We start from the raw sequence: 55,865 nt of genomic DNA, 5'->3' as shown, positions 1-55,865 counted from the left end.
CGCAACGAGATCCTGCAGCTCGAACTGCTGAAGCCGAAGTTCGCCGTTCTCGACGAGACCGACTCCGGCCTCGACGTCGATGCGCTGAAGATCGTGTCCGAGGGCGTGAACCGTGCGAAGGAGAACACCGACCTCGGTGTGCTGCTGATCACGCACTACAACCGCATCCTCCGCTACATCACGCCCGACTTCGTGCACGTGTTCGTGGCCGGCCAGGTCGTCGAATCCGGCGGACCCGAGCTCGCCGTGCAGCTCGAGAACGAGGGTTACGACACCTATGTCGCCGCCAGCGCTGCTGCTGCCGAAGCCATTGCCTCGGCCGAAGCTGCGCATGCTGCCGCCGGCGTTGTGGACGCACCGGCCGTGAACGCCTAGAGCATCGTAGGATTGACACATGGTCACCACTCTTGAACCCGCTAAGTTCGACCAGGTCGAAGAGGCGCTCAAAGACGTCATGGACCCGGAGCTCGGCATCAACGTCGTCGACCTCGGGCTCATCTACGACCTCGGCTGGGACACCGACAACGATGCTCTCATCATCTCGATGACCCTGACGAGCGCCGGCTGCCCGCTGACCGACGTTCTCGAAGAGCAGACCGCAGAGGCTCTGGATGGCGTGGTCGACGCGTTCCGCATCAACTGGGTGTGGATGCCGCCGTGGGGCCCCGACAAGATCACCGATGACGGCCGTGACATGATGCGCGCGCTCGGCTTCAGCATCTGACCTTCTCGGCCTCGGCGGCGGCAACATCCCGACCACCGTCATCCGGTAATGCAGCCCCGACCTGAACCACCACGGTCGGGGCTTTTTCCGTTCACGATTTATACTTGACTTTCATCCCCCCACCTCTGCCCTTCGGCGAGACATCAGAATTGGACTTCCCCCGTGCTCAGTGTGCATGACCTTGAGCTGCGCGTCGGCGCCCGCGTTCTGATGTCGGATGTGAACTTCCGTGTCTCGGCAGGGGACAAAGTCGGCCTGGTCGGCCGGAACGGTGCCGGCAAGACGACCCTTACCAAGACCCTGGCCGGCGAGCTGAAGCCTGACGGTGGCCGCATCGACTTCTCGGGCCAGATCGGCTACCTGCCGCAGGATCCCCGCTCGGGAAACCCGGAAGACCTGGCGCGCACCCGCATCCTCGACGCCCGCGACCTCGGCCAGATCGTGCTGCAGATGCAGCAGGCACAGCTCGACATGTCCTCGAGCGACCCCAAGGTCGTCGACAAGGCGATGAAGAAGTACGGCAATCTGGATGACCGCTTCAATGCCCTTGGAGGCTATTCGGCCGAGGCTGAGGCAGCATCGATCGCCTCGAACCTGAGCCTGCCCGACCACATCCTCGACCAGCCGCTCTCGACGCTCTCGGGGGGCCAGCGGCGCCGCATCGAGCTGGCGCGCATCCTGTTCTCGGGCGCAGACACGATGCTGCTCGACGAGCCCACGAACCACCTCGACGCCGATTCCGTCGTCTGGCTCCGGGAGTTCCTGAAGAACTTCCAGGGCGGCCTGATCGTGATCAGCCACGATGTGGCCCTCGTCGAGGAGACTGTGAACCGTGTCTTCTACCTCGACGGCAACCGCCAGGTCATCGACACGTACAACATGAACTGGAAGAACTACCTGCGCCAGCGCGCATCCGATGAGGAGCGCCGCAAGAAGGAGCGCGTCAACGTCGAGAAGAAGGCCGGTGTGCTGCAGATGCAGGCCGCCCGCTTCGGCGCCAAGGCCTCGAAGGCTGCCGCCGCCCACCAGATGGTGCGCCGTGCCGAGAAGATGCTGTCTGGCCTCGACGAGGTGCGCGAGGTGGAGCGCGTGGCGAAGCTGCGGTTCCCGGATCCCGTCGCGTGCGGCCGCACTCCGCTCATGGCGAGCGACCTGTCGAAGAGCTACGGTTCGCTCGAGATCTTCACCGCCGTCGACCTCGCGATCGACCGCGGCTCGAAGGTGGTCATCCTGGGCTTCAACGGTGCCGGCAAGACGACGCTGCTGCGTATCCTGGCTGGCGTCGACAAGCCCGACACCGGCCAGATCGAGCCCGGCCACGGCCTCCGGATCGGGTACTACGCCCAGGAGCACGAGACCATCGATGTGAAGCGTTCGGTGCTCTCGAACATGGTGTCGTCGTCGCCGAACCTGACCGAGATGGAGGCCAGGCGGGTGCTCGGCTCCTTCCTGTTCACGGGCGACGACGGTCACAAGCTGGCCGGCGTGCTCTCCGGTGGTGAGAAGACGCGTCTTGCCCTCGCGATGATCGTCGTCTCGGGCGCGAACGTGCTGCTGCTCGACGAGCCCACGAACAACCTCGACCCGGCCTCCCGCGAGGAGATCCTGGATGCCCTGGCCAACTACGCCGGCGCCGTGGTGCTGGTCTCCCACGACGAGGGCGCGGTCATGGCCCTCAACCCTGAGCGGGTGCTGATCCTCCCCGACGGCGTCGAGGACCACTGGAACAAGGACTACCAGGACCTCATCGAGCTCGCCTAGCCCGCCTTGTGCGAGACGCCGTCCCTTGTCGTGTACGAGATGGTGGGCATCCCTGCCGGCGCCGGCGCCTGGGCTGATGGCGTCGCCGTCGAGCCTCCGTCGTCGCTGAGTGCCGCGGGCTCATTCTCGGGCCACCAGGCCTGCCAGACTCCGTTCTCGACCGTGGCGCTCACGTCCTTACCCTCAGCCAGGTGGACGACGACCGCCACGACGTCGCTGCCCGCCACGCCTCGAAGGGCTGAGATGCGCGTACCGGCCACCTTCCCATCGACGCCGTTCCCATCGGTGACGAAAGCCTCCCCGGCGGCGGGCGGGTCGACTGTCATGGCCCCGAGGTCGGCAGACCACTGAACCCTGCCGTCCTTGAGCGTGCAGTATGCCCTGGAACCCTCGTGCGCGAGCATGAGTGTGACGAAGTCGCCTCGCGTCTCGGCGAGCACCGGACTGACCGGCGAGGTGACTCCCGCCAGGTCCTTCGAGTTGAGACAGGCCTCGACGTCGGCTGCGGATGCTGAATACGTGCCGGGCAGCGCAGACCAGCCGGCCAGGGACCCGAGAGTGGGCGGAACGGTCTCACCGACTTCCGACGGCTCCCCGGAGTCCGAGTAACCGCTGGAGGTGTGGGAGGCCCCGTCTGCCGTTCTGTACGTGATCGTGATCTCATCGCCGTAGTCGCCGAAGAGCCCACTGTGCGCCCGTGAGTCCGCGGTGATGGGCCACCACGCAGACCAGACCCCACCGGCGACAGTGGCTGTCACGTCTTTACCGGTATCAGGGTTCTGCACGTTCACTCCGGTCACGTCGGCACCGGCGCGGCCGGAGACCGTGATCATCCAATCGGCTCCCTGCATGACGCTCAGGCTGGCGTCGTCCGGGTCGGTCAGTGGATGCGCGCGGAGCCCGGCGAAGTTCGTCCAGTTCACCACCTCCCCCCCCGGCCAGCACGCAGAACGCATCCGTGGTGCCGGCATGCAGGATCAGTGAGGTGAAGTCACCGCGCCGTTCACTCGTGAGAACTGACGCCGGGTCACCGGACGTGATTCCGATTGCCGCTTCACAGGCGTCGAGGTCGGCGGCCGACACCAGCTGGGTCACCGGGCTGGCGGTCCAGCTCGACAGGGATCCGTGCGCGGGGAGAGCGTATGAAGTGAGGGGCGCCGACGCTGCCCCGGGAAGGGCGGAGATCACGATTCCGACGGTGAGCGCGCACGCCGCGGCGGCCGGCAGGCCGATGAGCCACGGGCGAGAGCTGCGGCGAGCACGGGACGGCTCCCGGGCCATCGGCTCGCTGAGTATGGACGCGAGGGTGCGCTCCCGCACAGCGGAGTCCGCCGACGAGAGGTCTGCGCGCGGCGCTGGGTCGAGGCCGCGAAGTGCTGGGGTTGACGAGTGGACCATGATGGTTCCTAACGTGCTGGTCGAGCGTGAATGAGGGGTGCGCCCGGTTCGGGCGGCAGTGTGTGGGGCGTCGATACAGAAGGCGGCTCGGGGAGATGCGGCTCGGTGGGGAGTGGCTCGGTGGGGAGTGGCTCGGTGCGGGGCGCCTCGGTGAGGAGTGCCGCCAGCCGGCGGCGGGCGCGGGTGAGACGCATCGAGTAGGTGGCGCGCGAGCATCCGAGAGCCGTCGAGGCCGCCTTCGCATCGAGGTCCTCCCAGGCGTCGAGTGCGAGCACCTCCTGGTCTGCGACGCTCAGGGCACTGAACGCCGCGGCAAGGTCGATACGACGTTCGAGATTGTCGAAACCGTCGGGATCGTGACCGACGAGCGTGTCGGCGAGGCCCGAGAGTCGAACGGCGACGGCACGCTGGCGTGCACCCGAGCGTGACGCGTTGAGCATCACATTGCGTGCCGTGTTGTAGAGCCAGGGGAGCGGCTCCCGCGGCACCGCGTGCCACTTCGACCAGGCGATGGTGAACGTCTCGCTGACGACGTCGTCGACGGTGAGCGGATGCGCCCGGCGCCGCACGAACCGAAGCACCTCGGCGTAGCTCTCCCGATACGTGGCAGTGAACGACGCCACACGCGGCTGGGTTGTCATGGGATCTCGATTCGTCGGCTCCGGATGAGCCTCAGACAGTTACTGTCCGGCGAATCTCATTCTGCAACACAGAGTCGAGAATTTGTCGTAAAACTTCTCCAGCAGGAGGTGGGGGGCTGGCTACGCTCCGGCGACGGTCAGCGACGTGGCATCCGGGACCGTGCCGAAGGGGGCCACCGCGAGCGGGAAGTCTCGTGCGGCGAGGAATTCACGGAGGAAAACCACGTGTTCGTCGCAGGCCACCCAGACCTTCACCCGGTCTTCCGTGTGGATCTTCGGGTTGCGCCAGCCGATCGACCAGGCTGCGGCAGCGCGACAGCCCGCACGAGAGCACTCCTGGGTACCGGGGTTGGCTCCCAAGGAGACGCCGCCCAGCGCGTCGAGCAGACTCACTCCGGACGGCCGCCGGTCTCCCGCCCGCCCGTGTAGAGCGGCACCTGGCCGAGCGGCACCATCTGGCCGCCCGGGGCCTGCATGGTACCGGGGGTGTTCCGGCCCGTGTTGGCGATCACCACGGCGAACCACGGCAGCACCACAGCGGCAACACCGAGCACGAGCAGCCACCAGCCCTGCACGAAGAGCAGACCGGCGAGGCAGAGCAGGCGGATGCCCATGGCCAGCGAATAGCGAATCATGCGCGCATGGCGCTCGTCCGCCGGGTTCTGGGGAAGACTCGTGACGGAGAACTGCTGCGAGTCATGCTTCATTGTGCGCCGCCTGTCGGGAAAGAGTCCACTCACTCTACGCTTCGTAGAGGCCTCTATGCTGGTACGCGGCTTTAGTTTCGATTGGCTTGACAAACACACGAAGGACACGCGATGACGACACCCAGAACCGTACTGATCACCGGCGGGAACCGGGGAATCGGGTATTCGCTCGCCGAGGAGTTCGTGGCTCAGGGACACCGCGTCGCTGTGACCGCGCGATCGGGTGAGGGCCCGGCCGGTTCGCTCACCGTTCGGGCCGACGTGACGGATGCTGCGACCATCGACGCCGCATTCACGGAGGTCGAGGCGGCACTCGGCCCCGTCGAAGTCATCGTCGCGAACGCGGGCATGACGCGCGACACGCTCCTGCTGCGGATGAGCGAGGAGGACTTCACCGACGTGATCGACACGAACCTCACGGGGGCGTTCCGAGTGGTGAAGAGGGCGTCGAAGGGGATGCTCAAGGCGAAGTTCGGGCGCATCATCCTGATCTCGAGCGTGGTGGGCCTCTACGGATCGGCCGGCCAGGTGAACTATTCCGCCTCGAAGGCGGGCCTCGTCGGGCTCGCGCGATCGGTGACGCGGGAGCTCGGTTCACGGGGCATCACGGCGAATGTCGTCGCCCCGGGGTTCATCGAGACCGAGATGACGGCCGAGCTGCCGGATGCGCTGCAGGCCGAGTACAGGAAGTCGATCCCGGCGGGCCGCTTCGCGACAGCCACGGAGGTCGCGCGCGTGGTGGCCTGGCTCGCCTCCGACGACGCCGCCTACATCTCGGGGGCGGTCATCCCCGTCGACGGCGGCCTCGGCATGGGGCACTAGCCCCACCCTGCACCCCTCCCCACTCCCACCCCCACCCATCCGAATACGGTGAGTGCGGCCGGAGGCGCTGAGTGCGGCTGCCGAGGCGGCCGCACTCAGCCGCGCGGAGCGCACTCACCGGGCGGGTTGCGGCGACGCGCGCCCCGGGCGCGGCGGCACGCCGAGGCGCGCCGCGCTAGCCGCGGAGGCCGAGCAGGGGGAGGAGCTGGGAGAGGTCGCGGGTGTCGATCGCGAGGTGCGCGGCGTCGCGCACGACCTGGCGCGCGTTGAACGCGACTGAGAGACCTGCCGAGCGCATCATGTCGAGGTCGTTGGCCCCGTCGCCCACTGCGACGGTCCGGGTGAGCGGGATGCCCGAGGCCGTCGCCCACTCGACGAGCGCCTGCGCCTTCGCCTCGGCATCGACGACCGGCCCGACCACGTTGCCCGTGAGCAGCCCGTCGACGACCTCGAGCCGGTTGGCGCGCCAGTGGTCGAGGCCGAGTGAGACGGCGACATCGTCGACGAGTTCGTGGAAGCCGCCGGACACCACCCCCACGAAGCCGCCCGCTCTGTGCAGGCCGGCGACCAGCTCGGGCACACCCTGGGTCACGCGGATGTCGGCTGCGACATCCGTGAAACACGTCACCGACAGGCCCGCGAGGGTGGAGACACGGGACCTGAGGCTCTGCTGGAAGTCGAGCTCACCGGACATCGCCCGCTCGGTGATGTGCGCGACCTCGGTGAGACTGCCGGCGCACTCCGCCAGCATCTCGATGACCTCGTTCTCGATGAGCGTCGAATCGACGTCGAGCACCACGAGGAACGAAGGGGGAGAGGGCACAGGCGAACCTGCTGCCACGTCTGACGTGACCAGCTGCTGACGGTGGGTGCGGGCATCCGGAGTCAGCAACTGGTTCGTCATGGCTCTACGCGCACTCCCTTACCGACCACGGTGATGCCCGTGTCGGTCACCGTGAAGCCACGTTCGCGGTCGCGAGCGTGGTCGATTCCGATCATGGCCCCTGCAGCGACAACCACGTTCTTGTCCAGAATAGCGCGACGGATCACGGCGTCGGGTTCGATGTGTACACGGTCGAACAACACGCTGTCCTGAACGAGGGCGCTCGATCCGATGGTCACCCAGGGCCCGAGCACGCTTCGCTCGATGCGGGCGCCCGAGATCAGGCAGCCGAGGGAGACGATCGATTCGACCGTCGTTCCGCTGTTGCCCTTGGCGTCCCGCACGAACTTCGCCGGCGGCGAATTGAGCTGCTGCGTGTAGATCGGCCACTCGCTGTTGTAGAGGTTGAAGATCGGCAGGGCCGAGATGAGGTCCTGGTGGGCGTCGTAGAACGACTCGATCGTTCCCACGTCACGCCAGTAGTACCGGTCGCGGTCGGTCGCTCCGGGAACCTCGTTGTGCGAGAGATCGTACACGCCGGCCTGGCCGCGCGACACGAAGTCGGGGATGATGTCCCCGCCCATGTCGTGGTTCGAGTCGGGCTTCTCCCCGTCGCGGATGACCGCGTCGATGAGCGCATCGGTGTTGAACACGTAGTTGCCCATCGAGGCGAGCACTTCGTGGGGGGAGTCGGCGAGACCCTGGGCCGTCTTGGGCTTCTCCAGGAATTCGCTGATCAGCGCGGGGTTGTCTGCATCCGTCTGGATGATGCCGAACTGGTCGCTCAGCTCCATCGGCTGGCGGATGGCGGCCACCGTCGCGGGCAGGCCCGAGGCGATGTGCGCCTGGATCATCTGCGCGAAGTCCATGCGGTAGACGTGGTCGGCGCCGACGACCACGACGATGTCGGGCATCTCGTCGCGGATGAGGTTGAGGCTCTGCAGGATGGCGTCGGCCGATCCGCTGAACCAGCGCTTGCCGAGTCGCTGCTGCGCGGGCACCGAGGCGACGTACGAGTCGAGCAGACCCGACAGGCGCCAGGTCTGGGACACGTGCCGGTCGAGGCTGTGGGACTTGTACTGCGTGAGCACCACGATCTTCGTGAGGCCCGAATTGATGAGGTTCGAGAGCGCGAAGTCGATGAGGCGGTAGCCCCCACCGAAGGGGACGCCGGGCTTCGCGCGGTCAGCCGTGAGAGGCATGAGTCTCTTGCCTTCGCCACCGGCTAGAACGATGCCGAAGATCTTCTTTGATGCAGCCATAGCTCGACTATAGGGCAGCACACCGACACACCATGGGCCTCGATTCACATCGCGTTATCCAGTAGGTTCTGCTTGTGCGAGTCGACGTGATTTCCCGAGAGTATCCACCCGAGGTCTATGGCGGGGCAGGTGTGCATGTAGCCGAGCTCGTGAAGGCCCTCCGCGAGAACATCGAGGTCGTGGTGAGGGCCTTCGGGCAGCCTCGCAGCGAGCCCGGCGTGTTCTCCTACCTTCCGCCCGCCGAGCTGCTGGGGGCGAACCCCACGCTCACCACGCTGGGCGTCGACCTGCAGATCGCGAATGATGTGGCAGGTGCGGATGTCGTGCACTCGCACACCTGGTATGCGAACGCCGCCGGACAGCTGGCATCCATGCTGCACGGCGTCCCGCATGTCGTCACGGCGCATTCGCTGGAGCCGCTTCGGCCATGGAAGGCCGAGCAGCTGGGAGGCGGCTACCGGCTGTCGAGCTGGATCGAGAAGAACGCGTTCGAGAGCGCGGATTCGGTGATCGCGGTGTCGAACGGCATGCGGAACGACATCCTGCGCTCCTACCCGTCCATCTCGGAAGACCGCGTGAGCGTGGTCTACAACGGCATCGACCTCGAGAAGTGGAAGCCGGTCCAGGATCGGGCGGTGCTGGAGCACTGGGGCATCGACACGTCGAGGCCATCCGTCGTCTTCGTCGGCCGCATCACCCGCCAGAAGGGCCTCCCCTACCTCCTGCGGGCGGCCCGCCAGCTGGCTCCGGATGTCCAGCTCATCCTCTGCGCAGGAGCCCCCGACACGCCCGAGATCATGGCCGAGGTGACATCGCTGGTGCAGACGCTGCAACAGGAACGCACCGGAGTGATCTGGATCCCGGAACTCCTCAGCCAGCACGACCTGTCTGCGGTGCTCTCCAGCGGAACGGTCTTCGTCTGCCCGTCGGTGTACGAGCCGCTCGGCATCGTCAACCTCGAAGCGATGGCGTGCGGACTGCCGGTCGTCGGAACGGCGACCGGCGGCATCCCGGAGGTCGTCGACGACGGGGTGACCGGCCGACTCGTACCCATCGACCAGGTGAGCGACGGAACGGGCACCCCGACCGATCCCGAGCGCTTCGTGCGCGACCTCGCCGGCACGCTCACCGAGGTGCTCGCAGATCCCGACCGGGCCCGCGTCATGGGCGCACATGGCCGGTTGCGGGCCGAGAGTACCTTCAGCTGGAAGCAGATCGCCGAAGACACCGAACGGATCTACCGCAGCCTGATCTAGTCGGCCGGTGGCTTCGGTTTGGCGCTCGGAATTGCCCGATAGAGTTGTGGTCATGCCCACAGTTCTTGACCTCGAAGACGTGTCGGTCGTTCGCAACGGAAACCGCATCCTGAGCGACATCAACTGGAAGGTCGAGGCCGACCAGCGCTGGGTCATCCTGGGTCCGAACGGCGCCGGCAAGACCACTCTGCTAAACCTCGCCTCGGCCATGGTGCACCCGTCGACGGGCACCGTGCAGATCCTCGATTCGCGCATGGGGCGTGTCGACGTGTTCGAGCTCCGGCCCCGCGTGGGCTTCGCCTCCTCGGCGATGGCCAAGCGATTCCCGCAGGACGAGACGGTGCTGAACGTGGTGCTGACGGCTGCGTACTCGGTCACCGGGCGATGGAACGAGCAGTACGACGAGATCGATCTGCGCCGTGCGCAGCGCGTGCTGGCCGAATGGCGGCTCGACCACCTCGAGGACCGGAAGTTCGGCTCGCTGAGCGACGGCGAGCAAAAACGTGTGCAGATTGCGCGCTCGGTGATGACAGACCCAGAACTGCTGCTGCTCGACGAGCCCGCGGCCTCGCTCGATCTCGGAGCCCGGGAGGAACTGCTGCAGTTGCTCGGCGGCTACGCCTCGGCCCCGGCTGCACCCGCGATCGTCATGGTGACCCACCACGTGGAGGAGATTCCGCGCGGTTTCACGCACGCGCTGCTGGTGTCTAAGGCGCAGATCGTGGCGGCGGGGCCACTGTCGGAGGCACTGACCGAGGCCAACCTCGAAGCGACCTTCGGCCTGCCGATCGTGCTGACGGAGACCGACGGACGCTACGCGGCACGCGCGGCGAGCTGATCCGGCTTTTCCGCTGCTCTTCTGGTAGACTCTCTAGCTGGCGTTAGTGCCACAATCTTTCTTCCCACCCCCCTCACGCTGACACAGCACCAAGGAATCCCTCATGAAGACCGAGACCCACCCCGACTACCTGCCTGTCGTGTTCCGCGACCTGGCTTCGGGCGCAACCTTCCTCACGCGTTCGACCGTGTCGAGCCAGAAGACGATCGAGTGGGAAGACGGCAACACGTACCCCGTCATCGACGTCGAGATCTCGAGCGAGTCGCACCCGTTCTACACGGGCAAGCAGCGCATCATGGACTCCGCCGGTCGCGTGGAGAAGTTCAACAGCCGTTACAAGGGTTTCGGCAAGTAACGCTGCACTTCTGAAGATCTGCACTCCTGGAGAGGGGCGGGTGGCCATAGGCCTCCGCCCCTCTTCTGCGTTTCGCGTCCAGGACCCGGGCGGGATCGATCTCCCGAAATCTGTCGCTTTGAGGCACTTTTGGCGAAAGTTTTCGGTGGTTCGATTCGGAGGCGCGCCGTCAGGACGAGGGGGCCGCGGTGGCCTTCGTGGTGGGGGCGGGAGTCGGGGCGCCGGAGGGCAGCGGGCTCGCGGGGACGGTCGCCGGGTAGGTTGTCGGGACACTGGTGGGCACGACCGTGACGCCACCGATCGTCGGTGTGCTGGAGCCGGCTCCCGAACCGCACGCCGCCAGAACAACCAGCAGACAGGCCGCTGAGAGGATGATCGCTGTGCGCTTCATGCGGGCGAGTATACCTCCGCGCCGCTGTCAGGCGGGGCCGCAAGGCCCACAGGCTAGCCCAGGGGCCGCAAGGCCCACAGGCTAACCCAGGGGCCGCAAGGCCCACAGGCTAACCCAGGGGCCGCAAGGCCCACAGGCTAACCCAGGGGCCGCAAGGCCCACAGGCTAGCCCAGGGGCCGCAAGGCCCACAGGCTAACCCAGGGGCCAGGCCGTGCGAGCCGTGAAGTCGGGGTCTTTGGTGCGGCGCATGTAGTCCTGGAAGCTGGTCGCCTGCTCGGCGAACCAACCGGCCTGCGAGTGGTGCAGTTGGTGCTGCGACATCTCGAGTTCGACGGCGTACCGGCTGGCGAGCGACTGCGCGACCCGGCCGGCCGCGATGGCGTCTGCCCCGGCGTCGTGGGCGTCGAGCAGTTCGACCTCGTAGAAGCTCGCAGTGGCCTCGAGCGTGCGCTTGCCCTTGCGGTAGCGGTCGAGCGCCTTGTCGATCACGAGAGGATCCACAACAGGAAGCGGCTCCCGGAGGGGAGTGATGCCGTGGCGTCGGGCCTCGCGGTCGAGGAGGGTCAGGTCGTAGGGCGCGTTGTAGATCACCAGCGAGAGGCCCTGGTCGAGGGCGGCGGTGAGAGCATCCACGATTTCGGCGACCACATCGGCTGCGGGACGCCCCTCCGCCACGGCACGCTCCGTGCTCACCCCGTGGATGGCCGCGGCACCCGCGGGGATAGGCACCCCGGGGTTCGCCATCCAGTCGATGCGCGACTCGACGTTGCCGGTGTGGTCGATGATGCTGACGTTCGCGGTGACGACGCGGCTGGTCTCGACGTCGATGCCGGTGGTCTCGAGGTCGAACACGGCGAGGCGGTGCGCCCAGGCGGGCCAGTCCGGCAGGGGAGGTGCGAGGAGTGCCGTCGCCGAATGCGAGGTGGAGGGCGGGCCGGAGGCGGCGACAGTGCCCCGGGCATCCGGAGCCGAACCCGCGTGCAGCGGAACCGCAGGACGGTCGTTCAGCGCGTGCCTGCCGTGCGGGAGCACCTCGGCCGGTTCGAGATCGAACAGAGCGAGGGGCGCCGACTGCGGAAAAGAGTTCACGATGCGAGCGTAGGGCGAACCGCCGACACTGTGCGGGAAGGGCACCGCGTGCCGCGAGGGAATCAGAACACCTCGACGCCGGCCTGGCCGATCCGCAGCCAGTAGAAGCTCTGCGTGGCCAGCGTCAACGTCACCTTTCCGTCGTCGCCGATCGTCGGGAAGGCCCCTCCGCCGAACAGGTCGTTCAGCCGCCGCCCGGCGAACTCCGGGAGGTCGAGGGTCACCGAGATGGGGTTGTGCGCGAAGCTGAAGACGCAGAGGATGCGCTCCGGCGCGTCGCCCCACTGGGTGTCCGAGCCGGCGTATGAGCGCACGAACGACAGCACCGAATCGTGATCCGCCGGCACGATCTCGAGCGAGCCGAGGCCGAAGGCGGGGTGGGCCTTCCGCACGTGGATGACGTTCCGCACCCAGTGCAGCATCGAGCGCGACTGCGCCAGCTGCGACTCGACGTTCACGAGCGTGTAGTTGTAGACGAGCGACTGCACGACCGGCAGGAACAGCTTGCCGGGGTCGGCGGTCGAGAAGCCGGCGTTCCGGTCGGGAGTCCACTGCATCGGCGTGCGAGACGAGTCGCGGTCGTTCAGCCAGATGTTGTCACCCATGCCGATCTCGTCGCCGTAGTAGAGGAACGGCGAACCCGAGAGCGAGAACAGCAGCGCGTGCGCGAGTTCGAGCTCGGCGCGCGAGTTGTCGAGCAGCGGTGCGAGGCGACGCCGGATGCCGATGTTCGCGCGCATCCGCGGGTCGTAGGCGTACCAGCCGTACATCGCCTGGCGGTACTCCTCGCTGACCATCTCGAGGGTGAGTTCGTCGTGGTTCCGGAGGAACACGCCCCAGCCGGCCCCCTCGGGGATCTCTGTGACCTCGGAGAGCACCCGGATGAGCTCCGTCGCCGTCTGCGAGCGGAGCGAATAGAAGATGCGGGGCATCACCGGGAAGTCGAATGCCATGTGGCACTCGGGATCCTCCTCGGTTCCGAAGAAGGCGGCCACCTCCCGCGGCCACTGGTTGGCCTCGGCGATCATGATGCGCCCGGGGTACTCGCGATCCACCATCTGGCGAAGCTTCGCGACGAACTCGTGCGTCTTCGGCTCGCCTTCGCCGTTGCCCTCCTCGCTCACATAGAGGTAGGGGATGGCGTCGAGCCTGAATCCGTCGACGCCGAGATCGAGCCAGAACCGCACGATCTCGAACATCGCCTCGTGCACGGCCGGGTTCTCGAAGTTGAGATCGGGCTGGTGGGAGAAGAACCGGTGCCAGAAGAACTGCCGGCGCACGGGGTCGAAGCTCCAGTTCGACTCTTCGGTGTCGACGAAGATGATCCGGACGTTCTCGTACTTCGTGTCGGTGTCGCTCCACACATAGAAGTCGCCGTAGGGCCCCTCGGGGTCGCTGCGGGACTGCTGGAACCACTCGTGCTGGTCGGAGGTGTGGTTCAGGGGCAGGTCGATCACGACCCGCATATTGCGCTCGTGCGCCTTCGTCACCAGATCTCTGAACTCGTCGATCGAGCCGAACTCGGGCAGGATCGCCCGGTAGTCGGCGATGTCGTACCCGCCGTCGCGAAGCGGTGAGTCAAAGAACGGTGGCAACCAGAGGCCGTCGATGCCGAGCCACTGCAGGTAGTCGAGCTTCGACACCAGCCCGGCGAGATCGCCCGAACCGTCTCCGTTGCCGTCGACGAACGACCGGATCATCACTTCGTAGAACACACTCCGTCGGTACCACTGCGGATCGAGCGTGAGACCTGGCAGTTGGATCGGCGCGGTGAAGCTCACGGAGAGGCCTTCCTGAAGCGAAACGGAGAGCGGAAGAGGGGCGCCTGCGGCGGGGCAGGTTGAGCCAACGCTAGTGCAGTTCTGCTGGGAGGTCGAAGCAGCGGCCCGTGGATGCTCAGCCTAGGATTGACGAGATGATTCCGCCCTCTCCCTACGCCCGCCAGCTCGACGCGATTCCGGTGACCCGGCAGAGCGTCGACATCCTCGGCGGAACCACCGAGCTCTGGAGCTACGGCCCCTCGGATACCGACGCTGTCGCCGACACCATGATCGTGATGGTGCACGGTTTCCGCGGTGACCACCACGGCCTGGAGCCCCTCGTGGCCCAGTTCCCGGAGTACCGCTCCGTGCTCGCCGACCTGCCCGGGTTCGGCATCTCGACCCCGCTCGACGCGAACGGCGCGCTCGGGGTGCGGCACGACATCCACGGCTACAGCGCGTGGCTCCGCGAGCTGGTGCAGAGGCTCGGGATCGATCGCACGACCACGCGCCTCGTCGTGCTGGGCCACTCCTTCGGCTCGATCATCGTGTCGGCTGCGCTCTCTGAGGGGCTCGAGGCCGACGACGTGGTGCTGGTCAACCCGATCGCGGCACCGGCCCTGAGCGGGCCCCGCGGCATCCTGACCCGCCTCGCGGTGTTCTACTACCGCATGGGCGCGTGGCTGCCCGAGCGGCCCGGTTTCGCGTGGCTCCGCCTTCGACTGGTCACCCGGTTCATCAGCATCACGATGGCGAAGACACGCGATGCAGGTCTCCGGCGCTGGATCCACAACCAGCACGATCAGTTCTTCGGCGCCTTCTCGAACCGCCGCGTGGTGCTCGACGCGTTCGAGGCCTCCGTGAGCAACGACGTCTCCGAGTACGCTTCGCGCATCACCCCGCCGACGCTCCTGGTGGCCTCCGACCGCGACGACATCACGCCCGTCTCGGCGCAGAAGCGGCTGGTCGAAGCGATTCCGGATGCCCGGCTCGTGGTGCTCGAGGGGGTCGGGCATCTCGTGCACTACGAGAAGCCGCGGGAGGCCGCACAGGCGATCGAGGCCTTCCTGGCGGAAGAGCGACCGGCGAAGGAGCGAGCGTGAAGATCGTCTTCGACTGCCGGTACACCCGCGTCGGGCAGCACGACGGCATCAGTCGCTATACAGCGGGGCTCGTCACGGCGTTGGCGGCGAAGCATCCGGTGACCATGCTCATCAGTGACAGACGCCAGCTCGAGCTGCTTCCCGACCTGCCGTTCGCCATGGCGAGCTCGCCGACGAGCCCGCGGGAGCTCTTCGTCGCCCGGCAGGTGAACGCGCTCGAACCCGATGTGGTGTTCACGCCGATGCAGACCATGGGCACGATGGGCCGGAAGTACCCTCTCGCCCTGACCGTGCACGACCTGATCTACTACTCGAACCCGACGCCTCCACGCGAGTTCGCCTGGCCGCTCCGGCTGCTCTGGCGGCTCTATCACACGGCATGGTGGCCGCAGCGGCTGTTGCTGAACCGAGCGGATGCGGTCGTGACGGTCTCGCACACGACCCGGGCGCTGGTCGAGCAGCACCACCTCACGTCGAAGCCGATCGTGGTGGTGAGCAACGCCGCCGACGTACTCACCGCGGACGGCGCGAAAGACGCGGCAGGCGCGGCAGAGGTGCCCGCCGGGACTGGCCCGGTCGCCCGGGCCACAGCCCGCTCGCTCCTCTACATGGGCTCGTTCATGCCCTACAAGAACGTCGAGACCCTGGTTCAGGCGATGCCCTACCTTCCCGGTTACACGCTCCACCTGCTGAGCAAGGTCCGCCCCGCCGATCGCGAGCGGTTGCAGGCGCTGGCTCCGGATGCTCTCCTCGAGTTCCACGACGGCGTCTCCGACACCGAGTACCTCGCCCTGATCGACAGCGCCACCGCGCTCGTCACCGCCTCGCTCGAGGAGGGGTTCGGCATTCCGCTGGTCGAGTCGATGGGCCGGAGCACGCCGGTCGTGGTCAGCGACATCCCGGTGTTCCGAGAGATCGGGGGAGACGCCGCCCTCTACTTCGACTCACGCGACCCGGCCGCGTTCGCTGCCGCCGTCAAGCGGCTCGAAGATCCGAAAGAGTGGTTTCGCCGCTCGTCCGCGTCGAAGGAGCGCTCGGAGACGTTCAGCTGGGAGTCGTCGGCTACGGCACTTCTGGCACTGCTTGAAGAGCTGGCTGGTTCACGGGCTCGCCGTTGAACTCGTCGAGGCGCAACTCGCCGCCCGTGTAGCTGAACGAGTGCACCGAGCCGTTCGCGATCCGTTCGTCGGCGCGAGGGCGACCGCCGCCCGTGGCGTGGCGCACGAGCGACGAGATGACACCTCCGTGGCAGACGACGACGAGCGAGCGGCCGGGATGCTGCCGGGCGATGCCGATCAGCGCGGCATGCACCCGCAGCTGCACCTCGCGGTGCGTCTCCCGCCCGGGCACCACGATGCCGACGGGAAAGCGCTCGTGGAGCTCCTGGTAGTCCATGCCCTCTGCGTCGCCGTAGCGTCGTTCCACGAGGTCGGGCTCTGAGGTCGGTTCGGGCAGCCCGAGCGCCGCCGCGATGATCTGGGCCGTTTCGCGGGCCCGCGATAGCGGGCTGGTCAGCACGGCATCCCAGCTCGTGCCGACGAGCCGGGATGCGGTCTCCACCGCCTGGGCGCGGCCCGTGTCGTTCAGCGGGATGTCCGTGTTGCCCTGGATGCGCCGTGCCAGGTTCCAGTCGGTCTGGCCGTGGCGCACAAGAGCGAGAAACGTCATGCCGTCAGGGTATCAACCGCGAGGCGAGGGCTGTCAGCGTCTCGGAGGTACCGGCATCCACCTTCACCGTCGCCCGACTGTCACCCTTGGTCACACCGCGGTTGATGATCACGATCGGCAGGCGCCGGCGGCGGGCCTGCTCCAGCAACCGGATGCCCGAGTTGACGACCAGCGACGAGCCGGCGATCACCAGGGCGTCGGATGCCCGCAGCAGGTCGCTCGCCTCGGTGAAACGCTCCTTCGGGATGAACTCGCCGAAGAACACGACGTCGGGCTTCAGCACGCCTCCGCAGACGGTGCACACCGGCACCTCGAACTCGGCCCAGTTGGCCACCTCGGCGTCGCCGTCGGGGTTCACCGTCACCGCGTCGGGCTTCGTGATCCACGGGTTCGCGGCGTCGATCGTGTCGGCAATGCTCACCCGGGCGAACATCTGGCCGCAAGTCAGGCAGCGCACCCTGTCCATCGAACCGTGGAGGTCGACGACGCGGTTCGAGCCGGCCCGAACGTGCAGCCCGTCGACGTTCTGCGTGATGATGCCGGAGACGACTCCCGCGCCCTCGAGCGTCGCCAACACCGCGTGACCGATGTTCGGCCGTGCGGCATCGAACAGCTTCCAGCCGAGATGGCTGCCGGCCCAGTACCGCTTCCGGAAGTCGGCGTTGCCGAGGAACTGGTCGAACGTCATCGGGTTGCGTTTCGGCGCGCCCTCGCCGCGGTAGTCGGGGATTCCCGAGTCGGTGCTCACGCCGGCCCCCGTCAGCACGACGAGCCGCTTGCCCGCCAACACGTCGACGACCTCGTCGAGTGCATCCGCTTCACCGGGGATGCCCGCCCGACCCTGCTCGGATTCCCTCAGAGCCATGGCCGCACCTCCTCCGCGCGGGCCACTGGTTCGGACCGCACCCCTTGAGTCTAAGAGTTCTTGTTTTCGTAAATGTTTCCGGCGACTGGCAGAGTGGTGTTCCGTGCCCCTTATTCCGCTCGATGACCTGACCGACCCGGGGCTCGCCGACTACCGCGGCCTCACCGATGTGGCGCTCCGCCGGGTGAGCGAGCCGGCCGGCGGGTTGTACATCGCCGAGTCGGCCAAGGTGATCGAACGCGCTCTTGCCGCCGGGCACGTGCCGCGATCGGTGCTGTGCGAGGAGAAGTGGGCGGCGGGCATCCAGAGCCTGGTCGCACCGGAGGTGCCGATCTATGTGGGCCCGTCGGCGCTGCTCGAGAGCCTGACCGGGTTCAACCTGCACCGGGGCGCGCTGGCGTCGATGCACCGGCCGCCGCTTCCGTCGGTGTCTTCGCTGTTGGAGGATGCCCGGCGGGTCGTCATCCTCGAGGACATCGTCGACCACACCAATGTGGGCGCGATCTTCCGCTCGGTGGCCGGGCTCGGGGCGGATGCCGTGCTCGTCACGCCGCGTTCCGCCGACCCGCTCTACCGGCGGAGCGTGCGGGTGTCGATGGGCACGGTGCTGCAGGTGCCGTGGACAAGGCTGCCGGAGTGGGATGTCGCGGGGCCGATGCTTCGGGCGGCCGGATTCCACGTTGCGGCGCTGGCGCTCAGCGACGACGCGGTGACGCTCGACGAGTTCGCGGTGTCGCCGCCTGAGCGAGTGGCGATCCTTCTGGGCACGGAGGGGGACGGGCTCTCCCACGCGGCCCTCTCCGCGGCCGACACGGTGGTCACGATCCCGATGCTCCACGGCGTGGATTCGCTGAACGTGGCGTCGGCCAGCGCGGTCGCCCTCTGGGCGCTCCGCGTGCCGTCCGCCAGCTGAGCAGGCACCCCTCAACCTTCGCGCCGAACGATAGTCGGCCGCCCGCCTTCGCCCGCAAACGACGCGGTGCGCACTCATACGCAGTGTGCGTTCGGCAGACGAGTGCGCTCAGCAGGTGTGTGCGCTCAAAGAGGACGGGACGCTCGTTGCGTCGCCTGCGAACGCAACGTGTCCCCATTCCTCTTCGACGCCCGTCTCGAGGGCGGTCGGGGCGGGGGCCGGTCAGTCGGCGCGGTGCGTCAGCACGGGGCCGGCGGCGGGCCGCTTCGCGGTGAGGCCGTCGCCCGAGGACTGATGCCGCACGCGGCGGAGCACCCAGGGCACGAAGAACTCCCGCGCCCAGACCAGGTCCTCGGCGCGGGCCTGGCGCCAGCGCCTGCCGGGCAGCGGCTCGGGGGAGTTCGGCCGGAGGTCGTTCGGCACATTGAGTGCCGCGAGCACCGTGCGCGCGATCTCGTGGTGGCCGAAGGCGTTCAGATGCAGGCGGTCAGGCGCCCACATGCCTGAGTTCTGGATCGAGCCGAGCCCCCACTGGTCAACCACGATCAGGTCGTACCTCGAGGCGATCGCGCGGATGTTCTCGTTGTAGATCGCCACCTTGCCGCGGATGCTCCGGAACACCGGAGAGAAGCCGACATCGGTTCCCGTGAAGACCACGATCGTCGCACCGCTTCTGCGGAGGCGAGCGATTCCGGCCTCGAACTGGGCGGCGATGAGATCGGGATCGGTGCCGGGGCGGATGATGTCGTTGCCACCGGCCGAGATCGTGATGAGGTCGGGTTTCAACGCCAGCGCCGGCTCCACCTGTTCGTCGAGGATCTGGCGGATGAGACGCCCCCGGATCGCAAGGTTGGCGTACGAGAACTCCCCGTCGACCTGCGCGCTCAGAACCTCGGCGACCCGGTCGGCCCAGCCCCGGTGGCCGCCCTGGCTGGCAGGCTCGGGGTCGCCGATTCCCTCGGTGAAGGAGTCGCCGAGGGCGACGTAGCGGCGCCAGGGATGCGGTTCGGTCATGGATGGTTCTCCTGTGGCAAGTTCTCCCCGTCAGCCTACGCCCGGCCGCCGGATGCCCGGCAGAGCGTCGTGGCACGGCGGGTGCGGGGGCGGGAGCGGGGCGGGGCAGGGGCGGGGTCAGGCAGCGATCGCCGCCACCGCGTCCCGCCAGAGGTGCATGCCGAAGTAACTCCGCCACGGCGCGACGCGCTCAGCGAACCTCTCGAGCTCCCGGCGCTCCGAGGGCAGGCCGAGGGCGGCAGCGCCGGCGCGCAGGGCGAGGTCGCCGTCGAGCAGGATGTCCGCAGCGCCCAAAACGCGCATCGCGACGTACCCGGCCGTCCACGGCCCGATTCCCGGCATTGCCTCGAGGCCGGCCATCAGCTCCGGCACGCTCGCACGGCGATCGACGACCAGGCTGCCGTCGGCCAGTGCCTCCGCGACGGCCAGGATCGTGCGCACCCGCTGTGCCGGACCGCGCACGACGCCGGTGCCGCCGCCGGCGATCTGGGCGGCGGTCGGGAACAGCCGCCCCACACCACCGGGCGCAACCGCAGCCAGCCCCGTGTCGAGCGGGTCACCGAGGGCCGCGGCAAGATTGCCCTGCACAGTCCGCGCCGCCTTCACCGACACCTGCTGGCAGATCAGCGTGCGGAAGAGGGTCTCGTGCGGGTCGGTCGTGCCGGGCATCCGGATGCCCGGGGCCGCCGCCAGCGACCCTGCCAGCTCGGGCACCCCGCCGAGCACGGAATCGATGGCCGGCGCGTCTGCGTCGAGGTCGTAGAGCCGCCCCACTGCGGCGGCGACCTCCGCCAGCTCCGGGTGGCCGAGCGACCCGGGGCCCGGCACTGCTTCGCCGGCGCGGAACCACACCCGCCCCGTCACCCCCGCCGGAGCGGCCCGCACGGCCACCACCGCCTGCCCGCCCGGGAGCGCCAGTGTGCGCCAGTATTCGCCCCCGACCACCGCCTCGACGCCGACGATGGCATGTGCCACGAGGAACCGGGTGACCCCGGCGTGGTCGAACGGCTGGCGTGCGGGAAGACGGAATTCGACAGGAAGCACGTCTCATTCTCCCGCTCCACGACTCCGCGCGGGCCGGATGGGCGAGCCGCGCTGTGGGAGCGGGTAGTGTGTTGGAAAGTGACTATTTCGCCTGCCCCCGCCGGACGTCCGGTCGGAACCTCCGCGGCCGAGCACCTCTCCCCGAGCTTCCCCGAACGGGCCGCCTGGGGAACTGTCGGCAAACTCCGTGCCTGGCAGTCCGAAGCCCTCACCGCCTACTTCGAGCACGAACCCCGCGACTTCCTCGCCGCCGCAACGCCGGGCGCCGGCAAGACCACGTTCGCGCTCCGGCTCGCCGCCGAACTCCTGGCCCGAAAGACCGTCGACCGCATCACGGTCGTCGCCCCCACCGAGCACCTGAAGAAGCAGTGGGCCGACGCCGCACACCGGGCGGGCATCCGGCTCGACCCCACCTTCAAGAACGCGCACGGGCGCCACGGCGCGCACTACCACGGCGTCGTCGTCACCTACGCGCAGGTCGCGACGCGGGCCGAACTCCACCGCGACCTGACTCTCAGTGGCCGCACGCTCGTGATCCTCGACGAGGTGCACCACGGCGGCGACGCACTGAGCTGGGGCGACGCCATCCGCGAGGCCTTCGAACCCGCGACACGCCGACTGAGTCTCACCGGAACCCCGTTCCGCTCCGACACGGCGCCGATCCCGTTCGTGAGCTACCTGCCCGACGAACACGGCATCCGCACCTCCCTCACCGACTACAACTACGGCTACGGCCGGGCGCTGAAGGACGGGGTCGTGCGTCCGGTGCTCTTCATGGTCTACGCCGGCCACATGCGCTGGCGCGACGGGGTGGGCGAGGAGATGGAGGCCCGCCTCGGCGAGGGCAACACGAAGGACATCACCTCTCAGGCCTGGCGCACGGCGCTCGATCCGAAGGGCGACTGGATCCCGCAGGTCCTGAAGGCCGCAGACCGTCGACTCACCGAGGTCCGGCAGTCGGTTCCGGATGCCGGGGGACTCGTCATCGCGACCGACCACTATGCCGCCCGGGCCTATGCCGACGTTCTCGGGGAGATCACCGGCCAGCCGATCACCATCGTGCTGAGCGACGAGAAGGAGGCCAGCGACCGCATCGAGGAGTTCTCGAACTCGACCCGCCGCTGGATGGTCGCCGTGCGGATGGTGTCGGAGGGTGTCGACATCCCGCGCCTCTCCGTCGGCGTCTACGCCACCAGCGCCGCCACACCGCTCTACTTCGCGCAGGCGATCGGCCGCTTCGTCAGGGCCCGGCGCCGAGGGGAGATCGCCTCCATCTTCCTGCCGAACGTTCCGAGCCTGATGGCCCTCGCCAACACGATGGAACTCGAACGCGACCACGCCCTCGATCGCCGCGAGACCGGCGACCCCGCCATCGACCTCTTCGCACCCGAAGAGGACATGATGGATGCCGCCAACCGGCAGGAGAAGGCCTCCGACGCCCTGCAGCAGGAGTTCAGCTTCGAGCCGCTCTCCTCTCACGCCACCTTCGACATGGTCGTCTACGAGGGCGACGAGTTCGGAGCCGAGGCGATCGGGGGCAGCGACGAGGAGCTCGACTTCATCGGCTTCCCGGGCCTGCTCGAACCCGAACAGGTGCGGGAGCTGCTGCAGCACCGCCAGGCGAAACAGGCCAGGCGGAAGCACGAACCGGGTTATGTCGCTCCGGCGGTCGAGTCTCCGGATGCGGCCCCCGCCGCGCCGCTCTACCGCACACTCAAGGAACAGCGGTCGCTGCTGAACAGCGTCGTCGGCATCTGGGCGAAGACCTCGGGGGAGCCGCACGGGCTGATCCACGCCGAGCTCCGCCGGGTGTGCGGCGGTCCTGCCGTCGCCCAGGCGAGCGTCACGCAGTTGCAGACCCGCATCCAGACCGTTCGCAAATGGATCGGCACACATTGACCATGACCGCACCAGCAGCCATGAATCCACCAGCAGTTGTGAAGGAGAACGCATGGAATACCTGAAACTCGGCCGAAGCGGCCTCGAGGTCTCAGCGATCACGCTCGGCTGTATGAGCTACGGCACGGCAGAGCGCGGCAACCACGACTGGACTCTCGACGAGGAGGCCAGCCGCCCGTTCATCCGGCAGGCCCTCGAAGCCGGGATCACCACGTTCGACACTGCCAACGCCTATTCCGACGGCACGAGTGAGGAGTTCGTCGGCCGCGCCCTGGCCGACTTCGCGAGCCGCGAGGAGATCGTGATCGCCACCAAGGTCTTCATGCCGATGCGCCAAACGCCGAACGGCGGTGGCCTCAGCCGCGCGCACATCATGAACCAGATCGACGCGTCGCTCCGGCGGCTCGGCACCGACTACGTCGACCTCTACCAGATCCACCGGTGGGACGACACGGTGCCCATCGAGGAGACGATGGAGGCGCTGCACGATGTGGTGAAGGCCGGCAAGGCGCGCTACATCGGGGCGTCATCCATGTTCGCGTGGCAGTTCGCGAAGGCCCAGTACACGGCCGACCTCGGCGGCTGGACCCGGTTCGTCTCGATGCAGGACCACTACAACCTCATCCAGCGCGAAGAAGAGCGCGAGATGCACCCGTTCTGCCTCGACCAGGGCGTCGGAGTGCTGCCGTGGAGCCCGTTGGCTCGCGGTCGCCTCACCCGGCCCTGGGGCGAGCAGACGGCCCGCGACGCGAGCGACAACGTGAGCGCGAGGGTCTACGCCGGCACCGAGGACGCCGACAGGCACGTCTCGGATGCCGTGGCCACCGTCGCCACGAACCGCGGGGTCTCCCGGGCGCAGGTCGCCCTCGCCTGGGTGCGGCAGCAGGCCGCCGTGACCTCGCCGATCGTCGGGGCCACCAAGACGCACCACCTCGAGGACGCGGTCGCCTCCGTCGACCTCGACCTCACCCCCGAGGAGCTCGATACCCTCGAAGCTCCCTACCAACCCCACGTACCGACAGGATTCTGAGAATATGAGTACCACCGTCAACGCCATCGCCGCACCGTCGGCCACCGGATCCCTGATCACGACCACGATCGAACGCCGCGACGTCGGCGCGAAGGATGTGCTGATCGAGATCGCCTATTCCGGCATCTGCCACTCCGACATCCACACCGTCCGGGGGGAATGGGGCAACATCCAGTACCCGCAGGTGGTGGGTCACGAGATCGTGGGCGTCGTCACCGAGATCGGTTCGGATGTCACCCTGCACAGCGTCGGCGACCGCGTCGGCGTCGGCTGCATGGTCAATTCGTGCCGCGAGTGCGAGAACTGCCTGGCCGGGGAGAACAACTACTGCCTGAAGGGCAACACGGGCACCTACGCCGCCGTCGACCGGGACGGCAGCATCACGCAGGGCGGATACTCGACCCACATCGTGGTCGTCGAGGACTTCGTGCTCCGCGTTCCCGAAGCGATTCCCTTCGAGAAGGCTGCTCCGCTGCTCTGCGCCGGCATCACGACCTACTCGCCGCTGTCGCACTGGAACGCCGGCCCCGGCAAGAAGGTGGCCGTCATCGGCATGGGCGGGCTCGGCCACATGGCCGTCAAGATCGCGCACGCAATGGGCGCAGAGGTGACCGTGCTCTCGCAGACGCTCAGCAAGAAGGAGGACGGCCTGCGACTCGGCGCCGACCACTACTACGCGACCAGCGACGAGTCGACGCTGAAGGACCTTCAGAACACCTTCGACCTGGTCATCAACACCGTCAGCGCGAAGATCGACCTCAACACCTACCTCAAGGTGCTGCGCCTGAACGGCACCTTCGTCAGCGTCGGCGCCCCGCCCGAGCCCCTGCCCATCCAGGTCTTCACCCTGTTCGGCAACCGCCGTTCGTTCGCAGGCTCGGGCATCGGCAGCATCGCCGAGACGCAGGAGATGCTCGACTTCTGCGCCGAGCACGGCATCGCACCCGAGACCGAGCTCATCGAGGCGACCGCCGACGCCGTGAACGCGGCCTACGAGCGCGTGCTGAGGTCAGACGTGCGCTACCGCTTCGTCATGGACATCAAGACGCTGGCCGACGCCACCGCGTAACCGCCACCCCCGCACGGAGTTCAGGCCGCGGGATCCACGATCACGATCGGGATCTCGCGGTCTGTTTTTGTCTGGTAGTCGGCGTAGTCCGGGTAGAGGGCGACCATCTTCTGCCAGAGCGCCGGCTTCTCCTCGGGCGTGGCCGTTCTGGCGGTGCCGCGGATGATCTCACCCTTGTTCTGCACCACGACCTCGGGATTCGCCTCGAGGTTCAGGTACCAGGCCGGATGCTTCGGGGCTCCGCCGAGCGACGCGACGAGGATCTGGCGGCCGCCGTCTTCGGCGCCGATCAGGCAGGTGCGACGCCACACGCCGCTCTTCCGGCCCTGCGTCGTGAGCAGTACAAGCGGTGCTCCGCCCTTGAAGGTCGGCTTCTCCCCATCCGTAGCAAGGTATTCGGCGATCTGCGCCGCCACCCATTCCGTGTCGTTGTCGATCGGGTTCTCAGGAGATGTTCCCGCTGTGTTGTCCGTAGTCATACCCCGAGCTTAAACAAGAATGCCCCGGCTTTCGCCAGGGCATTCCCACAATATTTATTCGCGATGAGAAGCGCACGCGCTTCTCATGCAATATCTACAGGCTGCGGATGTTCTCAGCCTGCGGGCCCTTCGGGCCCTGGGTCACATCGAACTCGACGCGCTGGTTCTCATCGAGCGACTTGTAGCCGTTCGACGCGATGGCCGAGTAGTGAGCGAAAACGTCGGGGCTGCCATCTTCGGGAGCGATGAATCCGAAGCCTTTTTCAGCGTTAAACCATTTGACGGTACCAATTGCCATGTTAAAACTCCTCCAGGAGCGTTCTCTATGAATCCGACTGCCGGATTCTGATAGCGCGGTGCCTGTCATCCATCTTTCAAGCGCAATGGGCAACGGGGCTTGGCCGCGAGCATTCAGAACTGCGAGGCACAGCAACTTCGGTTAAACACTACCCCAGATGTGAGGAAAAGAAGAACGGGATTGCGACGTGTGTCGCAATCCCGTTCTGAATCGGTGTCCGAAAGGGGACTTGAACCCCTACGCCCATAACAGGCACTAGCACCTCAAGCTAGCGCGTCTACCATTTCCGCCACCCGGACAGGTGATGTTCGTTCTTCCCGGAGGAGAACAACAAGGTAAGACGATAGCACGTCTGGAAGCACCCGAAAACGCACCTCCGCTTCCGGCCGGGCCGGTAGCGTGTTGGCATGACCTCGACGAGCGATCCGACCCTCGACCGCACCGCCCACCTCACCCGGGACCTGATCCGGTTCGACACCAGCAACTACGGCGACGGCAAGTCCAACGGCGAGACAGAGGCCGCCCACTACGTGGAGGCGGAGCTCCAGGCGCTCGGCCTGAAGCCGCAGTTGTTCGATGCCGCGCCCGGCCGAACCAGCGTGGTGGCGCGGGTGGAGGGTGCGAATCCGGATGCTCCCGCCCTCGTCGTGCACGGCCATCTCGACGTGGTTCCGGCCATCGCCGACGACTGGAGCGTCGACCCGTTCGGCGGCGAGATCAGAGACGGCATGATCTGGGGTCGTGGGGCGGTCGACATGAAGAACATGGACGCCATGATCCTGAGTTCACTCGGCGAGATCCTCGGCTCGGGCCGGCAGCCGGCGCGCGACCTCGTCATCGCCTTCTTTGCCGACGAGGAGGCCGGGGGAGTCCTCGGCTCGCACTTCATGGTCGACGAACATCCGGAGGTCTTCGAGGGTGCGACCGAGGCGATCTCCGAGGTCGGCGGCTACTCCATCGATCTCCAGGGCCAGCGCGCCTACCTCGTGCAGACCGGCGAGAAGGCCCTGATCTGGATCAAGCTCATCGCCCGCGGCCGCGCGGGCCACGGCTCTCAGATCAACTCTGAGAACGCCATCACGCGTCTGGCCGGAGCCGTGGCCCGGATCGGCAGCCAGGAGTGGCCGGTGAAACTCACGATGACCACCCGCCAGCTGCTCGACAGGGTGGCGGGCATCCTGGGGCAGGATCCGAAGCAGGTGAGTGCTGAGGAGCTGGCGATCGCCACCGGCACCGCGAGCCGCTTCATCTCGGCCACTCTCCGCGCGACCACCAACCCCACCATGCTCGATGCGGGCTACAAGGTGAACGTCATCCCCGATCTCGCCGAGGCGCGGATGGATGTGCGGGTGCTGCCGGGTGACGAGGTCGAGGTGATGGCGCGCATCCGTGAGCTCGCCGGCCCCGACGTCGAGGTCGTGGTGATGCACCAGGACATCGGCCTCGAGACGCCGTTCGAGGGAGCGCTGGTGGAGCAGATGATCGCGAGCCTCGGCCGTTTCGATCCGGGAGCCGAGGTGCTTCCCTACCTGCTCTCAGCCGGTACCGACAACAAGGCCCTCAGCATGCTCGGCATCAAGGGCTACGGCTTCGCGCCGCTCCAGCTTCCGGCCGATCTCGACTTCCCGGCGCTGTTCCATGGCGTTGACGAGCGGGTGCCGCTTGACGCACTAGTGTTTGGCACAGATGTTCTGACAGACCTGCTTCTCGGCTACTGACCCTCCGTGCGAGGCCGGGCGCCAGGACGCGGCCCTCACTACCGGAAGCGTGTGAATGGAATTCCTCCAAGCGATCATCCTCGGCCTGGTTCAGGGCCTGACGGAGTTCCTGCCGATCTCCTCCAGCGCCCACATCAAGATCGTGGGCGAGCTGATCGGGGCGGGCGGTGACCCCGGGGCGGCGTTCACGGCGATCATCCAACTCGGCACCGAAGCGGCCGTGCTGGTGTTCTTCTGGCGCGATGTCGTGCGGATCGTCACGCGCTGGGTGAAGGCGCTGTTCGGCCGAATTCCCCGGAACGATCCGGATGCCCGGATGGGCTGGCTCATCATCATCGGCAGCCTGCCGATCATCATCCTCGGCCTCATCTTCCAGAAGCAGATCGAGACCTCCCTCCGTTCGCTCTGGCTCGTGGCAGGCACCCTCATCGTCTTCGGCATCCTGCTGGGAATCGCCGATGCCGTCGGAGCCAAGAAGCGTCGCATCAAGGAGATCACCTACCCGCAGGGCGTCGTGTACGGCCTCGCCCAGTCGCTCGCCCTCATCCCGGGGGTCTCCCGCTCGGGCGGCACCATCACTGCAGGACTCCTGATGGGCTTCGAACGGAAGGCGGCCGCCCGCTACTCCTTCCTGCTCGCAATGCCGGCCGTCTTCGGCAGCGGCCTCTTCCAGCTCTACAAGAGCATCAAGGAGCCCTGCGTCGACGCGGCGGCGGGATGCACGCCCGAGATCTTCAACGGTTTCGAGACCGGCGCCGCCACCGTCGTCGCCTTCGTGGTGGGCCTCGTTGTGATCGCCTTCTTCATGAACTACATCTCCCGGCGGAGCTTCCTGCCGTTCGTGATCTACCGCATCGCGCTCGGCATCGTGCTGATCGTTCTGCTGGCCACGAACACCATCGCCGCCTGAGACTGGTCGGCAGCACGAGCACCAGAAGTTAGAGTTCAGTAGTGCACTCCTGGCCTTCTCCCGACGTTCCCGCGCTGCCCTCCCGGGGGCCGGTTCCCCGCCTGTTCAACCAGGCCAGCGGCCAGATCGAGGCGGCACCGGGCACCGACGGCACCGCCGGGCTCTACGTCTGCGGCATCACGCCCTATGACGCCACGCACCTCGGCCACGCCTCCACCTACCTGGCGTTCGACACCCTGAACCGCCTCTGGCGAGCGGCTGGCCTCACGGTGGAATACACCCAGAACGTCACCGACGTCGACGATCCCCTGCTTGAGCGGGCGACGGCCACCGGTGTCGACTGGCGGGAGCTCGCCGCGTCGCAGACCGACCTGTTCCGGGGCGACATGGAGGCGCTCCGCGTCATCCCGCCGGCCGACTACATCGCCGTCACCGAGGTGGTCGACGAGATCGGGCACGCCGTCTCAGAGCTCGTGGAGACCGGATTCGCCTATGGCGTCCCCACTCCCGACGCACTGAACGAGAACGCCCAGGACGTCTACTTCGACTCCGCCCGTGCCGCCGAGGCGACCAGCTGGTTCCTCGGCCTCGAGAGCCGCTACGACACGGCCACCATGCTCGAACTGTTCGCCGAGCGCGGGGGAGACCCCGGGCGGCCCGGCAAGCGCGACCCGCTCGATCCTCTGCTCTGGCGCGTCGCCCGCGCGGGTGAGCCCGAGTGGCCCTCCGCGGTGGGCGCCGGCCGGCCGGGCTGGCACATCGAGTGCGCCGTCATCGCGCTGAAGCACGTGGGTCAGAACTTCGCCGTGCAGGGCGGAGGAAGCGACCTGATCTTCCCGCACCACGAGTTCAGCGCCGCCCACGCGACCGCGCTGACCGGTGAGCCTTTCGCGTCGATCCACGCGCACACCGGCATGGTCGCCTACCAGGGCGAGAAGATGTCGAAATCACTCGGCAACCTGGTGCTGGTGTCGAAGCTCCGGGCTCGAGGTGTGGATGCCCGAACCATCCGGCTCGCCCTGCTGGGTCACCACTACCGGAGCGACTGGGAGTACACCGACGCCGATCTCGAGCGCGCCACGGCGAGGCTCGAGCGCTGGGTGGCTGCAGCCGCGGGTGCGGCGGCGGGTGCGGGTGCGGCGGCGGATGCGGACTCGGCGGCGGATGCGGGCTCGATGGCGGGCGAGCACGCTGCCGCCTCGACACCGGATGCCGCGGCTCTCGTCACGCGCCTGCTCGAGGCCCTCGCCGACGACCTCGACACCCCCCGGGCACTCACTCTGCTCGACGAGTGGTTCGAGACGGCGCGAGTGGTGCCCGCGGTGGTCGTCGACGCGATCGACGCCCTGCTGGGCATCCGCATCGCCGCCTGACCGGTCTCCGTCTGACCGGCCTCTCTGGCCGACGCAGCGTGGCTACGGCCGCCAGGGCTCCGCAGGGCCCGTCGCCGGGCCGTCGCCGCGCTTTCGCAGGTAGCGCTCGAACTCCTGCGCGATCGCTTCACCGCTCGCCTCGGGCGAGTCGACCGTGTCCCTGGCCTGTTCCAGCTGCCGGATGTAGGAGGCCATCTCCTCGTCCTCACCTGCGAGAGCGTTGATGCCCGACTCCCAGGCCGCCGCTTCGTCGACGAGGTCGCCGCGCGGGATGACCACGTCGATCAGTTCCTCGAGTCGGTCGATCAGTGCCAGGGTGGCCTTCGGTGAGGGCGCGTTGTGCACGTAGTGCGGCACGCTCGCCCAGAGGCTGATCGTGGGGATCCCGAGCTGCTCGGCGGCGTCGGAGAGGATCGAGAGGATGCCCACCGGGCCCTCGTAGGCGCTCCGTTCGAGGTCGAGCTCGCTCCGCACGCCGGCATTCTCGCTGGTGGAGTAGATGCTGATCGGGCGGGTGTGGGGCACGTCGGCGAGCATCGCGCCGAGAAAGACGATGCCCGAGACGCCGGAGTCCACCGCGACGTTCAGCACCTCGCTGGTGAACCGTTTCCAGTTGCGCGAGGGCTCCGTGCCGAGCAGCAGGTAGACGTTGGAGGTGTTGTTGCTGCTGACGGCGAGGCCGGCATCGGCTGCGAGCTGCTCCGCCGGTTCTGCCTTTTCGTCTGAATCTCCGGTCGTGGCGGCCGGGCCGTAGATCGTCGCGCTCGGCCAGACCAGGATGCGCTGGCCCTCGTCGTCGAACTCGCTGGTGGGCCGGTTGAACTGGTAGTCGAAGAAGTCCTCGGAGTCGATCTCGACGATCTCCGCCAGGTCGAGTTGCTCCTTCAGGCTCCGCACCGCTGCGGATGCCGCCTCGCCGGCGTCGTTCCAGCCCTCGAAGGCGACGACCATCAGACGCCCGGTCAGGAATTCTTTGCTCTCTGCCACTTAGGGGAAGTCCTCGTGTTCTGTAGATCAGGCGGGCGCACCCGCGCGGAAGCGTTCCTCAAGGATAGGCCGTCGCGCCCCGGCGGGGCTCCGTGCTCACGGTAGGCTTCGATCCCGTGACCGAACAGAATCCTGCCGCCGTTCTCTGGGACATGGACGGCACGCTCGTCGATACCGAGCCCTACTGGATGACCGCCCAGACCTCTCTCATCGAGTCCTACGGCGGCACCTGGACGCACGAGGAGGCCCTCGATCTCGTCGGCTCCGGGCTCTGGCGAACGGCCCGGACGATGCAGGCGAAGGGCGTCGACATGGGGGAGGACGCCATCGTCTCCCTGCTGAGCGAGCGCGTCATGGAGCAGATCTCCGTGGCCGTTCCGTGGCGTCCGGGTGCGAAGGAGCTGCTGTTCGATCTGCGCCGGGCGGGCGTCCCGACGGCACTGGTCACCATGTCGATCCGGCGGATGGCCGAGCACGTTCGGTCGTTCATCCCGTTCGACGCCTTCGATCTCGTGGTCTCGGGCGACGACGTCGCCAACGCGAAACCGCATCCCGAGGCCTATCTCACGGCGGCCGCGCACTTCGGCGCCGCCCCGGCGGACTGCATCGCCATCGAGGACAGCCTCGCCGGCACCGCCTCCGCGGTCGCGGCCGGTGTCGTGACGATCGGCGTCCCCCATTACCTCTCCCTCGAGAACAGTGGCGCGCACGTGCTCTGGCCGACCCTCGACGGGCGCTCGAGCGCCGACCTGGTTCGAGTTCTCACAGATTCAAGGAGTGCAGCGCGATGACCACCTCCACCACCTACAGCGGACCGTTCCGCGCCGGCGACCGGGTGCAGCTCACCGGGCCCAAGGGCCGCATGAACAGCATCAGCCTCGAAGTGGGCGCCACGTTCCACACCCACAAGGGCTGGATCGAGCACGACGATCTGATCGGGCTGCCCGACGGTTCTGTCGTGCAGAACTCGATCGGGATCGACTATCTGGCGCTTCGTCCGCTGCTCACCGACTTCGTCATGGCGATGCCGCGGGGAGCTGCGATCATCTACCCGAAGGACGCGGCGCAGATCCTCGCGCAGGCCGACATCTTCCCGGGTGCGACCGTCGTCGAGGCCGGGGTGGGTTCGGGTGCGCTCTCGCTCTGGCTGCTCCGTGCCCTCGGCCCGACCGGATTCCTCTCCTCGTTCGAACGACGCGACGAGTTCGCGGATGTCGCGCGCGCCAACGTCGCCGCCTTCACCGGAGCAGAGCCCCAGAACTGGACTGTCACCGTCGGCGACCTCACGGATGCCCTCCCGACGGTTCACGGCGACGGAACCGTCGACCGGGTGATCCTCGATATGCTCGCACCCTGGGAGTGCATCGAGGCGGTCGCCGCCGCGCTGAAGCCCGGGGGAGTCGTGCTCTGCTACGTCGCCACCGTCACGCAGCTCTCCCGGGTCACCGAGACGATCCGGAGTTCTGGCCTGTTCACGAACCCCGACCCGAGCGAGACGATGGTTCGCACCTGGCATGTCGAGGGCCTCGCTGTGCGACCGGATCACCGGATGATCGGGCACACCGGGTTCCTCGTCACCGCGCGCCGGCTCGCGCCCGGCTCCGTGCTCCCCGAACTGAAGCGCCGCGCATCCAAATCGGAGTATTCCGACGACGACGTCGAGGCCTGGACCCCCGGGGCGCTCGGCGAACGCGGAATCAGCCCGAAGAGCCTCCGCAAACGCGTGCGCCAGGCCAGCGCCAGTGCCGACGCCGCCCTGGCGCGCGAAGCTGAAAACCAGCCCGAAACCGACCCGTTAGACTGAGGCCGCTCGCGATCGTGAGCTGTTCTGTACCTGAAATGAGGATCCGTGCGTAAGACCGTCGCGCTCATCGTGGCCGCTGGCCTGCTCGTCGTCGTAGCAGGCTGCAGCTCCACGGGTGGCACTTCAGCCTCCGGATGCTCGCCCATGGCCTCCTCGGGAAGCGCCTCCAGCCTCGTCACCGCCACAGGGGACTTCGGCTCCGCGCCGAAGATCTCGTTCGGTACACCGCTCGACGCCGGCAGCACGACCGAGGTCAGCACGCTCATCCAGGGCAGTGGAACGGTCCTGCCCGAGAACGGCATCGTCTCGGGCGACTACACGCTGCTCGACGCGACCACCGGCGCCACGGTCACCGCCACCGCCTACGACGGAAAGACCGCCTCGACCTTCCCCATCTCGAGCGCCGGCATCCCGGGCATCCAGAAGGGCCTCGCCTGCGCCACGGTCGGATCGCGCGTCGCCATCACCATGCCCCCGGCCGACGGTTTCGGCACAGAGGGCAACAGCCAGGCGGGTGTCGGCGCGACCGATTCGCTGGTGATGGTCTTCGACATCACGGACGCGTTCGGCACCCGGGCCGACGGCGCCATCCAGCCCGCCCAGGCCGGTTTCCCCAGTGTCGCGCTCGCCCCCGACGGCCGCCCCGGCATCACGGTTCCCTCGGGCAGTCTGCCGACCGACCTGCGGGTCGCCGACCTGAAGAAGGGCGACGGCCCGGCCATCGCCGACGGCGACAACGTGATCGTGCAGTACACCGCGGTGGTGTGGGCCGACAAGTCGATCGCCGGTTCGACCTGGGCCGATGGCACGCCCAAGCTCGTACAGGCTTCGTCGAGTGCGCCGCTCGCGACGACCATCGTACCGTCGCTGGTCGGCCAGACGGTCGGGTCGCAGTACATCGCCGTCGTGCCGCCGGCCTCGGGCTACGGGGACACCGCGTCGACCGACGGCAAGATCCCTGCGGGTTCGACGCTGATCTACGTCGTCGACGTGCTCGGAATCCTGCCCGCCGCACCTGCCCAGTAAGTGAGTGAGCGCGGCGGCGACCCTGGACGGGCCTCCGCTTTCAGCGCGGCACGCCGCGATCGGGCTGTGGCCGCGTAAAGTTGAGACCTGATGACTGAGACCAGGGGACCCGCGCCCGTACCCGTCGAGGAGCGACTGTTCAGCCTCGTGCTGGCCCTGCTGGCGACCGAGGCGGGGCTCACCAAGAACGAGATCCTCTCCACGGTGCAGGGCTACCGCCAGCGTTACGTCTTCGCCGGCGACAACGCGAGTCTCGAGCGCCAGTTCGAGCGGGACAAAGACGACATCCGTGAACTCGGGGTGCCGCTCGAGACGATCGAGCCGCTCGACGAGTCCGGAAACAACCAGCACCTGCGCTACCTCATCCCGAAGGGCGCCTACGATCTCCCCGCAGACATCTCGTTCTCCCCGGAGGAGATCGCCCTGCTGAACCTGGCCGCGATGGCCTGGCGCGAGGGCTCCCTCTCGCGGGAGTCCCGGCATGCGCTGCTGAAGCTCCGTTCGCTCGGCGTCGAGTCGATCGAACCGGTTCTCGGCTACGCGCCGCGTATCCGCACTCGCGAGGCTGCCTTCGACCCGCTGACCGACGCGCTCGGGCGCAGGGTGCTCGTGCGCTTCGCGTACCTCAAGCCGGGCGATCTCTCCCCTCGTGAACGCACCGTCGCACCGCTTGCCCTCGTGCAGCACGAGGGCCGCTGGCACATCACCGGGATCGACCAGCAGGTCGGCGAGCCCCGCACCTTTTTGCTCTCCCGCATCGTCGGGCCGGTGACCCGCACACGCATCCCCTTCGAGAACGACGCCCGGGGCACGGCCGAGACAGCGCTCCGGCAGCTCGACGAGATCTGGGCCGCCAACACCGCCGTGGTGCGCGCGCGGCCGAACTCCGATGCCCAGACACGGCTCGTGAACCGACGGGGGAGCATCCGCAGGCCGGATGGCGACCTGACACTGCACTACACCGACCTGCACCTCCTGGCCGACGACCTCTCGGGGTTCGGGCCCGAGGTGTTCGTGGTGTCGCCCCCGGAGCTCCGCGCGGCGGTGCGCCGTCGCCTCGAACTCACCGTGGCCACCCACCAGCCGGCGCGCCAGACGGCGGAGGAGGCCGGCCGTGCCGAAACAGCCTGATTCCCCGAAACCGCCCAGGACACCCGGGTTCGTGCACGCCCAGGACAAGCTCGCGTTCCTGCTCTCCCTCGTTCCCTATCTGCTCGACAGAGACCGGGTCTCCGTTGCGGATGCCGCAGCTCACTTCCAGGTGAGCGAGGAGCAGGTGCGGGAGGCCGTCCGGCTGATCGCGGTGTCGGGGGTGCCCGGCGAGACCAGCCAGTACCAGCACGGCGACCTGTTCGACATCGCCTGGGACGACTTCGAGCAGAGCGACGAGATCCAGATCACCCACCGCGTCGCCCTCGACGATTCACCGCGTTTCTCCGCCCGCGAGGCCGCGGCCCTCATCGCCGGGCTCCAGTACCTGCAGGCGGTTCCCGAGACACTCGACAGTTCTGTGCACTCCTCGCTGATGGCGAAGCTGGCCCGCGGGTCGTCCGAGGAGCCGAGCCAGGTGGCCGTCGCGAAGTCCGAGGCGAACGCGGCGCTCGTCACCATCCGCTCGGCTGTGGCTGGAGGACTGCAGATCGAGTTCGACTACGTCGGCTCCCGGGGAGCGCGGGAGCACCGGGTCGTGGATCCCCTGCGGATCGACTCCAACAACGAGAGCTGGTACCTCCGGGGCTGGTGCCACACCCGACAGGGCATCCGTACCTTCCGGCTCGACCGGATGGCCGACCTCACGATCACGTCGAATCCGAACCTCTACCGCCCCGGCGACCTCGCCCTCAGCGAAAATCTGTTCGACGGTTCGGGGGAGACCCTCGGGGTGGTGCTGGAGGTGCATCCTGCGGCGGTCGGCCTGCTGGGGGAGTACCTCGCGGAGGGCACGCCCCAGGTCGAACGCGGCGCAGTCGTGCAGGCGACCGTGCGGGTGGCGCACATCCACGGACTGAAGCGGCTCATCGCGAGCCTCCCGGGAATCGTGCGGGTGATCGACCCCCCCGAGGCGCGGCGTGCGGTGCATGACTGGGCGGCCGAGGCCCTCGCCGCCTACGACGACTCAGGTGCCGACGAAATCAGTAGTGTTGTCCCATGACATGGTGGAGCTGGATCGTGATCTGGGCCGTGCTGGTGCTGGCGATGCTCGGCACATACGCCCTGCTGGGCTGGAGACTGTTCAAGAAGGCCAGCGTCGTGCTCGGTGAACTGAGCCAGCTCGGATCCCAGGTGGGCAGCATCCAGGACAACGTCGAGAAGCTCACTCCGGAGCCGAGCGACAACGCCATCCTGCTGGGCTATGCGGAGATGCACCACCGCCGAGATGCCCACAGGCGACGCCGTGCAGACGAAAAGGAGCTTCGCAGGGAGAAACGGCTGGAACGGGGTAAACTCCTCACAACATCCGATTACACACAAAGGACGTGGCCCCATGCTCGGTAATCTTCAGGGTTGGCATCTGATTGTCATTCTCGCCATCGTGCTGCTCCTTTTCGGTGCTCCGAAGCTCCCGGGCCTCGCTCGCAGTGTCGGCCAGTCGATGCGCATCTTCAAGAGCGAAGTCAAGACGATGAAGTCCGACGACCCGAGCGGCACCGAGGCCAAGCCGGCTTCTGCCGAGACGGCATCGAACATCGCCGAACCCGTCACGTTGAACAAGCCTGCCGACGTCACCGTGGCGAACGTCACTCCGACCGACCTCGGCTCGGACCACAACACCGCCTCCAGGTAAGTGGCCGTTCGCTCCAAGGCGGAACCTCGCCCCAAGAAGAGCGCGAACCGCGACGGGCGGATGTCGCTCGGTGAGCATCTCGTCGAGTTCCGCAAACGCATGTTCCGTGCGCTTCTCGGAGTCGCTATCGGTGCCGTGATCGGTTGGTTGCTCTCCGATCCGATCCTCCTGGCTCTCAGCGCGCCTGTCAGTGCCATCACCAGTTCCCAGGGACGTGCGGCGTCCCTGAACTTCACAGACGTCTCGCAGGCCTTCGACCTCCGCCTGCAGATCGCCATCACGGTCGGCATCGTTCTGGCGTCCCCGGTCTGGCTGTACCAGATGTGGGCGTTCCTCGTCCCCGGCCTGACCCGCCGGGAGAAGCAGTACGCCGTGGGCTTCGTGCTCACCGCCGTGCCGCTCTTCCTCGCCGGCTGCGCGGCCGGCTGGTACGTGCTGCCCCACATGGTCTCGATCCTCACCGGTTTCGCCCCCCAGGACACCACGAACATCATCAGCGCGGGAACCTACTACTCCTTCGTGCTGAAGCTGGTGGTCGCCATCGGCATCGCCTTCGTGCTGCCCGTGCTGCTCGTGCTGCTGAACTTCGCGGGCATCCTGAGCGCGAAGTCCATCCTGAAGTCCTGGCGCATCGCGATCCTCGTGATCGTGCTGTTCTGCGCGATCGCCACGCCGTCCGCCGACGTGTTCTCGATGTTCCTGCTCGCCATCCCGATGGTCGGGCTGTTCTACACAGCGGCTCTGATCGCCACGATCCACGACCGCCGGAAGGCCAGGGCCCAGGAGAAGTTCGACGCCGAACTGGTTGTGCCGTAATGACCCAGGCGCTGACTCCGGCCGAGCGCTATGCCCTCAGCCGGAACAAGGCGACGAATCCCGTGGTCGATGAGTTCCGGCAGGGGCTGAGGTTCGACCTCGACCCCTTCCAGATCGCGGCCTGCCAGCTCCTCGAGGCGGGCAACAGCGTTCTCGTCGCCGCCCCCACGGGTGCCGGCAAGACCATCGTGGCCGAATTCGCCGTCTTCATGGCGATGCAGCAGCGGCGTTCCAAGGTGTTCTACACGGCCCCGATCAAGGCGCTCAGCAACCAGAAGTTCCAGGAGTTCGTCGCCGAATACGGTCCCGACAACGTGGGACTGCTCACCGGCGACACGAACATCAATCCGACAGCTCGGATCGTGGTCATGACCACCGAAGTGCTCCGCAACATGATCTACGCCGGCTCCGACCTGCTCGCCGACCTGGCATTCGTCGTGATGGACGAGGTGCACTACCTCGCCGACAGGTTCCGCGGCGCGGTCTGGGAAGAGGTGATCATCCACCTGCCGACGTCTGTGCGGCTGGTGTCCCTCAGCGCCACCGTCTCGAACGCCGAGGAGTTCGGCGACTGGCTGCAGGCGGTGCGGGGTGACACCGAGGTCATCGTCTCAGAGGAGCGGCCCGTTCCCCTCGACCAGCACATGCTCGTGCGCCAGAAGCTGCTCGACCTGTTCGACGGCACCGGCCAGGCGACGACGAGCCGGGTGAATCCCGAGCTGATGCGCATCGCCCGGTCCACTGGTGCGCCGCAGTCGCGCAGCGGCGGCCGGCCGGGCGCCAGCGACCGCCGGAGCCGCAACTCGTCGAAGTACCGGCCGAATCACACCCAGGCCCCGCGGATGGATCGCGCGGAGTTGGCAGACCTGCTCGACGAACACAACCTGCTGCCTGCCATCTTCTTCATCTTCAGCCGGGTCGGCTGCGACCAGGCTGTCAAACAGGTGCTCCGTGCCGGCGTTCGCCTCACGACGACAGAGGAACGTGACGAGATCCGGCGCATCGTGGATGAGCGCTGCCGTACCCTCCTCGACGAGGATCTCGCGGTACTGGGTTACTGGGAGTGGCTCGAAGGCCTCGAACGGGGTGTTGCTGCCCACCACGCCGGGCTGCTGCCCGCCTTCAAGGAGGTGGTGGAGGAGCTCTTCCAGAAGAAGCTGGTGCGCGTGGTCTTCGCCACCGAGACGCTGGCACTCGGCATCAACATGCCCGCGCGCACCGTGGTGCTGGAGAGCCTCGAGAAGTTCAACGGCGAGGCACGGGTGCCGATCACGCCGGGGGAGTACACCCAGCTCACCGGGCGGGCCGGTCGCCGCGGCATCGACGTGGAGGGCCATTCGGTCATCCAGTGGCGGGACGGCATCGACCCCCAGGCTGTGGCGTCGCTCGCGTCAAGGCGGAGCTATCCCTTGAATTCGAGCTTCCGGCCGACGTACAACATGGCGGTGAACCTGATCGACCAGTTCGGCCGGGCGCGCACCCGCGACTCCCTCGAGCTCTCGTTCGCACAGTTCCAGGCCGACCGCGCCGTCGTGGACCTCGCCCGCAAGGTGCGTTCCCAGGAGGAGACGCTCGAGGGCTACGAGAAGGCGATGACCTGCCATCTCGGCGACTTCCCCGAGTACGCAGCCCTTCGCCGGGAACTGAGCGACGTCGAACGGTCGGGTGCCGGCCGGGCCGACACACAGAGCCGCGCCGAGCGCGACAGCCGCCAGAAGAAGATCACCGAACTGCGCCGGCGGATGAAGGCCCACCCTGTGCACGTCTGCCCCGAGCGGGAGCATCATGCACGCTGGGCCGAGCGCTGGTACCGCCTCAGGCGGGAGACCGACCAGCTCGTGCAGCAGATCAACACCCGAACCGGTGCGATCGCCAAGGTCTTCGACCGCATCACCGAGGTGCTGATGCAACTCGAATACCTGAAGGCCGACACCACCGGAGAGCTGACCCTCACCGACACCGGCAAGACCCTGAAGCGCATCTACGGCGAACGTGACCTGCTGGTGGCGGAGTGCATCCGGCAGGGCGCGTGGGCGAACCTCGACCCGGCGGGGCTCGCCGCCATGGCGTGCTCCCTGATCTACGAGCCGCGTCGCGACGAGAGCGAACTCCCCGAGCGGTTCCTGCCGCGCGGGGCCTTCCGTGGTGCGCTCGAGAAGACGCAGGCGATCTGGGACGATCTGCAGCAGCTCGAGACGAGACACCGTCTGCCGGGATCCGCACCGATCTCCGTCGGGCTCGCGAAGCCGATGAACGAGTGGGCCCGCGGGGCGAGCCTCGACACCGTGCTCTTCGATGCCGACCTCGCCGCCGGAGACTTCGTGCGCTGGACGAAGCAGACGATCGACCTGCTCGACCAGCTGCAGAACCAGTACGACCCCAAGGTGGCGACGACCGCCCGGCTGGCCCTCGACCTGGTGAAGCGCGGGATCGTCGCGTACTCCTCGGTGGCATGATGACCTCTGTTCTCGCCCGCAACCCGACCCCTCGTCCGGGCTCCGCCAGCGACGGATCGGATGCGCCGCACAGCGCGTCGCTGCTCCGGCCCGAGCGACTTCCGTTCGCCGACCGGCTGCGCTCCGGGATCGTGCAACCTGTGCTGCCGCTCTGGCTCGCCTGCCTCGTCGCGCTCGGCGGCGGGCTGAGCCTGATGACCGGCTTCCCCGGTGCGGATGTCTGGCCGATGACCTTCGTCGGTGTCGCCGCGATCCTGGTGAGCCTCATCGGGCAGCGCTGGAACCGCGCCCTACTCGTCGGGCTGGTGGGCGGCGTCACCTTCTGGTGTGCCCACATTTCCTGGCTGACGCTCTACCTCGGGCCGGTGCCGTGGCTCGCCCTGGCCATACTGGAGGCGATCTTCTTCGCCATCGGGGCAGTCGCGATCGCCTTCGTCTACCGTTTCGCCGGTGCGGTCTGGCCGACACGCCTCGGCCGGCTGGGCATCCTGCCCGTCGTCGTCTCCGGACTGTGGACCGCACGGGAGGCGATCACGGCAGTCGCGCCCGAGGGCGGCTTCTCCTGGGGCCGCGTGGCGTTCTCGCAGTCGACCAGCCCGTTCTCGCATCTGGTCGCCTTTGTCGGCGTCTCGGGGCTCAGCTTCCTCCTGGTCTGGCTTGTGGCGTTCGTCATCCAGCTCTGCCGGGAGGTGAGCCTTCGCGTCGTCACACGCTTCGCGCTCGGAATCCTGGCTGTGGGACTGCTGCTCGTGGTTCCGGCCTGGCCGGCGCCGACGTCGGGAACGACACGCATCGCCGCTGTTCAGGGCAACACGAAGTCGGGGCTCCTGGATCGGGTCGAAGCGGGCGACAACCTGAACGCGCACATCACGGAGACGCTGAAGCTCGAAGGCGACGCTGTCGACATGGTGGTCTGGCCCGAGAATGCGTCGGATGTCGACCCCGAGGCATCCAGAGCCGCAGCGGCCGACCTCGACTTCATCAGCGGCATCATGAAGGCGCCTCTCGTGGTCGGCACGATCGCCGAACGTGACGGAAAGTTCTACAACACGTCTCTGCTCTGGGAGAACGGTTCGGTCGCCGACTTCTACGACAAGCGGCACCCGGTTCCGTTTGCAGAGTACATGCCGGCCCGGCCGTTCTTCCGGGCCCTGGTGCCCGATCTCGTCGACCTCGTCACCCGCGACTACCAGGTGGGCACAACCGACACCGTGATGAACGTAAACGGTGTGGTCGCGGGGATCTCGATCTGCTTCGACATCACCGATGACAGCGCCGTGCAGGCGATGGTGGATGACGGGGCCCAGGTCATCCTGGCGCAGACCAACAATGCGGACTTCGGCCAGACCGACGAGAACCTGCAGCAGCTGGCCATCGCACGGCTCCGCGCGATCGAGACCGGGCGGAGCGTCGTCAACATCTCCACCGTCGGCCACAGCGCGATCATCGCCCCCGACGGCTCGACGCTCGACGCGATCGCGCCGTACGCGCCCGGCGCCATGGTCGACGACGTTCCCCTCTCGACCACCACCACCCCGGCCAGCCTCACCGGCCGCGGCCTCGAGTGGCTCGTCTCGGGACTCGGCCTCGCCGGCCTCGCCCTGGCCCTCGTCGCGGCCGCCCGCGCCCGCCGCCGCCCCCCGCTCCCTCGTTAACGATCGAAACCCCGAAAACTGTCGGTAATCGGAACGGATTACGACAGTTTTCGGGGTTTCGATCGAGCTGGTGGTCAGGCGCCGATCTTGTGCTGGCCGCGCCGGGCCCGCAGGTAGTCGAGCCGCTCCTGCAGGAGCTCTTCGAGCTCGGGGCGGGTGCGGCGCTCGAGCAGCATGTCCCAGTGGCTGCGGGGCACCTTGGCCTCGGCCCGGTCGAGCACGACAGGCTCGGAACCGATCATCAGCACCGCCTCGTTGCTGCAGAACTTGCACTCCCAGGTCTCGGGCGCTTCTGCTTCGGCTGAGAAGACCATCTCGGTCTCCTTGCCGCACGTGCTGCACAGGTATGTGTGTGTCATGCGCGGAGAGAAAACGACTCCCTCTTCACTCTGGAGGCTTTGGCCCCCGAGTCTCATTCCGCGCAAGCTGCGATCTGCCATTGTGTGGTCTCCTCCCGCTTCGCTTACCTAGGTATAAACCCGTTGCCGCACTCGAACATTCGTGGCGGTGGCTATTCCCAGAACACTCCCAGATATTTGGATCGAGTGCCTGCCCTTGACTTTGTCTTCGTAGTCAGCGGAGATTCGGCTTGGTCCGAGCCACCACTTCGAGTGCCAGATCGACGCGGTCCGTGACGAGCCCGTCGACTCCGACGGCCAGCAGCTCGACCATCCTCCGGGGATCGTTGATGGTCCAGACGTGCATCTCCACACCAGCGGAATGGATGAGCGAGAGCATCCGCCGCGTCGGCACACGGAGTCCCAGGGCGGTCTCCGGCACCTGCACGGCGTCGACGTTCCGCAGCAGCCAGCGCACGACGGGCGCCAGCCCCAGCGTTCCAGCCACGAGCACCAGCAGGAAGGTCCGGGCCGATGCCGACGTGGCGACTGCGGCCCCCGACGTTCCGGCCGCAGCACGGATGGCGGCTCTCCGCCGGGCGTCCGAGAACGACGTGAGCAGCACCCGGTCCTCGGCCCCGGCCGCGGCGATCGCGACACCGGCGGGCCGTGCGGCCGCGTCGGACTTCACGTCGATGTTGAATCGGGTTGCCGGGAGGGCGAGGAGGGCATCCTGCAGCGTGCAGAAGCCGACGCCGTCGCCGAGATCGAGCGCGGCGAGCTCCCCTGCCGTCAGGCTCCCGATGGACGACGAGATGCCGAGCAGCCGACTCAGATCGGGGTCGTGCGCCACAATGGCGACGCCGTCGAGAGACGCATGTACGTCGCATTCCACGTAGAGCGCACCCTGCTGCGCCGCCGCCCGGAAGGCGGGAAGCGTGTTCTCGACCGCCGACGTCGCGAGCCCCCGGTGCGCGAGCAGCCGGGGGAGCGACGGAGCGAAGTACCCGGTGGCGGCTCTAGGCACCCGGCGTGGTCTCGGCGGGCGACGATGCCGGTGCAGCAGACCCCACCGGGCCAGCGGGCGCAGCAGAGGCAACCGGCGCAGCAGAGGCAGCGGGCGCAGCAGAGGCAGCGGGGGCAGCAGAGGCAGCGGGCGCAGCAGGCACTCCGGCCGACGCAGCCGCCGCCATCGCAGCACCGCGGTCGCCGAACGCCTGCCCGATGCCCTTCAGCGCCTCGGTGAGCTCGCTCGGGATGACCCAGAGCTTGTTCGCACTGCCCTCGGCGAGCTTCGGGAGGGTCTGCAGGTACTGGTAGGCGAGCAGCATCTGGTCGGGCTTGCCGCGGTGGATGGCATCGAACACCGTCGTGATCGCCGACGCCTCACCCTCGGCGCGCAGCACCGCGGCCTTGGCATCACCCTCGGCCGACAGGATCGCCGACTGGCGGTGCCCCTCAGCCGACAGGATGGCGGACTGCTTCGTGCCCTCGGCGGTGAGGATGACGGCGCGGCGCTCCCGCTCGGCGCGCATCTGCTTCTCCATCGAGTCCTGGATGGACAGGGGCGGGTCGATCGCCTTGAGCTCCACCCGGCCGACGCGGATGCCCCACTTGCCGGTCGCCTCGTCGAGCACGATGCGGAGCTTGCTGTTGATCTCGTCGCGCGAGGTGAGCGCCTCTTCGAGGTTCAGACCGCCGACGACGTTCCGGAGGGTGGTTGTGGCGAGCTGCTCGACGGCGCCGAGGTAGTTCGCGATCTCGTAGGTCGCGGCCCGGGCATCCGTCACCTGGAAGAACACCACCGTGTCGATGGAGACCACGAGGTTGTCCTCGGTGATGACCGGCTGCGGGGGGAACGAGACGACCTGCTCACGGAGGTCGATCAGCGGGCGGAGCCGGTCGATGAACGGAACCAGCAGGTTCAGGCCGGGCATGAGCGTCTTGTGGTACTTGCCGAGCCGCTCGACGACACCGGCGCTGGCCTGGGGGATGATGCGGATGGCTTTGGCCAGGGTGGTGATCACGAAGATGACGACGATCACCACCACGACGATGGCGATGACGGATCCTACGGAGAAGTCGTTCACAGGAGTGCTTTCTTTTCGGGAGCGACCAGTGCAGTCGCCCCATCGATTGCTTTGACGAAGACGAGCTGGCCGGGCAGGAGGTGCTGGTCGATGGCGGTCGGGAAGACCCTCGCCGTCCAGGTGTCGCCGTTGCTGAGCTTCACGCTGCCGGTGGTGTCCGTCACGGCAACCAGCACCTGGCCCTCGAGCCCGAGCAACGCCTCGATGCCGCTCGGGGTCGTGTCTCCCCCGAGGTGCAGCCGCCGAAGCAACGGTGGCCGCAGGGTGAAGATGAGCAGCAGGGCGAGAACCCCGGCGATCAACACCTGGAGCAGGAACGGTGCACCGGCGAAGTGCGAGACGAGCCCCCCTGCGCTGCCGACGGCGAGCATCACGAACAGCAGGTCGAGCGTCAGCGTCTCGACGACCAGGAAGATCAGAATCAGCGCGAGCCAGATCACCCACGCGTAGGACGCCAGAAATTCTGTCATGAGCCGCTCCTTCGCTGTCGTTGCCTCTCACAAAACTACCAGTGACCGCTCGGCGGATACGAAGTTCACAGGTCTTCCCTTGGTAGTCTCGTGGGGTCAATATCAGCGCCATCCCTCGCAGCACCACCCGCCGCGAACCGACGACAGGAGCACGACGTGTCAAACCCCCTCACCCCCGGATCCCTGACGGGCAAGCGGGTTCTGGTCACCGGCTCGAGCCGCGGGGTCGGCGCCGACACGGTGAGCTATTTCGCCGAGGCCGGCGCGAGCGTCGTCATCAACTTCCGCAACAAGGAGGCGCGTGCGAACAAGCTCGCAGACAAGCTCCGCGCCGAGGGTGCGACCGCCCTCACCGTCGGTGCTGACCTCACCGATCCGGCATCCGTCGCCCGCATGTTCGAGACCGTGCAGGAGGAGCTCGGCGGCCTCGACATCCTGGTGCTGAATGCCTCGGGCGGCATGGAGAGCGGCATGGCCGCCGACTACGCACTCACCCTGAACCGGGACGCCCAGGTCGACCTGCTCACCAGCGCTCTGCCGCTGCTGCAGCCCGGCTCCCGTGTGGTGTTCGTCACGAGCCACCAGGCGCACTTCATCCGCACCACGGAGACGATGCCCGAGTACGAGCCCGTCGCGCTCTCGAAGCGTGCGGGGGAGGATGCCCTCCGCGCCCTCATCCCGCGCCTCGACGAAGCGGGCATCACCTTCGTCGTGGTGTCGGGCGACATGATCGAGGGCACCATCACCGCCACCCTTCTCGAGCGCGCGAACCCCGGTGCCATCAGTGCCCGCAAGGAGTCCGCCGGCCGCCTCTACAACGTGGCGGAGTTCGCGGCCGAGGTCGCCGCGGCCGCCGTGGAGCCGATTCCCGAGAAGCACACCCGGTACGTCGGCGACGTGTCCGGCTTCGCTCCCGAGCAGACGGACTGACCGGATGCCCGCCGCCGACCAGCCGGCGTCGGAACGCCCCGGATTCGACTTCAGCAAGTCGAGAGTGCTGCTGTTCGACAGCGACGACCGGGTGCTGCTCTTCCTGACGAAGGCTGCCGTCCCGACAAACCCGACACGCTGGGTCACGCCGGGCGGCCACGTCGAACCGGGGGAGTCGCATCCGGAGGCCGCAGCGCGGGAACTCTTCGAGGAGACGGGCCTCGCGGTAGACGTGGAGGCGCTCGGGCAGCCGATCCGCTCGCGCGAGTTCAGCGACGAACGAGCACCGGGTGTGTTCAGGACGAACTACGAGGAGTGGTTCGTCTTCCGCACCCCGCAGTTCGAGCCGCTGAGCGCCAACTGGACCCCCGAGGAACACATCGACATGCAGGCACACCGCTGGTGGTGCGTCGCCGAGCTCGAGGCAACCGCAGAGACGATCGAACCGGATGACCTGGCAGCGGTCATCCGGAACGAACTCGCCGGTCGCGCCTGACGACTGCTACTTCGCGGCGCGCGCCTTCGGGACGCGCCCGAGCGTGAAGGCTGACATCGCCTGGAAGATGCCGAGCACGATGAAGATCCATGCGGCGAACACCGTCAGCACGGCGAGCGACGGGAGCGGCGAGAGCAGGAAGACGATGCCGGCCACGATCGAGAGCACGCCGAGCAGCGTGCCGTACCACTTCGACGAGTCGTTGACGGTCTGGGTGAGGGCCAGGACGCCCTCGAAGACCCAGGAGAAGCCGATGACGAGGCCGAGCACGGTGAGCGAAGCGAACGGGTTCCGGAGCGCGATGACCCCCGCGACCAGCAGCAGCACGCCGAGGATGACGCTGAGCACCCGGATGCCGGGCGAGAGCGTGCCATTGACGATGCCGACGAAGAGGCGCATCAGCCCGACCACGAAGAAGTAGAGACCGAAGAGGAACGCGACCACCTCGAGGGTGGACCCCGGCCACGCCAGCACGAGGATGCCGACGAGCACCGAGAGCACCGCGCCGATCCAGAGCGCGACTCTGAAGTGCCGCAGCACCCCCGGCGCGAGGTCTTCGGTATGCAGGGAGAACCTCAGTGGGTTCGTGGGTGTGGTCGACATGATTGCCCCTCAGTCTTCGTCGATGTCCTTCAGGTGAGGGGCTTCTGTGACCCGTCACTGAATGATCCCAGAATCTGCCGGAGATCACGGCCGGACACGGGAGGGAAAAGAAGAACGGCGTGACCCGGGCAAAGCCGTCAGGTCACGCCGTTGCGGCGTCAACTGTTCGAAAGTTCCTAGCTAACTCGAGTGCGCCGATGAGAGCACAACTTCTTACAACCCGAATGCTGCGAAGCTGCCGTGAAAAACTTTACCGCACTCAGGCCTCAAGCGTCAGCCCGGTTCCTCAGCCTCACCCAATTGATTCAGAACATTACGAACGCATGGAATCACCCAGAACGGGGGCTTTTTCGTAAACCCGAAGCGAAGCTAGTGTGAACAGTGCAATCCGAAACAGGCTGCGTCGGGGTCGTAATCCTAGCTACGACCGAATCTGGCCAGACCGAAGAGACGCTGATGCCTCGGCTACCGCTTTTCCTAGAAGTGTGCGCTGATGGGGTCGGCCGAAACAGCTCTCCGGCGTGGGTGGGCAGGGGGTGAGACACTCCTGCCCAGCCACGAGAGCTCCCCACCGAAACTCCCGTCCCTGTGACCCGAAACAGGTAACAAACCATGTCTGACCGCGAACCAAGGCCTCTCCGCATCGCAATGGTGGGAACGCGCGGCGTCCCCGCTGCCTACGGCGGCTTCGAGACCGCGATCGAGGAGATCGGACAGCGACTCGTCGCACAGGGGCACACGGTCACCGTCTACTGCCGGACCGGCAAGGTCGAGCGGCTGAAGACCTACCTCGGGATGAAGCTGGTGCACCTTCCAGCCGAGAAGTCGAAGACACTCGAGACGCTCAGCCACACGGCTCTCTCTGTGCTGCACATGCTCTTCACCCGCCGGCAGGATGTCGCGTTCGTCTTCAATGCCGCGAATGCCCCGTTCGTCTCGACCATCCGTGCCCGCGGCACCGCTGTCGCCGTGCACGTCGACGGCCTCGAGTGGAAGCGCGACAAGTGGAGCAGCACCGGTAAGCGCTACTACCGCAAGGCCGAAGAGCTCGCGGTCAAGAACGCCGATGCGCTCATCGCCGACGCGGCGGGCATCGCCGACTACTACGACCACGAGTTCGGTATCCCCACCGAACTGCTTACCTACGGCGCGAACATCCTGCGGGAGCCCTCCTCCGACAAGCTCGCCGAACTCGGACTGACCCCCGGCGGGTACCACTTGGTCGTCGCCCGCTTCGAGCCCGAGAACCACGTCGATGTGATCGTCGACGGTTACGCCGCGAGCGCCGCAAAGCTTCCCCTCGTCGTCGTCGGCTCCGCTCCGTACGCTGCGGCCTACACCGAGCGCATCGCCGCCGTCGCGACATCCGACGACCGGATCCGGATGCTCGGGGGAGTGTGGGACCAGGAGCAGCTCGACCAGCTCTACGCCCACGCACTCACGTACTCACACGGTCACTCCGTGGGCGGCACGAACCCGTCACTTCTTCGGGCCATGGGTGCGGGCACGGCAGTGCTCGCCTGGGACGTCGTCTTCAACCGCGAGGTGCTGGGTGACGACGGCGAGTTCTTCGCCACCTCAGAGGAGCTCGGCGAGCTCGTCGTCGCGGCCGAAGCGCACCCCGCCCGGGCAGATGCCATCGGCGCGCAGTTGCGGGACCGTGCCGAGCAGACCTACGACTGGGATGTCGTGAGCGCCGGGTACGAGGAACTCGCCCTGCGTCTCGCCCGCGGCTACTCGACGCACGGCCAGAGCAACGGCCATCGGAACGAGACCCCGTGGGAGGTTCCGACCGGGTACCGCACGAACATTCCGGCACCGATCCGCCAGTCCGCACCGATCGGGGACGACCAGTGAGCGTCGCCTCCACGGAGACCTACCGGCAGACGGTCAGCCGCCTCGCCTCTGCACAGAAGAAGGCCGCCCCGGGTGCTCCGGCCTACTCGATCTACGTGAACCGCAGGGTCGGCCGCTACCTCGCCGCCTGGGCATTCCGGGCGGGACTCACGCCGAACAGGGTGAGCGGCATCAGCGCTCTGTTCACCTTCACCGGGATCGTGCTGCTCGCCGCTCTTCCCGTGTCGTGGATCTCGGGAATCGCCGTCGCGCTGCTTCTCGCGATCGGTTATGCCTTCGATTCGGCCGACGGCCAGGTCGCCCGCCTGCGGGGCGGCGGTTCGCTCTCGGGTGAGTGGCTCGACCACGTCGTCGACTCAGTCAAGATCGCGTCGCTGCACCTCGCCGTTCTCATCACCCTGTTCCTGCATGTCGACCTGACCACGCCGTGGCTGCTGCTCATCCCGATCGTCTACTCGGTCGTCGCCTGCGTCTCGTTCTTCGCGATGATCCTGAACGACCAGCTGAAGCGCGGCCGCACCGGTCCCGCCGCCCCGCGCGGCAGGGCGTCGCTGCTCCGTTCGCTCCTCGTCGTCCCGACCGACTACGGCATCCTCTGCCTCGTGTTCGCTCTTATGGGCAGCCCTGTGCTGTTCATCGCCGTGTACGGCCTGATGGCCCTGGCGAATGCCGGCCACCTGGTGCTGGCGTCCCGCAAGTGGTTCCACGACATGACCGAGCTCGACGCGAGCCTCAGCGCCCGACCGGAGACGGTGGCGGCGTGACGCACCCCGGATCCGCACAACTCTCGGGGCGCACCATCCTGTTCGCCCAGCCCAGCTCGGAGCTCTACGGCTCGGACCGCGTGCTGCTCGAGAGCGTCGAAGCTGTTCTCCACGCCGGCGCGCGCGCTGTCGTCGCCCTGCCGCAGCACGGACCCCTCGAGGCCGCCCTGACGGCAGCCGGGGCGACGGTCGAGATCTGCGCGACACCCGTGCTCACAAAGAGCGGCCTGAGCGCGCGCGGGATGCTCGCCCTGCTCTCGACCGGCGCGCGGGGATTCCGGGCCGGGCGCAGCCTGCTCTCCCGCGTTCGCCCCGACGCTGTCTATGTCAACACCGTGACGATCCCGCTCTGGATCGGACTCGCCCGACTGGCGGGCATCCCCGTTCTGGCGCACATCCACGAGGCCGAGGGATCCGCCGCCCGCCCCATCGCGCTGGCCCTCAACTTCCCCCTGTCTTTCGCCACCCGGCTCATCGCGAACAGCGAGTACAGCGTGTCGGTGCTCGCCCAGAGCTTCCCCCGTCTTGCGCGGCGCACCTCGGTCGTCTACAACGGCGTACCCGGCCCCGGTTCGCCGCGCTCGGCCCGCGAGTCGCTCGACGGGGGACTGCGCATCCTCTTCGTCGGGCGTCTCTCGAGGCGGAAGGGCGCCCTTGTCGCTGTCGAGGCGCTGGGCGCACTCCGGGACCGCGGCATCGCGGCATCGCTCGACATCGTCGGCGCGCCCGTTCCCGGAGTGCACGACTACGAGAACGAACTCGGCGCCCGCATCCGGGAGCTCGGTCTGGTCGACCACGTGCAGCTCAGAGGATTCCGGAGCGACATCTGGCCCTCCCTCGAGAACGCGGACGTCGCGGTCGTGCCCTCCCTCCTCGATGAGCCGTTCGGCAACACGGCGGTGGAGGCCCTGCTCGCCGCCCGGCCCGTCGTGGTGAGCGACACGTCCGGACTCCGCGAGGCGGCGGGGGAGTACCTCTCCTCGCGCTCGGTGACCCCGGGCGATCCGCAAGCCCTCGCCGAGGCCCTCGCCGCAATCGGCCGGGAGTGGGAGAGTGTCAGAGTCGACGCCTCCCTCGACCGGCTCCGGGCGGAACAGAAACACTCTCCCGCGGAGTACCGTGGCACGATCGCTCTCCTCGTCTCCGAGATCGCCGCAGCTCCTGGCGCGATCCGTCCCCGACCGACTGCGTTGCCCGACGCGCAACTGACCACGAACAAGGTGTGATGAACATGGACCCGCACGATTACTGGAAAGCTCTCCGCAAGCGCTGGATCGTCATCGCCATCCTCGGAGTCGTGGGTGGAGGCGTCGCCTACGCCTACGCGGAGTCCCTCCCGGATTCCTTCACGGCGACGAGCGAGATCTTCGTCTCGCCGACCCAGGGCCAGACCACCAGCGAGGTGCTGCAGGGCTCGACCTACACGCAGAACCTGGTGCAGTCGTACTCTCAGCTGGCCACCACACCGGCCGTGCTCGCGCCGGTCATCGCCGAACTCGGGCTCGACACCACGCCCGCCAAGCTGGCCAAGGCGATCAAGGCCGAGACTCCGCTCAACACCGTGATCATCCAGATCACCGTGACCGACTCGTCACCCGAGCTCGCGGCATCCATCGCGAACAGCGTGGGTGCGTCGCTCTCGTCGGCCGCGATCGGGCTCTCCCCGAAGAACTCCACCGATGTGCCCTCGATCTCGATGAGCATCGTCACGCCTGCCCAACCTGCGGTCAACCCCGTGGGACCGAACCGCCGACTGCTCGAGATCAGCGGCGTGGCCGCCGGACTCGCAGCCGGTGTGCTCTACGCGATCGGCATCGCCGTCTTCGACACCCGGATCCGGTCGCCCCGGGACATCGAGCGCCTCACGGAGACGCCCGTCGTCGGCAACGTCGAGCGTCGGCGTCGGCGTTCACCGCAGGCAGACGGGATCACGATGCGGATGGCGCCCCACAGCCTGCTCGCCGAGGACTACCGGCGTGTGCGCACGAACCTCGAGTTCGCCGACGTCGACAACCCGATCCGCTCCATCGTCGTCACCTCCGCAATGCCGGGGGAGGGCAAGTCGACCATGGCGATCAACATCGCCCTCGCCATGGCCGAACGGTCGATCCGGGTGCTGTTGATCGATGCGGACCTCCGTCGACCCTCCATCGCCACCTACGCCCAGATCGAGGGCGCTGCGGGCCTGACGAGCGTGCTCGTCGGTTCGGCCGACCTCAAAGACGTCATCCAGCCCTGGGCTCCGAACGTCGACATCCTGACCTCGGGCACCATTCCGCCGAACCCGAACCAGTTGCTCGGTTCGACGTCGATGGCGCGTCTGCTGCAGACGGTGATCGCCGACTACGACTTCGTGATCGTCGACACCCCGCCGTTGCTCCCGGCCTCGGATGCCCTCACGCTGACGCACATGACAGATGGCGCCCTCGTGGTGTCGCTCTACAACTCCACCACCCGCCAGCGCCTCACCGACGCTCTGGCCGCCCTCTCGGGTGTGCGGGCACGAACCATCGGCATCGTGCTGAACCAGACGAAGCCGAAGGCGCGGGATGAGTACTACAGCAGCGACGTGACGAAGATGGTCAGCCCGACCGCCGACGAGAAGACGCCCGACGAGAAGCCGCACACCGAAGCCCTGCCGAAGCCCTCGGAGTCGGCTGTCGCACCCTTCGCAGAGCTGCGACCCGTGCCATGACCCCGGACAACCACGTGCTCCGAAAGCCCGCCCTGCAGCTGCGGGTGCGACTCTACGAATCCATCCGCACGGCGCACCTCGAGCGTGCCCGTGACCTCCAGCCTGCCTCGATCCTCTACCGCGTCAAGCGGTACGACTTCGAGGACGGCCTGGCGGAGGGGCTCGACCTCGTTCGGGTGGGTCCGCTGAGCGGCGCACTCCTGATCGGCCGATCCTCCATCGAGACGCTCGAGATCAACGAACCCCTGATGCTGTCGAGCCTCGCCTCCACCTCCCTGGCGCTCTTCGCGCTGCGGGTGAGGCGACTCCTCGGCGGCGGGCGTACCACCGTCGTCACCTACGCGATCGGAAACTCCGACCCCTTCGCCGACGGACCCGCCCAACGACCCCGCACCAGGCTTCGACGACGGATCGAACGGATGCTGGCCCGGCACGTCTGGGACAGGGTCGATCGTGCCGCGTTCGGGACGAGTGCCGCCCAGCAGACCTACCAGAGTGTTCTCGGCGACGTGAACATCCGCTCGAACGCCCTGCTGATCCCAGCGCTCCCTGCTCCGGTCCCGACCGCGACCTCGAGCCGGCGTATCGACGGACGGGTGATCTTCGTGGGCGCGTTCAGTGAGCGGAAGGGCATCCGGGTGCTGCTGGAGGCGTGGCCGTACGTGACAGGACTCCGACCCGGCGCGACCCTCACCATCATGGGCAAGGGACTGCTCGAGGAGAGCGTGCTCGCCGTGGCCCGCCTGTTCGAGGGCATCACCGTCGAGATCGATCCGGGTCGTGAACGCATCGCTGAGGCGCTCGATGAGGCCCGGGTGCTCGTTCTGCCCTCCCAGCCCTCGGCCACCTGGCGCGAGCAGGTCGGACTCCCGATCGTCGAAGGTCTCTCGCACGGGCTCTCGATCGTCACGACGGAGCAGACCGGTCTCGCCGACTGGCTGATGGCCCACGACCACACCGTCGTCGCCGATCCGGCCTCAAGCCCCGAACTCGCCGTGGCCATCGTTCAGATGCTCGACGACAACCGGCCCGTGTCGGAGATCCTCGACAGTCTGCCCTCACGCGACGGCCGTCTCGCAGCCGACGACTGGATGTTCTCCCGCACCCCGACGATCACCGACCTCGTGCGGGAATACAGCTGATGCGCCTGCGGGGGGTCGCCCGCGGCGGCACCTTCTCGCTGGTCGGAAGCGCGGCCGCCGCCAAGGTCGGCGTGATGGCGATCGCCGGGATCCTCGGCATCATCACCAGCCGGATGATCATCCAGAACTTCGGCGTGGATGCCTATGCGCAGTACGGGCTGCTCTCGAGCTTCCCGACCCTGCTGCCCTTCGCCGACCTCGGCATCGCGGCCGTGGTGATCAACGCCGTCGCAGGTTCCGCTGCCCCGCGCACCGACGACTACGTGCGGCGCACCATCGTCACGGCCTTCCGCATCCTGATCGTCTCCGGCGGCATCATGGTGACGATCGGCGCCATCATCACGCTGGCCGGCTGGTGGCCCCTGCTGCTCGGCAAGGGCCTGATGCCGGGTGGGGGAGACGTCGCGGCCTTCCTCTGCATCGCCGTCTTCGGACTCGTCATCCCCCTGACGGTGGGCCAGCGCATCCTCGTCGGCCTGAAGAAGACCACCACCCAGGTGGCGAGCCAAGCCGTCGTCGCGCCCTTCATGTTCCTCGTAGTGGGCGCGTTCGTCGTGCTCATGGTTCCCGCCGGCACCTACCTCGCCGTCGTGTCCTACATCGCGAACGCCCTCGTCTCGGTGATCTGCCTCATCGTGGCGGCCCGCGCGCTCAAACCCCAGGTGGGGGCAGCGATCCGCGAGATCCCGCACGTTCGGAGCTACCGCGGCGTCTCGGCGCTCGGTCTCGCCTGGCCGATGCTCGTGCAGATGGTGGCGCTGCCCATCGCCATGCAGACCGGTCGGCTGCTGCTCAGTCACCTCGGCACCGTCGAGCAGCTGGCCGAGTACAACCTCGCCTCACAGCTCTTCGGCATCGTGCTGCAGACGATTGCGGCGGCAGGCCTCGCGCTCTGGCCGGTCTACGCGGCGGCCCGGAGCGCCAACCGGGTCGAGTCCCCGGCCGTGCCCACCCTCTGGTTCCTTGTCGGCGGGCTGCTGATGGGCGGGGTGCTGGCCGCGCTGTCCCCGATGCTCGCGAACTTCGTCTCGGGCGGGCAGATCCATCTGGGCGGCTGGCTGCTGCTCGCGTTCGTCGTCTTCGTGGGACTCCAGGCGGCGAAGTACCCGATCGGCATGTACATGACCGACAAGCGCGGGCTCGTCTTCCAGGTCGTGCCTGTGCTGGTGATGATCCCCGTGAACATCGGCCTGTCCTGGTGGCTGATCGGCATCATCGGCGCCGCCGGCCCGGTGGTCGGCTCGTCGGCGGCGGTGCTCGTCTGCCAGGTGGTTCCGAACCTCTGGTACGTCTCCCGTGATGTGGCCCGGAGGCGCCGGCTGGTGCAGGATGTCTCCACAGAACCCGAACGGGAGAGTGAACATGCCTGAGCAGACGATGCCGGTCGGGCCGGAGAGCACCGTGCAGTTCGTCTTTCCGACGGAGCGGGACGTCCCCTCCTGGGAGAAGCGTCACCTGGCCGGCGAAGTGCCCGGTTTCTGGCCCTATGGGCTCGACGAGCTGAGGCACTACACCGGCAGCCTCAGCGCTGTCGCGGCGCGGGAGCCCTCCCGGGCATCCGTTCTGCGGAACCGCCTGCGCGGGCGACTGCCCGGCAGGAACCGCCCCGCCACCACCCGGCCCCGGCCGCCCGGATCGCACCGGAATCTCGGTCTCACCTGGGACGAGAACGCAGCCAGGCGGATGCTCCTCGAACACCCGGCCGACGAGATGTACAGCGGAGTGATCTGGGTCACCGACATGCTGGCGCACGGCTCGGACATCGGGACGATCCGCCAGGTGCTCCGGGCGATGAACGGTCTCTGGGTCATCAGCCGCGCCCAGCAGGAGGCCGTTCAACGGCTGGTCGGGGACGATGGGCCCCCTGTCGGCTTCTTCCGGTTCGGTGTGGACGCCGGATTCTTCACGCCCGCACCACAGGCAGAACGGCCCTTCGTGCTGAGCGTGGGCGGCGACAGGGACCGTGACACGGCCACCCTGTTCGAGGCCCTCGCAACCGTGCACCGTCGGGCTCCGGACACCGAGATCTTTGTGCAGACCTCCAGCAGCCTGCCCGCGCCCGACGGTGTGACGAAGGTCGCTCGGGTGAGCCACCGGGAACTGGCGGCGCTCTACGCCCGTGCCAGCGTGGTGGCGATCGCCACCCGCCCGAACCTGCACGCCTCCGGAATGACGGTGAGTCTCGAAGCCATGGCCACGGCCCGGCCTGTCGTGATGACCGACACACCGGGGATCGACGACTACGTCTTCGACCAGCAGACGGGATTCCTGACACCCGTGGGCGACGCCCCGGCCATGGCAGAGCGCGTTCTGCAGCTGCTGGCCGACCCATCCCTCGCCCGGGAGTTCGGCCTCGCCGGGCGCCGGGCTGTCGAGACGGGGCTCACGAGCTCCCAGATGGTGCGGGAACTGGCGGCCTTCACCGGGCTGCAGCGTCCCGCCCCAGCGCCAGCGCTCGACGGCGTCTCGACCGCAACTCCTCTTTGACGAGTCGCCGTCCGTCCCGCATGCCGCGGAAGGCGGCGAACAGCGGAGACAGCGAGCGGGTGAACTGGCGCCGCCCGCCCTGCTGCAGCACCTCCCAGGCGATGGTGCGGGTCAGACCCGACCAGCGGACGAGTCCCTGGTCATCGAGGTGACGCACCGCGAAGAGCAGGCGGTTCCGGATGTTGTAGTAATAGTAGGTGTTCGACTTGGGTTCACCGGCATGCGAATAGCCGCCGCCCTCGTGAGTACCGCCTTCGGCATGCACGGCGATGGCCTCCGTGACCACCTGCAGTCTTCCCCCGGCCCTGGCCACCCGGTGCGAGAAGTCGACGTCCTCCCAGTAGAGGAAGTACTGTTCGTCGAAGCCCCCCGTCGAGTTCCAGAGTTCCCGGGTCAGCAGCAGGCATGCTCCGCTCAGCCACGGTTCGATGGCGACCAGACTGCCGGCCGTGCGGCGGCGGGCCGAGCGGATCCGCCCGTCGTTGAGGTAGAGATCGGAGCCGTTGAACCACACCGAACCATCGGGGCGGAGGATCTGCGGGGAGTAGAGCGTGTCGCCGTCGGCGAGACCGGCCTCGGTGAGGAGTTCGAGCGCCTTCTCCGCGATCTCGACGTCGGGGTTCAACAGAAGCAGGAGCTTCGCACCGAGCTGTTCGGCATGGAGCACCCCGCGATTCATTCCGCCGCCGAAGCCGGTGTTGCCGGTCGGCAGCACGGTGTTCCAGTTCTCGCGAGCGGCCAGCGCGATGAGCCGCGTGCGCTCCTCTTCGGTCGAGAAGTTGTCGACGATCACGACGGTCAGCTCCGGCTGGCGCCGGGTGAGAGGAGCGAGGTTCGCTTCGAGCAGGCTCGTCGACCCGTAGTTCACCACCACGATCGCAAGCTGGGAGAAAGATGACGAACTCATACCGTGACTCCTTGGAAGACGGGATAATGACGGGGATGAACGCACACGGAATGACCGGGCAACCCGCGTCGAGAACACTGGTCGTCGCTGTGCTGACCTTCAGGAGACCGCTCGATCTGGCAGGCATCCTGCCGATGCTGGTCGCCCAGCTGCACGACGCGCGCGAGGGGGTGGCCGGCACGGTACTGGTCATCGACAACGACCCTGCCGGCTCCGCGCAGAACACCGTCGAAGTCGCCGTGGGCAGGATGCCGGGCGACGATCGTGCGCTGGTGCGCTACGTGCA

At 67.6% G+C, this 55,865-nt stretch carries 58 protein-coding genes and 1 tRNA gene (2 of these 59 only partly in view); 36 read left to right on the top strand and 23 right to left on the bottom strand.

What is annotated here, in order from left to right:
- From sufC to B7R21_RS09505, 3 genes are all read left to right on the top strand, one after another.
- Positions 1–375: the 3' end of a Fe-S cluster assembly ATPase SufC gene (sufC, locus tag B7R21_RS09515; RefSeq protein WP_116283003.1), read on the top strand. 462 nt of this gene lie to the left of the window's left edge; the window shows 375 of its 837 coding nt (coding positions 463–837); the start codon falls outside the window, past its left edge; the stop codon is at positions 373–375.
- Between the two features lie 19 nt (positions 376–394).
- Entirely contained in the window at positions 395–724 is a 330-nt protein-coding gene (locus B7R21_RS09510) for a metal-sulfur cluster assembly factor (RefSeq protein ID WP_116283002.1), read from the top strand.
- 162 nt (positions 725–886) lie between these two features.
- Positions 887–2,485: an ABC-F family ATP-binding cassette domain-containing protein gene (locus B7R21_RS09505; RefSeq protein ID WP_116283001.1), complete on the top strand. Its 1,599-nt coding sequence runs from the start codon at positions 887–889 to the stop codon at positions 2,483–2,485.
- Here B7R21_RS09505 and B7R21_RS09500 read toward each other — a convergent pair.
- The 4 genes from B7R21_RS09500 to B7R21_RS09480 all read right to left on the bottom strand — a co-directional run bounded on the left by B7R21_RS09500 (position 2,482) and on the right by B7R21_RS09480 (position 5,231).
- Positions 2,482–3,408 carry a hypothetical protein gene (locus tag B7R21_RS09500; protein WP_147305861.1) on the bottom strand — a complete coding sequence of 309 codons (927 nt, stop codon included), beginning with the start codon at positions 3,406–3,408 and terminating at the stop codon, positions 2,482–2,484. The genes B7R21_RS09505 and B7R21_RS09500 overlap by 4 nt on opposite strands.
- Before the next feature lie 483 nt (positions 3,409–3,891).
- Complete coding sequence (locus B7R21_RS09490) at positions 3,892–4,524, bottom strand: RNA polymerase sigma factor (protein ID WP_116282998.1); 633 nt, start codon at positions 4,522–4,524, stop codon at positions 3,892–3,894.
- Positions 4,525–4,644: 120 nt separating this feature from the next.
- Complete coding sequence (locus B7R21_RS09485) at positions 4,645–4,917, bottom strand: hypothetical protein (protein WP_437184183.1); 273 nt, start codon at positions 4,915–4,917, stop codon at positions 4,645–4,647.
- Positions 4,914–5,231: a DUF3099 domain-containing protein gene (locus tag B7R21_RS09480; RefSeq protein ID WP_116282997.1), complete on the bottom strand. Its 318-nt coding sequence runs from the start codon at positions 5,229–5,231 to the stop codon at positions 4,914–4,916. The genes B7R21_RS09485 and B7R21_RS09480 overlap by 4 nt, the downstream gene beginning before the upstream one ends.
- 111 nt (positions 5,232–5,342) lie before the next feature.
- Between B7R21_RS09480 and fabG the strand changes: the two genes are divergently transcribed.
- A complete protein-coding gene (fabG, locus tag B7R21_RS09475; protein WP_116282996.1) occupies positions 5,343–6,053 on the top strand; it encodes a 3-oxoacyl-ACP reductase FabG in 711 nt (236 codons plus the stop codon).
- Between the two features lie 175 nt (positions 6,054–6,228).
- Here fabG and serB read toward each other — a convergent pair whose 3' ends face one another.
- Together serB and B7R21_RS09465 are read right to left on the bottom strand one after the other, a co-directional pair.
- A complete protein-coding gene (gene serB, locus B7R21_RS09470; protein WP_116282995.1) occupies positions 6,229–6,957 on the bottom strand; it encodes a phosphoserine phosphatase SerB in 729 nt (242 codons plus the stop codon).
- Positions 6,954–8,198 carry a glucose-1-phosphate adenylyltransferase gene (locus tag B7R21_RS09465; RefSeq protein WP_116282994.1) on the bottom strand — a complete coding sequence of 415 codons (1,245 nt, stop codon included), beginning with the start codon at positions 8,196–8,198 and terminating at the stop codon, positions 6,954–6,956. Before B7R21_RS09465 ends, serB begins: the two co-directional genes overlap by 4 nt.
- A gap of 74 nt (positions 8,199–8,272) precedes the next feature.
- Here B7R21_RS09465 and glgA point away from each other — a divergent pair, with 74 nt between their 5' ends.
- From glgA to B7R21_RS09450, 3 genes are all read left to right on the top strand, one after another.
- Positions 8,273–9,454: a glycogen synthase gene (glgA, locus tag B7R21_RS09460; RefSeq protein WP_116282993.1), complete on the top strand. Its 1,182-nt coding sequence runs from the start codon at positions 8,273–8,275 to the stop codon at positions 9,452–9,454.
- 52 nt (positions 9,455–9,506) lie between these two features.
- Positions 9,507–10,292, top strand: a complete 786-nt coding sequence (locus tag B7R21_RS09455; RefSeq protein WP_116283023.1) for an ABC transporter ATP-binding protein — start codon at positions 9,507–9,509, stop codon at positions 10,290–10,292.
- A gap of 103 nt (positions 10,293–10,395) precedes the next feature.
- A complete protein-coding gene (locus B7R21_RS09450) occupies positions 10,396–10,647 on the top strand; it encodes a type B 50S ribosomal protein L31 (protein ID WP_116282992.1) in 252 nt (83 codons plus the stop codon).
- A 169-nt stretch (positions 10,648–10,816) separates the two neighbouring features.
- Here the strand turns inward: B7R21_RS09450 and B7R21_RS09445 are convergent, their stop codons facing one another.
- From B7R21_RS09445 to treS, 3 genes are all read right to left on the bottom strand, one after another.
- The gene (locus B7R21_RS09445) at positions 10,817–11,038 is read right to left on the bottom strand and encodes a hypothetical protein (RefSeq protein WP_116282991.1); all 222 of its coding nucleotides are present in this window, start codon (positions 11,036–11,038) and stop codon (positions 10,817–10,819) included.
- 193 nt (positions 11,039–11,231) lie between these two features.
- Complete coding sequence (locus B7R21_RS09440) at positions 11,232–12,128, bottom strand: exonuclease domain-containing protein (protein ID WP_367379397.1); 897 nt, start codon at positions 12,126–12,128, stop codon at positions 11,232–11,234.
- A 62-nt stretch (positions 12,129–12,190) separates the two neighbouring features.
- Positions 12,191–13,909, bottom strand: coding sequence for a maltose alpha-D-glucosyltransferase (gene treS / locus B7R21_RS09435; RefSeq protein WP_116282990.1), 1,719 nt, complete (start codon positions 13,907–13,909; stop codon positions 12,191–12,193).
- 134 nt (positions 13,910–14,043) lie between these two features.
- On the opposite strand from treS, the gene B7R21_RS09430 reads away from it, so the two are divergent.
- Together B7R21_RS09430 and B7R21_RS09425 are read left to right on the top strand one after the other, a co-directional pair.
- On the top strand, positions 14,044–14,991 hold the full coding sequence (locus tag B7R21_RS09430) for an alpha/beta fold hydrolase (protein WP_116282989.1): 948 nt from the start codon (positions 14,044–14,046) through the stop codon (positions 14,989–14,991).
- The gene (locus B7R21_RS09425) at positions 14,988–16,109 is read left to right on the top strand and encodes a glycosyltransferase family 4 protein (RefSeq protein WP_116282988.1); all 1,122 of its coding nucleotides are present in this window, start codon (positions 14,988–14,990) and stop codon (positions 16,107–16,109) included. Before B7R21_RS09430 ends, B7R21_RS09425 begins: the two co-directional genes overlap by 4 nt.
- On the opposite strand, the gene B7R21_RS09420 is transcribed toward B7R21_RS09425, so the two are convergent.
- Together B7R21_RS09420 and B7R21_RS09415 are read right to left on the bottom strand one after the other, a co-directional pair.
- Positions 16,054–16,659 (bottom strand): histidine phosphatase family protein, encoded by a 606-nt coding sequence (locus B7R21_RS09420; protein ID WP_116282987.1) that lies wholly within the window; start codon positions 16,657–16,659, stop codon positions 16,054–16,056. The two genes, B7R21_RS09425 and B7R21_RS09420, sit on opposite strands and share 56 nt — an antisense overlap.
- A 4-nt stretch (positions 16,660–16,663) precedes the next feature.
- Positions 16,664–17,524, bottom strand: coding sequence for an NAD-dependent protein deacetylase (locus B7R21_RS09415; protein WP_116282986.1), 861 nt, complete (start codon positions 17,522–17,524; stop codon positions 16,664–16,666).
- Positions 17,525–17,627: 103 nt separating this feature from the next.
- Between B7R21_RS09415 and B7R21_RS09410 the strand changes: the two genes are divergently transcribed.
- A complete protein-coding gene (locus B7R21_RS09410) occupies positions 17,628–18,437 on the top strand; it encodes a TrmH family RNA methyltransferase (RefSeq protein WP_116282985.1) in 810 nt (269 codons plus the stop codon).
- Between the two features lie 222 nt (positions 18,438–18,659).
- Here B7R21_RS09410 and B7R21_RS09405 read toward each other — a convergent pair whose 3' ends face one another.
- Both B7R21_RS09405 and B7R21_RS09400 read right to left on the bottom strand, forming a co-directional pair.
- Entirely contained in the window at positions 18,660–19,451 is a 792-nt protein-coding gene (locus B7R21_RS09405) for an SGNH/GDSL hydrolase family protein (protein WP_116282984.1), read from the bottom strand.
- Between the two features lie 117 nt (positions 19,452–19,568).
- A complete protein-coding gene (locus B7R21_RS09400; protein WP_116283021.1) occupies positions 19,569–20,495 on the bottom strand; it encodes a DNA-3-methyladenine glycosylase 2 in 927 nt (308 codons plus the stop codon).
- An 84-nt stretch (positions 20,496–20,579) separates the two neighbouring features.
- On the opposite strand from B7R21_RS09400, the gene B7R21_RS09395 reads away from it, so the two are divergent.
- From B7R21_RS09395 to B7R21_RS09385, 3 genes are read left to right on the top strand one after another with little or no spacing between them, the layout of a single operon-like run.
- Complete coding sequence (locus B7R21_RS09395; RefSeq protein ID WP_437184185.1) at positions 20,580–22,394, top strand: DEAD/DEAH box helicase; 1,815 nt, start codon at positions 20,580–20,582, stop codon at positions 22,392–22,394.
- 52 nt (positions 22,395–22,446) lie between these two features.
- A complete protein-coding gene (locus B7R21_RS09390; protein ID WP_116282983.1) occupies positions 22,447–23,424 on the top strand; it encodes an aldo/keto reductase in 978 nt (325 codons plus the stop codon).
- Positions 23,425–23,428: 4 nt separating this feature from the next.
- Positions 23,429–24,493 (top strand): NAD(P)-dependent alcohol dehydrogenase, encoded by a 1,065-nt coding sequence (locus B7R21_RS09385; RefSeq protein ID WP_116282982.1) that lies wholly within the window; start codon positions 23,429–23,431, stop codon positions 24,491–24,493.
- Positions 24,494–24,513: 20 nt separating this feature from the next.
- On the opposite strand, the gene B7R21_RS09380 is transcribed toward B7R21_RS09385, so the two are convergent.
- The 3 genes from B7R21_RS09380 to B7R21_RS09370 all read right to left on the bottom strand — a co-directional run bounded on the left by B7R21_RS09380 (position 24,514) and on the right by B7R21_RS09370 (position 25,569).
- On the bottom strand, positions 24,514–24,972 hold the full coding sequence (locus tag B7R21_RS09380) for a nitroreductase family deazaflavin-dependent oxidoreductase (RefSeq protein WP_116282981.1): 459 nt from the start codon (positions 24,970–24,972) through the stop codon (positions 24,514–24,516).
- Between the two features lie 94 nt (positions 24,973–25,066).
- Complete coding sequence (locus B7R21_RS09375; RefSeq protein WP_104243768.1) at positions 25,067–25,270, bottom strand: cold-shock protein; 204 nt, start codon at positions 25,268–25,270, stop codon at positions 25,067–25,069.
- Positions 25,271–25,484: 214 nt separating this feature from the next.
- Positions 25,485–25,569 (bottom strand) — tRNA-Leu (locus B7R21_RS09370).
- Positions 25,570–25,677: 108 nt separating this feature from the next.
- Between B7R21_RS09370 and B7R21_RS09365 the strand changes: the two genes are divergently transcribed.
- Genes B7R21_RS09365 through mshC form a run of 3 tightly spaced genes read left to right on the top strand, consistent with a single transcriptional unit; the run spans position 25,678 to position 29,271 of the window.
- Positions 25,678–26,988 (top strand): M20/M25/M40 family metallo-hydrolase, encoded by a 1,311-nt coding sequence (locus B7R21_RS09365; protein ID WP_116282980.1) that lies wholly within the window; start codon positions 25,678–25,680, stop codon positions 26,986–26,988.
- A gap of 55 nt (positions 26,989–27,043) precedes the next feature.
- Complete coding sequence (locus B7R21_RS09360; RefSeq protein WP_116282979.1) at positions 27,044–27,898, top strand: undecaprenyl-diphosphate phosphatase; 855 nt, start codon at positions 27,044–27,046, stop codon at positions 27,896–27,898.
- Between the two features lie 41 nt (positions 27,899–27,939).
- Positions 27,940–29,271, top strand: a complete 1,332-nt coding sequence (mshC, locus tag B7R21_RS09355; protein ID WP_116282978.1) for a cysteine--1-D-myo-inosityl 2-amino-2-deoxy-alpha-D-glucopyranoside ligase — start codon at positions 27,940–27,942, stop codon at positions 29,269–29,271.
- A 42-nt stretch (positions 29,272–29,313) separates the two neighbouring features.
- Here mshC and B7R21_RS09350 read toward each other — a convergent pair whose 3' ends face one another.
- On the bottom strand, positions 29,314–30,258 hold the full coding sequence (locus B7R21_RS09350) for a proteasome assembly chaperone family protein (protein WP_253259729.1): 945 nt from the start codon (positions 30,256–30,258) through the stop codon (positions 29,314–29,316).
- Between the two features lie 116 nt (positions 30,259–30,374).
- On the opposite strand from B7R21_RS09350, the gene B7R21_RS09345 reads away from it, so the two are divergent.
- The 10 genes from B7R21_RS09345 (at position 30,375) to lnt (ending at position 40,800) form a co-directional block, all read left to right on the top strand.
- Entirely contained in the window at positions 30,375–31,049 is a 675-nt protein-coding gene (locus B7R21_RS09345; protein WP_301182560.1) for an HAD family hydrolase, read from the top strand.
- Entirely contained in the window at positions 31,046–32,062 is a 1,017-nt protein-coding gene (locus B7R21_RS09340; RefSeq protein ID WP_116282976.1) for a tRNA (adenine-N1)-methyltransferase, read from the top strand. The genes B7R21_RS09345 and B7R21_RS09340 overlap by 4 nt, the downstream gene beginning before the upstream one ends.
- A 45-nt stretch (positions 32,063–32,107) precedes the next feature.
- Complete coding sequence (locus tag B7R21_RS09335; protein WP_147305860.1) at positions 32,108–33,088, top strand: FKBP-type peptidyl-prolyl cis-trans isomerase; 981 nt, start codon at positions 32,108–32,110, stop codon at positions 33,086–33,088.
- A gap of 90 nt (positions 33,089–33,178) precedes the next feature.
- Positions 33,179–34,219, top strand: a complete 1,041-nt coding sequence (locus B7R21_RS09330; protein WP_116282974.1) for a helix-turn-helix transcriptional regulator — start codon at positions 33,179–33,181, stop codon at positions 34,217–34,219.
- Positions 34,203–35,240: a helix-turn-helix transcriptional regulator gene (locus tag B7R21_RS09325; RefSeq protein ID WP_253259728.1), complete on the top strand. Its 1,038-nt coding sequence runs from the start codon at positions 34,203–34,205 to the stop codon at positions 35,238–35,240. The genes B7R21_RS09330 and B7R21_RS09325 overlap by 17 nt, the downstream gene beginning before the upstream one ends.
- A complete protein-coding gene (locus B7R21_RS09320) occupies positions 35,237–35,584 on the top strand; it encodes a hypothetical protein (RefSeq protein WP_116282972.1) in 348 nt (115 codons plus the stop codon). Before B7R21_RS09325 ends, B7R21_RS09320 begins: the two co-directional genes overlap by 4 nt.
- The gene (gene tatA, locus B7R21_RS09315) at positions 35,574–35,873 is read left to right on the top strand and encodes a Sec-independent protein translocase subunit TatA (protein WP_116282971.1); all 300 of its coding nucleotides are present in this window, start codon (positions 35,574–35,576) and stop codon (positions 35,871–35,873) included. Before B7R21_RS09320 ends, tatA begins: the two co-directional genes overlap by 11 nt.
- Complete coding sequence (gene tatC, locus B7R21_RS09310; RefSeq protein WP_367379396.1) at positions 35,874–36,689, top strand: twin-arginine translocase subunit TatC; 816 nt, start codon at positions 35,874–35,876, stop codon at positions 36,687–36,689.
- Entirely contained in the window at positions 36,689–39,145 is a 2,457-nt protein-coding gene (locus tag B7R21_RS09305) for a DEAD/DEAH box helicase (protein WP_116282969.1), read from the top strand. The genes tatC and B7R21_RS09305 overlap by 1 nt, the downstream gene beginning before the upstream one ends.
- A complete protein-coding gene (lnt, locus tag B7R21_RS09300) occupies positions 39,145–40,800 on the top strand; it encodes an apolipoprotein N-acyltransferase (protein WP_116282968.1) in 1,656 nt (551 codons plus the stop codon). The genes B7R21_RS09305 and lnt overlap by 1 nt, the downstream gene beginning before the upstream one ends.
- 74 nt (positions 40,801–40,874) lie before the next feature.
- Here lnt and B7R21_RS09295 read toward each other — a convergent pair whose 3' ends face one another.
- The 4 genes from B7R21_RS09295 to B7R21_RS09280 all read right to left on the bottom strand — a co-directional run bounded on the left by B7R21_RS09295 (position 40,875) and on the right by B7R21_RS09280 (position 43,698).
- Complete coding sequence (locus B7R21_RS09295; protein ID WP_116282967.1) at positions 40,875–41,240, bottom strand: RNA polymerase-binding protein RbpA; 366 nt, start codon at positions 41,238–41,240, stop codon at positions 40,875–40,877.
- A 133-nt stretch (positions 41,241–41,373) separates the two neighbouring features.
- Positions 41,374–42,165: a glycerophosphodiester phosphodiesterase family protein gene (locus B7R21_RS09290; RefSeq protein ID WP_116282966.1), complete on the bottom strand. Its 792-nt coding sequence runs from the start codon at positions 42,163–42,165 to the stop codon at positions 41,374–41,376.
- Positions 42,158–43,228: an SPFH domain-containing protein gene (locus B7R21_RS09285; protein ID WP_116282965.1), complete on the bottom strand. Its 1,071-nt coding sequence runs from the start codon at positions 43,226–43,228 to the stop codon at positions 42,158–42,160. Before B7R21_RS09285 ends, B7R21_RS09290 begins: the two co-directional genes overlap by 8 nt.
- Positions 43,225–43,698 (bottom strand): NfeD family protein, encoded by a 474-nt coding sequence (locus B7R21_RS09280; RefSeq protein ID WP_116282964.1) that lies wholly within the window; start codon positions 43,696–43,698, stop codon positions 43,225–43,227. The genes B7R21_RS09285 and B7R21_RS09280 overlap by 4 nt, the downstream gene beginning before the upstream one ends.
- 156 nt (positions 43,699–43,854) lie before the next feature.
- On the opposite strand from B7R21_RS09280, the gene B7R21_RS09275 reads away from it, so the two are divergent.
- Both B7R21_RS09275 and B7R21_RS09270 read left to right on the top strand, forming a co-directional pair.
- The gene (locus B7R21_RS09275; protein ID WP_116282963.1) at positions 43,855–44,628 is read left to right on the top strand and encodes an SDR family oxidoreductase; all 774 of its coding nucleotides are present in this window, start codon (positions 43,855–43,857) and stop codon (positions 44,626–44,628) included.
- A 4-nt stretch (positions 44,629–44,632) separates the two neighbouring features.
- Positions 44,633–45,124 carry an NUDIX hydrolase gene (locus B7R21_RS09270; RefSeq protein WP_116282962.1) on the top strand — a complete coding sequence of 164 codons (492 nt, stop codon included), beginning with the start codon at positions 44,633–44,635 and terminating at the stop codon, positions 45,122–45,124.
- A gap of 6 nt (positions 45,125–45,130) precedes the next feature.
- On the opposite strand, the gene B7R21_RS09265 is transcribed toward B7R21_RS09270, so the two are convergent.
- Complete coding sequence (locus B7R21_RS09265; protein WP_116282961.1) at positions 45,131–45,727, bottom strand: HdeD family acid-resistance protein; 597 nt, start codon at positions 45,725–45,727, stop codon at positions 45,131–45,133.
- Between the two features lie 612 nt (positions 45,728–46,339).
- Between B7R21_RS09265 and B7R21_RS09260 the strand changes: the two genes are divergently transcribed.
- From B7R21_RS09260 to B7R21_RS09230, 7 genes are read left to right on the top strand one after another with little or no spacing between them, the layout of a single operon-like run.
- Complete coding sequence (locus B7R21_RS09260; protein WP_116282960.1) at positions 46,340–47,584, top strand: DUF1972 domain-containing protein; 1,245 nt, start codon at positions 46,340–46,342, stop codon at positions 47,582–47,584.
- Positions 47,581–48,348: a CDP-alcohol phosphatidyltransferase family protein gene (locus tag B7R21_RS09255; protein WP_116282959.1), complete on the top strand. Its 768-nt coding sequence runs from the start codon at positions 47,581–47,583 to the stop codon at positions 48,346–48,348. Before B7R21_RS09260 ends, B7R21_RS09255 begins: the two co-directional genes overlap by 4 nt.
- Complete coding sequence (locus B7R21_RS09250; RefSeq protein ID WP_116282958.1) at positions 48,345–49,574, top strand: glycosyltransferase; 1,230 nt, start codon at positions 48,345–48,347, stop codon at positions 49,572–49,574. The genes B7R21_RS09255 and B7R21_RS09250 overlap by 4 nt, the downstream gene beginning before the upstream one ends.
- Before the next feature lie 5 nt (positions 49,575–49,579).
- Positions 49,580–51,043: a polysaccharide biosynthesis tyrosine autokinase gene (locus B7R21_RS09245; RefSeq protein ID WP_172592115.1), complete on the top strand. Its 1,464-nt coding sequence runs from the start codon at positions 49,580–49,582 to the stop codon at positions 51,041–51,043.
- Positions 51,040–52,185 carry a glycosyltransferase family 4 protein gene (locus tag B7R21_RS09240; RefSeq protein ID WP_116282956.1) on the top strand — a complete coding sequence of 382 codons (1,146 nt, stop codon included), beginning with the start codon at positions 51,040–51,042 and terminating at the stop codon, positions 52,183–52,185. Before B7R21_RS09245 ends, B7R21_RS09240 begins: the two co-directional genes overlap by 4 nt.
- Positions 52,185–53,555 (top strand): lipopolysaccharide biosynthesis protein, encoded by a 1,371-nt coding sequence (locus B7R21_RS09235; RefSeq protein WP_116282955.1) that lies wholly within the window; start codon positions 52,185–52,187, stop codon positions 53,553–53,555. Before B7R21_RS09240 ends, B7R21_RS09235 begins: the two co-directional genes overlap by 1 nt.
- A complete protein-coding gene (locus B7R21_RS09230; protein ID WP_253259727.1) occupies positions 53,548–54,672 on the top strand; it encodes a glycosyltransferase family 4 protein in 1,125 nt (374 codons plus the stop codon). Before B7R21_RS09235 ends, B7R21_RS09230 begins: the two co-directional genes overlap by 8 nt.
- On the opposite strand, the gene B7R21_RS09225 is transcribed toward B7R21_RS09230, so the two are convergent.
- A complete protein-coding gene (locus B7R21_RS09225; RefSeq protein WP_116282954.1) occupies positions 54,605–55,579 on the bottom strand; it encodes a glycosyltransferase family 2 protein in 975 nt (324 codons plus the stop codon). The two genes, B7R21_RS09230 and B7R21_RS09225, sit on opposite strands and share 68 nt — an antisense overlap.
- A gap of 35 nt (positions 55,580–55,614) precedes the next feature.
- On the opposite strand from B7R21_RS09225, the gene B7R21_RS09220 reads away from it, so the two are divergent.
- Positions 55,615–55,865: the beginning of a glycosyltransferase family 2 protein gene (locus B7R21_RS09220; protein WP_253259726.1), read on the top strand. Its footprint extends 730 nt past the window's final position; the window shows 251 of its 981 coding nt (coding positions 1–251); its start codon is at positions 55,615–55,617; the stop codon falls past the right edge of the window.

Origin of the sequence: Subtercola boreus (assembly GCF_003399625.1) — a bacterium.
GTDB lineage: Bacteria > Actinomycetota > Actinomycetes > Actinomycetales > Microbacteriaceae > Subtercola > Subtercola boreus_C.
Note: the sequence above shows the minus strand (reverse complement) of the source record. Positions and strands in the feature narration are given on the sequence as shown.

Bases quoted from the DNA above. Each gene is read 5' to 3' on its own strand.
- B7R21_RS09510 (WP_116283002.1), top strand. From the start codon at position 395: ATGGTCACCACTCTTGAACCCGCTAAGTTCGACCAGGTCGAAGAGGCG.
- B7R21_RS09490 (WP_116282998.1), bottom strand. From the start codon at position 4,524: ATGACAACCCAGCCGCGTGTGGCGTCGTTCACTGCCACGTATCGGGAG.
- B7R21_RS09480 (WP_116282997.1), bottom strand. From the start codon at position 5,231: ATGAAGCATGACTCGCAGCAGTTCTCCGTCACGAGTCTTCCCCAGAAC.
- fabG (WP_116282996.1), top strand. From the start codon at position 5,343: ATGACGACACCCAGAACCGTACTGATCACCGGCGGGAACCGGGGAATC.
- serB (WP_116282995.1), bottom strand. From the start codon at position 6,957: ATGACGAACCAGTTGCTGACTCCGGATGCCCGCACCCACCGTCAGCAG.
- B7R21_RS09465 (WP_116282994.1), bottom strand. From the start codon at position 8,198: ATGGCTGCATCAAAGAAGATCTTCGGCATCGTTCTAGCCGGTGGCGAA.
- B7R21_RS09455 (WP_116283023.1), top strand. From the start codon at position 9,507: ATGCCCACAGTTCTTGACCTCGAAGACGTGTCGGTCGTTCGCAACGGA.
- B7R21_RS09450 (WP_116282992.1), top strand. From the start codon at position 10,396: ATGAAGACCGAGACCCACCCCGACTACCTGCCTGTCGTGTTCCGCGAC.
- B7R21_RS09445 (WP_116282991.1), bottom strand. From the start codon at position 11,038: ATGAAGCGCACAGCGATCATCCTCTCAGCGGCCTGTCTGCTGGTTGTT.
- B7R21_RS09430 (WP_116282989.1), top strand. From the start codon at position 14,044: ATGATTCCGCCCTCTCCCTACGCCCGCCAGCTCGACGCGATTCCGGTG.
- B7R21_RS09420 (WP_116282987.1), bottom strand. From the start codon at position 16,659: ATGACGTTTCTCGCTCTTGTGCGCCACGGCCAGACCGACTGGAACCTG.
- B7R21_RS09415 (WP_116282986.1), bottom strand. From the start codon at position 17,524: ATGGCTCTGAGGGAATCCGAGCAGGGTCGGGCGGGCATCCCCGGTGAA.
- B7R21_RS09405 (WP_116282984.1), bottom strand. From the start codon at position 19,451: ATGACCGAACCGCATCCCTGGCGCCGCTACGTCGCCCTCGGCGACTCC.
- B7R21_RS09390 (WP_116282983.1), top strand. From the start codon at position 22,447: ATGGAATACCTGAAACTCGGCCGAAGCGGCCTCGAGGTCTCAGCGATC.
- B7R21_RS09385 (WP_116282982.1), top strand. From the start codon at position 23,429: ATGAGTACCACCGTCAACGCCATCGCCGCACCGTCGGCCACCGGATCC.
- B7R21_RS09380 (WP_116282981.1), bottom strand. From the start codon at position 24,972: ATGACTACGGACAACACAGCGGGAACATCTCCTGAGAACCCGATCGAC.
- B7R21_RS09375 (WP_104243768.1), bottom strand. From the start codon at position 25,270: ATGGCAATTGGTACCGTCAAATGGTTTAACGCTGAAAAAGGCTTCGGA.
- B7R21_RS09365 (WP_116282980.1), top strand. From the start codon at position 25,678: ATGACCTCGACGAGCGATCCGACCCTCGACCGCACCGCCCACCTCACC.
- B7R21_RS09360 (WP_116282979.1), top strand. From the start codon at position 27,044: ATGGAATTCCTCCAAGCGATCATCCTCGGCCTGGTTCAGGGCCTGACG.
- B7R21_RS09340 (WP_116282976.1), top strand. From the start codon at position 31,046: ATGACCACCTCCACCACCTACAGCGGACCGTTCCGCGCCGGCGACCGG.
- B7R21_RS09330 (WP_116282974.1), top strand. From the start codon at position 33,179: ATGACTGAGACCAGGGGACCCGCGCCCGTACCCGTCGAGGAGCGACTG.
- B7R21_RS09320 (WP_116282972.1), top strand. From the start codon at position 35,237: ATGACATGGTGGAGCTGGATCGTGATCTGGGCCGTGCTGGTGCTGGCG.
- tatA (WP_116282971.1), top strand. From the start codon at position 35,574: ATGCTCGGTAATCTTCAGGGTTGGCATCTGATTGTCATTCTCGCCATC.
- B7R21_RS09305 (WP_116282969.1), top strand. From the start codon at position 36,689: ATGACCCAGGCGCTGACTCCGGCCGAGCGCTATGCCCTCAGCCGGAAC.
- lnt (WP_116282968.1), top strand. From the start codon at position 39,145: ATGACCTCTGTTCTCGCCCGCAACCCGACCCCTCGTCCGGGCTCCGCC.
- B7R21_RS09295 (WP_116282967.1), bottom strand. From the start codon at position 41,240: ATGGCAGATCGCAGCTTGCGCGGAATGAGACTCGGGGGCCAAAGCCTC.
- B7R21_RS09280 (WP_116282964.1), bottom strand. From the start codon at position 43,698: ATGACAGAATTTCTGGCGTCCTACGCGTGGGTGATCTGGCTCGCGCTG.
- B7R21_RS09270 (WP_116282962.1), top strand. From the start codon at position 44,633: ATGCCCGCCGCCGACCAGCCGGCGTCGGAACGCCCCGGATTCGACTTC.
- B7R21_RS09265 (WP_116282961.1), bottom strand. From the start codon at position 45,727: ATGTCGACCACACCCACGAACCCACTGAGGTTCTCCCTGCATACCGAA.
- B7R21_RS09260 (WP_116282960.1), top strand. From the start codon at position 46,340: ATGTCTGACCGCGAACCAAGGCCTCTCCGCATCGCAATGGTGGGAACG.
- B7R21_RS09245 (WP_172592115.1), top strand. From the start codon at position 49,580: ATGGACCCGCACGATTACTGGAAAGCTCTCCGCAAGCGCTGGATCGTC.
- B7R21_RS09240 (WP_116282956.1), top strand. From the start codon at position 51,040: ATGACCCCGGACAACCACGTGCTCCGAAAGCCCGCCCTGCAGCTGCGG.
- B7R21_RS09235 (WP_116282955.1), top strand. From the start codon at position 52,185: ATGCGCCTGCGGGGGGTCGCCCGCGGCGGCACCTTCTCGCTGGTCGGA.
- B7R21_RS09230 (WP_253259727.1), top strand. From the start codon at position 53,548: ATGCCTGAGCAGACGATGCCGGTCGGGCCGGAGAGCACCGTGCAGTTC.
- B7R21_RS09225 (WP_116282954.1), bottom strand. From the start codon at position 55,579: ATGAGTTCGTCATCTTTCTCCCAGCTTGCGATCGTGGTGGTGAACTAC.